This window comes from Lactobacillus isalae, from assembly GCF_947539375.1.
GTDB lineage: Bacteria > Bacillota > Bacilli > Lactobacillales > Lactobacillaceae > Lactobacillus > Lactobacillus isalae.
The window spans coordinates 2018112-2075782 of record NZ_OX443569.1 but is presented as its reverse complement, the minus strand read 5'-3'; the positions used below and the strand labels follow the sequence as shown (position 1 = coordinate 2075782).

45 protein-coding genes, 2 tRNA genes and 1 pseudogene (2 of these 48 cut by a window edge) are annotated in these 57671 nt (G+C 34.6%); 10 read left to right on the top strand and 38 right to left on the bottom strand.

The annotated features are described in order from the left end of the window. From rpoB to pth, 16 genes are all read right to left on the bottom strand, one after another. Nucleotides 1-1980 carry the 5' portion of a DNA-directed RNA polymerase subunit beta gene (rpoB, locus tag QM512_RS09950; RefSeq protein ID WP_282805510.1) on the bottom strand. The gene continues 1659 nt to the left of window position 1, outside the view, so the window shows 1980 of its 3639 coding nt (coding positions 1-1980); the start codon lies at nucleotides 1978-1980; its stop codon lies off the left edge, out of view. A 200-nt stretch (nucleotides 1981-2180) separates the two neighbouring features. Next, complete coding sequence (locus QM512_RS09945) at nucleotides 2181-4649, bottom strand: ATP-dependent Clp protease ATP-binding subunit (protein ID WP_282805509.1); 2469 nt, start codon at nucleotides 4647-4649, stop codon at nucleotides 2181-2183. Nucleotides 4650-4811: 162 nt separating this feature from the next. Beyond that, nucleotides 4812-4885, bottom strand: a tRNA-Pro gene (locus QM512_RS09940). A 40-nt stretch (nucleotides 4886-4925) separates the two neighbouring features. Next, nucleotides 4926-5000: transfer RNA gene (locus QM512_RS09935), tRNA-Gly, on the bottom strand. Nucleotides 5001-5102: 102 nt separating this feature from the next. After that, nucleotides 5103-6644, bottom strand: coding sequence for a lysine--tRNA ligase (lysS, locus tag QM512_RS09930; protein ID WP_282805508.1), 1542 nt, complete (start codon nucleotides 6642-6644; stop codon nucleotides 5103-5105). 14 nt (nucleotides 6645-6658) lie between these two features. After that, nucleotides 6659-7666: a tRNA dihydrouridine synthase DusB gene (dusB, locus tag QM512_RS09925; RefSeq protein WP_282805507.1), complete on the bottom strand. Its 1008-nt coding sequence runs from the start codon at nucleotides 7664-7666 to the stop codon at nucleotides 6659-6661. 59 nt (nucleotides 7667-7725) lie between these two features. Continuing rightward, complete coding sequence (gene hslO, locus QM512_RS09920; protein ID WP_282805506.1) at nucleotides 7726-8601, bottom strand: Hsp33 family molecular chaperone HslO; 876 nt, start codon at nucleotides 8599-8601, stop codon at nucleotides 7726-7728. Between the two features lie 53 nt (nucleotides 8602-8654). Then, entirely contained in the window at nucleotides 8655-11297 is a 2643-nt protein-coding gene (locus tag QM512_RS09915) for a YfhO family protein (protein ID WP_282805505.1), read from the bottom strand. A 67-nt stretch (nucleotides 11298-11364) separates the two neighbouring features. Next, the gene (locus QM512_RS09910) at nucleotides 11365-14097 is read right to left on the bottom strand and encodes a YfhO family protein (RefSeq protein WP_282806473.1); all 2733 of its coding nucleotides are present in this window, start codon (nucleotides 14095-14097) and stop codon (nucleotides 11365-11367) included. Nucleotides 14098-14179: 82 nt separating this feature from the next. Further along, nucleotides 14180-16306: an ATP-dependent zinc metalloprotease FtsH gene (gene ftsH, locus QM512_RS09905; RefSeq protein WP_282805504.1), complete on the bottom strand. Its 2127-nt coding sequence runs from the start codon at nucleotides 16304-16306 to the stop codon at nucleotides 14180-14182. Between the two features lie 83 nt (nucleotides 16307-16389). Continuing rightward, a complete protein-coding gene (gene tilS, locus QM512_RS09900; protein WP_282805503.1) occupies nucleotides 16390-17685 on the bottom strand; it encodes a tRNA lysidine(34) synthetase TilS in 1296 nt (431 codons plus the stop codon). Between the two features lie 22 nt (nucleotides 17686-17707). Then, a complete protein-coding gene (locus tag QM512_RS09895; protein WP_282805502.1) occupies nucleotides 17708-18064 on the bottom strand; it encodes a S1 RNA-binding domain-containing protein in 357 nt (118 codons plus the stop codon). Next, nucleotides 18064-18441 carry an FtsB family cell division protein gene (locus tag QM512_RS09890; RefSeq protein WP_249563778.1) on the bottom strand — a complete coding sequence of 126 codons (378 nt, stop codon included), beginning with the start codon at nucleotides 18439-18441 and terminating at the stop codon, nucleotides 18064-18066. The genes QM512_RS09895 and QM512_RS09890 overlap by 1 nt, the downstream gene beginning before the upstream one ends. Nucleotides 18442-18526: 85 nt before the next feature. Continuing rightward, entirely contained in the window at nucleotides 18527-18769 is a 243-nt protein-coding gene (locus tag QM512_RS09885) for an RNA-binding S4 domain-containing protein (protein ID WP_282805501.1), read from the bottom strand. Nucleotides 18770-18782: 13 nt separating this feature from the next. After that, nucleotides 18783-22280, bottom strand: a complete 3498-nt coding sequence (gene mfd / locus QM512_RS09880; RefSeq protein ID WP_282805500.1) for a transcription-repair coupling factor — start codon at nucleotides 22278-22280, stop codon at nucleotides 18783-18785. Between the two features lies 1 nt (nucleotide 22281). Then, nucleotides 22282-22839 (bottom strand): aminoacyl-tRNA hydrolase, encoded by a 558-nt coding sequence (pth, locus tag QM512_RS09875; protein WP_282805499.1) that lies wholly within the window; start codon nucleotides 22837-22839, stop codon nucleotides 22282-22284. A 184-nt stretch (nucleotides 22840-23023) separates the two neighbouring features. Between pth and QM512_RS09870 the strand changes: the two genes are divergently transcribed. Both QM512_RS09870 and cbpA read left to right on the top strand, forming a co-directional pair. Beyond that, nucleotides 23024-23995: an L-lactate dehydrogenase gene (locus QM512_RS09870; protein ID WP_004898900.1), complete on the top strand. Its 972-nt coding sequence runs from the start codon at nucleotides 23024-23026 to the stop codon at nucleotides 23993-23995. Between the two features lie 145 nt (nucleotides 23996-24140). Continuing rightward, on the top strand, nucleotides 24141-24821 hold the full coding sequence (gene cbpA, locus QM512_RS09865) for a cyclic di-AMP binding protein CbpA (protein WP_282805498.1): 681 nt from the start codon (nucleotides 24141-24143) through the stop codon (nucleotides 24819-24821). A 62-nt stretch (nucleotides 24822-24883) separates the two neighbouring features. Here cbpA and alr read toward each other — a convergent pair whose 3' ends face one another. The 14 genes from alr to glyA all read right to left on the bottom strand — a co-directional run bounded on the left by alr (nucleotide 24884) and on the right by glyA (nucleotide 40864). Continuing rightward, nucleotides 24884-26014 carry an alanine racemase gene (alr, locus tag QM512_RS09860; protein WP_282805497.1) on the bottom strand — a complete coding sequence of 377 codons (1131 nt, stop codon included), beginning with the start codon at nucleotides 26012-26014 and terminating at the stop codon, nucleotides 24884-24886. Continuing rightward, entirely contained in the window at nucleotides 26014-26373 is a 360-nt protein-coding gene (acpS, locus tag QM512_RS09855) for a holo-ACP synthase (protein ID WP_282805496.1), read from the bottom strand. The genes alr and acpS overlap by 1 nt, the downstream gene beginning before the upstream one ends. 73 nt (nucleotides 26374-26446) lie before the next feature. Then, nucleotides 26447-27904, bottom strand: a complete 1458-nt coding sequence (locus QM512_RS09850) for a DEAD/DEAH box helicase (protein ID WP_282805495.1) — start codon at nucleotides 27902-27904, stop codon at nucleotides 26447-26449. A 15-nt stretch (nucleotides 27905-27919) separates the two neighbouring features. Further along, nucleotides 27920-29287 carry a UDP-N-acetylmuramoyl-tripeptide--D-alanyl-D-alanine ligase gene (locus tag QM512_RS09845; protein WP_282805494.1) on the bottom strand — a complete coding sequence of 456 codons (1368 nt, stop codon included), beginning with the start codon at nucleotides 29285-29287 and terminating at the stop codon, nucleotides 27920-27922. Nucleotides 29288-29449: 162 nt separating this feature from the next. Next, nucleotides 29450-29701: a type B 50S ribosomal protein L31 gene (locus tag QM512_RS09840; protein ID WP_282805493.1), complete on the bottom strand. Its 252-nt coding sequence runs from the start codon at nucleotides 29699-29701 to the stop codon at nucleotides 29450-29452. 117 nt (nucleotides 29702-29818) lie between these two features. Continuing rightward, on the bottom strand, nucleotides 29819-31432 hold the full coding sequence (locus QM512_RS09835; protein ID WP_282805492.1) for an APC family permease: 1614 nt from the start codon (nucleotides 31430-31432) through the stop codon (nucleotides 29819-29821). Between the two features lie 91 nt (nucleotides 31433-31523). Next, complete coding sequence (locus tag QM512_RS09830) at nucleotides 31524-32288, bottom strand: ABC transporter ATP-binding protein (protein ID WP_282805491.1); 765 nt, start codon at nucleotides 32286-32288, stop codon at nucleotides 31524-31526. After that, complete coding sequence (locus QM512_RS09825) at nucleotides 32281-33180, bottom strand: ABC transporter permease (RefSeq protein WP_282805490.1); 900 nt, start codon at nucleotides 33178-33180, stop codon at nucleotides 32281-32283. The genes QM512_RS09830 and QM512_RS09825 overlap by 8 nt, the downstream gene beginning before the upstream one ends. Further along, nucleotides 33177-34169, bottom strand: a complete 993-nt coding sequence (trpX, locus tag QM512_RS09820) for a tryptophan ABC transporter substrate-binding protein (protein WP_282805489.1) — start codon at nucleotides 34167-34169, stop codon at nucleotides 33177-33179. The genes QM512_RS09825 and trpX overlap by 4 nt, the downstream gene beginning before the upstream one ends. A gap of 255 nt (nucleotides 34170-34424) precedes the next feature. Beyond that, nucleotides 34425-36656: an alpha-galactosidase gene (locus QM512_RS09815; protein ID WP_282805488.1), complete on the bottom strand. Its 2232-nt coding sequence runs from the start codon at nucleotides 36654-36656 to the stop codon at nucleotides 34425-34427. Then, a complete protein-coding gene (locus tag QM512_RS09810) occupies nucleotides 36649-37113 on the bottom strand; it encodes a hypothetical protein (protein WP_282805487.1) in 465 nt (154 codons plus the stop codon). The genes QM512_RS09815 and QM512_RS09810 overlap by 8 nt, the downstream gene beginning before the upstream one ends. A 14-nt stretch (nucleotides 37114-37127) precedes the next feature. Further along, nucleotides 37128-38426, bottom strand: a complete 1299-nt coding sequence (locus QM512_RS09805) for a PTS sugar transporter subunit IIC (RefSeq protein ID WP_282805486.1) — start codon at nucleotides 38424-38426, stop codon at nucleotides 37128-37130. A gap of 82 nt (nucleotides 38427-38508) precedes the next feature. Next, complete coding sequence (locus tag QM512_RS09800) at nucleotides 38509-39540, bottom strand: LacI family DNA-binding transcriptional regulator (RefSeq protein ID WP_282805485.1); 1032 nt, start codon at nucleotides 39538-39540, stop codon at nucleotides 38509-38511. Nucleotides 39541-39628: 88 nt separating this feature from the next. Further along, the gene (glyA, locus tag QM512_RS09795) at nucleotides 39629-40864 is read right to left on the bottom strand and encodes a serine hydroxymethyltransferase (RefSeq protein WP_282805484.1); all 1236 of its coding nucleotides are present in this window, start codon (nucleotides 40862-40864) and stop codon (nucleotides 39629-39631) included. A gap of 150 nt (nucleotides 40865-41014) precedes the next feature. On the opposite strand from glyA, the gene QM512_RS09790 reads away from it, so the two are divergent. Together QM512_RS09790 and QM512_RS09785 are read left to right on the top strand one after the other, a co-directional pair. After that, nucleotides 41015-42430: a C69 family dipeptidase gene (locus QM512_RS09790; protein WP_282805483.1), complete on the top strand. Its 1416-nt coding sequence runs from the start codon at nucleotides 41015-41017 to the stop codon at nucleotides 42428-42430. 188 nt (nucleotides 42431-42618) lie between these two features. After that, the gene (locus QM512_RS09785; protein ID WP_282805482.1) at nucleotides 42619-43062 is read left to right on the top strand and encodes a hypothetical protein; all 444 of its coding nucleotides are present in this window, start codon (nucleotides 42619-42621) and stop codon (nucleotides 43060-43062) included. A 92-nt stretch (nucleotides 43063-43154) separates the two neighbouring features. Here QM512_RS09785 and QM512_RS09780 read toward each other — a convergent pair whose 3' ends face one another. Then, on the bottom strand, nucleotides 43155-43607 hold the full coding sequence (locus QM512_RS09780) for a hypothetical protein (RefSeq protein WP_282805481.1): 453 nt from the start codon (nucleotides 43605-43607) through the stop codon (nucleotides 43155-43157). Nucleotides 43608-43695: 88 nt separating this feature from the next. Between QM512_RS09780 and QM512_RS09775 the strand changes: the two genes are divergently transcribed. Beyond that, nucleotides 43696-44412, top strand: coding sequence for a DUF4097 family beta strand repeat-containing protein (locus QM512_RS09775; RefSeq protein ID WP_282805480.1), 717 nt, complete (start codon nucleotides 43696-43698; stop codon nucleotides 44410-44412). Nucleotides 44413-44446: 34 nt separating this feature from the next. Here QM512_RS09775 and QM512_RS09770 read toward each other — a convergent pair whose 3' ends face one another. Together QM512_RS09770 and QM512_RS09765 are read right to left on the bottom strand one after the other, a co-directional pair. Next, nucleotides 44447-44713: a hypothetical protein gene (locus tag QM512_RS09770; protein WP_282805479.1), complete on the bottom strand. Its 267-nt coding sequence runs from the start codon at nucleotides 44711-44713 to the stop codon at nucleotides 44447-44449. 65 nt (nucleotides 44714-44778) lie between these two features. Continuing rightward, complete coding sequence (locus QM512_RS09765; RefSeq protein ID WP_282805478.1) at nucleotides 44779-45960, bottom strand: AEC family transporter; 1182 nt, start codon at nucleotides 45958-45960, stop codon at nucleotides 44779-44781. Between the two features lie 354 nt (nucleotides 45961-46314). Here QM512_RS09765 and oxc point away from each other — a divergent pair, with 354 nt between their 5' ends. The 4 genes from oxc to QM512_RS09745 all read left to right on the top strand — a co-directional run bounded on the left by oxc (nucleotide 46315) and on the right by QM512_RS09745 (nucleotide 51218). Beyond that, the gene (oxc, locus tag QM512_RS09760; RefSeq protein WP_282805477.1) at nucleotides 46315-48051 is read left to right on the top strand and encodes an oxalyl-CoA decarboxylase; all 1737 of its coding nucleotides are present in this window, start codon (nucleotides 46315-46317) and stop codon (nucleotides 48049-48051) included. 5 nt (nucleotides 48052-48056) lie between these two features. Then, entirely contained in the window at nucleotides 48057-49415 is a 1359-nt protein-coding gene (gene frc / locus QM512_RS09755; RefSeq protein ID WP_282805476.1) for a formyl-CoA transferase, read from the top strand. Nucleotides 49416-49617: 202 nt separating this feature from the next. Beyond that, entirely contained in the window at nucleotides 49618-50130 is a 513-nt protein-coding gene (locus tag QM512_RS09750; protein ID WP_282805475.1) for a hypothetical protein, read from the top strand. A 176-nt stretch (nucleotides 50131-50306) separates the two neighbouring features. After that, on the top strand, nucleotides 50307-51218 hold the full coding sequence (locus QM512_RS09745) for a prenyltransferase (RefSeq protein WP_282805474.1): 912 nt from the start codon (nucleotides 50307-50309) through the stop codon (nucleotides 51216-51218). 156 nt (nucleotides 51219-51374) lie between these two features. Here the strand turns inward: QM512_RS09745 and QM512_RS09740 are convergent, their stop codons facing one another. The 3 genes from QM512_RS09740 to QM512_RS09730 all read right to left on the bottom strand — a co-directional run bounded on the left by QM512_RS09740 (nucleotide 51375) and on the right by QM512_RS09730 (nucleotide 54203). Next, nucleotides 51375-52379, bottom strand: a complete 1005-nt coding sequence (locus tag QM512_RS09740) for an NADP-dependent oxidoreductase (RefSeq protein WP_282805473.1) — start codon at nucleotides 52377-52379, stop codon at nucleotides 51375-51377. Then, nucleotides 52357-52809: an Rrf2 family transcriptional regulator gene (locus tag QM512_RS09735; protein WP_282805472.1), complete on the bottom strand. Its 453-nt coding sequence runs from the start codon at nucleotides 52807-52809 to the stop codon at nucleotides 52357-52359. Before QM512_RS09735 ends, QM512_RS09740 begins: the two co-directional genes overlap by 23 nt. A gap of 254 nt (nucleotides 52810-53063) precedes the next feature. Beyond that, nucleotides 53064-54203 carry a YncE family protein gene (locus QM512_RS09730; protein WP_282805471.1) on the bottom strand — a complete coding sequence of 380 codons (1140 nt, stop codon included), beginning with the start codon at nucleotides 54201-54203 and terminating at the stop codon, nucleotides 53064-53066. A 186-nt stretch (nucleotides 54204-54389) separates the two neighbouring features. Here QM512_RS09730 and QM512_RS09725 point away from each other — a divergent pair. Next, nucleotides 54390-55492 (top strand): annotated as a pseudogene (locus tag QM512_RS09725) (acyltransferase family protein). A 134-nt stretch (nucleotides 55493-55626) separates the two neighbouring features. Here the strand turns inward: QM512_RS09725 and QM512_RS09720 are convergent. Both QM512_RS09720 and QM512_RS09715 read right to left on the bottom strand, forming a co-directional pair. Beyond that, nucleotides 55627-55989 (bottom strand): YjdF family protein, encoded by a 363-nt coding sequence (locus QM512_RS09720; protein ID WP_282806472.1) that lies wholly within the window; start codon nucleotides 55987-55989, stop codon nucleotides 55627-55629. Nucleotides 55990-56133: 144 nt separating this feature from the next. Further along, nucleotides 56134-57671: the 3' portion of a DHA2 family efflux MFS transporter permease subunit gene (locus tag QM512_RS09715; RefSeq protein WP_282805470.1), read on the bottom strand. It continues 241 nt past the right edge of the window; the window shows 1538 of its 1779 coding nt (coding positions 242-1779); its start codon lies beyond the right edge, outside the window — the gene reads right to left on this strand; its stop codon occupies nucleotides 56134-56136.

The window sequence follows — 57671 nt, the reverse complement described above, 5'->3', positions numbered from 1 at the left end:
ATTAATCAATGGAACAGCCTGACGTTGGTGGTTAGCACCCATCAAAGCACGGTTAGAGTCATCGTTTTCAAGGAAAGGAATACATGCAGAAGTTACTGAAACTACTTGCTTAGGAATAACGTCCATGTAGTCAATCTTATCAGGCGTAACTTCAAGGTTATCTTCCTTGTGACGAGCTAAAACAATTTTATCCTTGAAGGAACCATCTTCGTTTAATGGGGCGTTGGCACCGGCAATAATGTAATTATCTTCAACATCAGCAGTTAAGTAATCAATCTTGTCAGTAACCTTGTGCGTATCCCAAGAAACACGACGGTATGGTGTTTCAATAAAACCATACTTATTAACAATAGCGTAAGTTGCCAAAGAGTTAATCAAACCAATGTTAGGTCCTTCAGGAGTTTCAATAGGACATAAACGACCATAGTGAGTATAGTGCACGTCACGAACTTCATATCCAGCACGGTCACGAGACAAACCACCAGGTCCTAAGGCAGACATACGACGTTTGTGAGTTAACTCACCAAGTGGATTGTTTTGGTCCATGAACTGTGACAATTGTGATGAACCAAAGAATTCCTTAACTGAAGCAACAACAGGACGAATGTTAATTAATTGTTGTGGTGTAACTGTGGAAATGTCTTGAATTGACATTCTTTCACGTACAACACGTTCCATTCTTGCTAAACCAATTCTAAATTGGTTTTGAAGTAATTCACCTACACGACGAATACGACGGTTACCTAAGTGGTCAATATCGTCAGTAGTTCCAATGTTGTCTTGAAGGTCAAAGAAGTAGTTAATTGATGCCAATACATCGGCTGGAGTTAAGTGCTTAACATCATCAGCAATATGACCGTTAGACATTAACTTAATTACACGTTCAGGATCAACCTTAGAATATACTTTAATTTCTTGAACTGTTACTGGATCAGGTAATACACCTTCTTTTGAAGGTTCATAAGTTACCATCTTAAAGTCGTCACGATCTAAGTAAGGTGATAATTTATCAAGAACTTCATGAGTAACAACGTCACCCTTCTTAGCGATAATTTCACCAGTATCAGGATCAGCTAAAGTTTCAGCCAAAGTTTGTCTTAATAAACGATTCTTTAAAGAAAGTTTCTTATTGATCTTGTAACGACCAACAGGAGCTAAATCGTATCTTCTTGGATCAAAGAATCTAGCATACAAAAGTGAACGAGAAGAATCAGTTGTCTTAGGTTCACCTGGACGTAATCTTTCGTAAATATCCTTTAATGCTTCTGCAACACGAGAGTCAGCAGGATTCTTGTGGATATCTTTTTCCAAAGTGAAACGAAGTGAATCACTTTCACCAAACATATCAGCAACTTCACTGTCAGAGCCAAATCCTAAAGCACGAATTAAAACAGTCAAAGGAAGCTTACGAGTACGGTCAATACGAACATAAGCTAAATCCTTAGCATCAGTTTCATATTCAAGCCATGCACCACGGTTAGGAATAACTGTAGCACCGAAAATTTGGCGACCATTTTTATCAAAATCTGAATGATAGTAAACACCAGGAGATCTAACAAGCTGAGAAACAATAACTCTCTCAGCACCATTAATAACGAAAGTACCTGAATCTGTCATTAATGGGAATTCTCCGAAGAAAACGTCTTGAGTCTTAATTTCTCCAGTTTCATGGTTGGTTAACTTTAAAGTTACATGAAGAGGAGCAGAGTAATTAGCATCGTGATCACGTGCTTCTTCAAGAGTGTATTTTGGCTTCAAAAGTTTGTAGTCAACAAACTCTAAAGAAAGTTTTCCTGAAAAGTCTGAAATCGGCATAATGTCGTCAAACATTTCACGAATACCTTCATTAAGAAACCACTTGTAAGATTGCGTTTGTACATCAGTCAAGTTAGGTAACTTCAATACTTCTTTAATTCGAGAGAAGCTACGTCTTGTCCGGTGACTACCGTAGTTCACAGCGTGTCCTAACAAAGAAAACATCCTTTCTTGTATAAGAATCTAAATATTACATTTGTGTTACAAATTGCAAAAAGTCAAAATTTGGGTACAAAAAAACAAAAACAACGTAATAGTCGTTTTTGTTTTATCATCTCGCTGGACAATAGATCAGCGAAATCCTGAATTTCAGCCTTTTAAACGTTTAGTATTTTACACTTCTATTAACAATTTGTCAAAAGGAACTAACTTTTCACTAAAGGCTTATCCTTATCAATAATTGTGAATTTTAATTTACCTTGATGAGCACCAACTTTTACAGTTTGTCCTGACTTAATCTTTTCACTAATTAAATCTTCAGCAATTACATCTTCAAGTTCATGTTGAATTGCACGACGTAAAGGACGAGCACCCATTTCTGGATCAAAACCGTCTTTAGCTAGTACATCTAAAGCTGCTGGAGAAATTTTTAGAGTAACTTCTTTTCGAGCTAAACGATCAATCAAATTACCTGTCATCAAGCTGACGATCTCACGCAATTGCTTCTTAGTCAAACTATCAAAGACAACTGTCTCATCAATTCTATTGATAAATTCCGGTCTAAAGAATTGCTTAACTGCTGCAGCAACTTTTTCTTGTTGAAGTTTATTTTTATCCTCATTATCAGCTGCAAAACCAACTGTCTTATCTTCTTGTAAACTACGTGAACCTAAATTGGAAGTCATGATAATAATTGTATTTCTAAAATCAACTCTTCTTCCTTTAGAATCAGTTAGAAAGCCTTCATCAAGAACTTGAAGTAACAAATTAAAGACATCTGGATGAGCCTTTTCTACTTCGTCTAGAAGAATTACTGAATATGGATTGCGTCTTACACGCTCTGAAAGCTGGCCGCCTTCTTCATAACCTACATATCCAGGCGCAGATCCAATTAGCTTACTTGTTGCAACTTGATCCATATACTCAGACATATCAACACGAATAATATTTCTTTCAGAACCAAAAACAGCCGCAGCAAGTGCTTTTGCTAATTCAGTCTTACCCACTCCAGTAGGACCTAAGAACAAGAATGAACCAATCGGACGATTCTCATCCTTAATCCCACTTCTGCTCCGTCTAATTGCTCGACTTACTGCACTAATTGCCTTATCTTGACCAATTACACGTTCATGTAAAATACTCTCTAAATGAGCTAGACGTTTAGTCTCGCTCTTCTTCATTCTAGTAACTGGTACGCCAGTCCATTCAGACACAATTTGTGCAATTTTATTAGAATCAACAATAGACTTTTTAGAATTTTTATTTTCTACTTTTTCAATTAACTTGTCGCGATTTTGTGTAAGCTTGCTTTCTTCGTCACGCAACTTAGCCGCTTGAACAAAGTTTTGATTTTCAGCAGCTTGTTCCTTTTGATGAATCACATCATTAATTTGCGTATCTAATTTAGTTAGACGTGGATCAACTTTACCAACAGCTTGGATTTTCACAGCTGCACTTGCTTCATCAATCAAATCAATTGCCTTATCAGGTAGGAAGCGGTTAGCAATATATCTGGTTGAAAATTCGACAGCATCATTAATTGCCTCATCTTCAATTTTTACATTGTGGAATTTTTCATATTTTGGTCGCAATCCTTTTAAGATATCCACAGTTTCTTCTTTTGAAGGTTCGCCAATTTTAACTTGTTGAAAACGTCTTGCCAAAGCTTGATCTTTTTCAATGTATTTTTGATATTCATCAAAAGTAGTAGCACCAATCATCTGAATATCGCCACGAGCCAAAGATGGTTTCAAAATATTCGAAGCATCAATTGCACCTTCAGCTCCCCCTGCACCAATTAATGTGTGCATTTCATCAACAAATAAGATGACAGAACCATCACGCTGAATTTCTTTTAGAATTTTCTTCATTCTATCTTCAAATTCACCGCGATACTTGGTTCCTGCAATCAAACTCCCCATATCTAAAGCCATAACTCGCTTTCTTGCTAAGTTATCGGGAACTTCATGATTCACAATCGCTGCAGCTATTCCTTGAGCAACCGCAGTTTTACCCACACCAGGTTCACCTACTAGAACAGGGTTATTTTTAGTTCTACGCGATAAAATTTGAATTACTCGTTTTATCTCTTTATCTCTACCAATTACAGGGTCAATTCCTCCTTCACGTGCTCTTTTATTTAAGTTTACACTTACCTTATCTAAATTAGGTGTCAATGACTTTCCTTTTTTAGTTCCAGTCGACGAAGAAATGCCCAAAACATTACCTTCACCTTCTGAGCCATCCATGAAACTATCATTGATGTCTTGACTTAAATCACGTGGTTCTACACCAATATTTTTTAAAATTAAACTTGCTAAAATTTGATCGCTAGCTAATAATCCTAGCAAAATATGTTTTGTCTCAATTTGAGGAGTTCCTAATTCGTCAGCTTTTTGCTTAGCAAAATTTAAAACTAAGCTTAAACGCGGCGACATTTCCATATATGTGGCTTTTGGACTTGAGCCATAGCCAGTATATCTTTCAATTTCTTCTCGCACTAAGGTTGGTGTTACATTTCTTTCACGCAAAAGCTTACCGGCATCCCCATTAGCTTCAATTACTAAAGCAAGCAAAACATGCTCCGTTCCAATAATTCGATGGTGAAAGTTTTGTGCTTGCTCTTTAGCAATTTCAAGAACATTCTTTGCACTATCACTATATGATTTTTCCATTTTGCACCGCCTTATTTCTTTTAAGATCATACTACAATCTTTAGACAAATATCTTACACTTACAATTAGTAAATGTAAACTATTTGATATTTCATGAACATTATATACAAAAAAGTTCGTCTTTCTAACTTAAGACGAACTTTTTAATAAAATAATATTCAATCGGGATGACAGGATTTGAACCTGCGACTTCTACGTCCCGAACGTAGCGCTCTACCAAGCTGAGCCACATCCCGAATAACAAAAAAGACTCACACTTCGGTGAGTCTTTTATACTGGAGCGGAAGACGGGATTCGAACCCGCGACCCCCACCATGGCAAGGTGATGTTCTACCACTGAACTACTTCCGCAGTACATTTATTAGTATAGCAAAACATCATCTTATTGCAAGTGTTTTTTTAGAAATTTTTTCAAAAAAATGGACCGTCATTAAAGACAGTCCATCAATAAAATTACTTATTATCCTTCTTCAAGTCTGCTTGCACTTCTGCATCAACGCTTTCAACCTTTTCAGGACGCATTGTTGGGAAGAGTAAAACATCACGAATAGCTGGAGCATCGGTTAATAGCATTACCAAACGGTCAATACCAATACCTAAACCACCTGTAGGAGGCATACCGAATTCCATAGCACGAAGATAATCTTCATCAATCATATCAGCTTCGTCGTTACCAGCTTCTCTTTCAGCCATTTGTTCTTCGAAACGGTGACGTTGATCATCTGGATCGTTTAATTCTGAGAATGCATTACCGTATTCTGCACCCATGATAAAGATTTCGAAACGGTCAGTAAATCTCGGATCATCAGCATTCTTCTTAGCAAGTGGTGATACTTCTACAGGGTGTCCATAAACGAAAGTTGGTTGAACAATTGAACCTTCACCAAATTCTTCAAAGAAGGCATTGATAATATGACCAACCTTCCAGTAGCTTTCATAGTGAACATGGTGTTCATCAGCAACTTTTCTAGCTTCTTCAATAGTCATTGGCTTCCAGAAGTCAACACCAGTCTTTTCCTTAATTAAGTCAACCATGTGAACGCGACGGAATGGCTTACCTAAGTCGATATCAGTACCTTGATAGTTGATCTTACCATCTGGTGAAACAACCTTAGCTGCTGCTCTAATAATTCCTTCTGCTTCATCCATTACATCATGGAAGTCCCAGTATGCAGCATAAGTTTCAAGTTCAGTAAATTCTGGATTGTGCTTAGTATCAAGTCCTTCATTTCTGAATACTCGACCAATTTCATAAACTCTTTCCATACCACCAACAATCAAACGCTTCAAAGGAAGTTCCAAAGCAATTCTCATGTAAAGATCAATATCCAAAGCATTGTGGTGGGTAATAAATGGACGTGCTTCAGCACCACCTGGAATATTGTGAAGAACCGGAGTTTCAACTTCTAAGAAGTCCTTGTTGTTCAAATAGTCACGAATAGCTTGAATAATTTGAGTACGGTGAACGAAACGCATGTAACTATCATGATTTGTAATTAAATCAAGGTAGCGTTGACGATAAATTTGTTCAACATCTTTTAAGCCATCCCACTTATTAGGTAATGGACGTAAAGCTTTTGATAAGAAAGTAATGTGAGTAGCACGAATAGTTAACTCACCAGTATCGGTCTTCATTACTTCACCATCGATACCTAAAAAGTCACCAATATCTGACTTCTTAAAAATCTTGTAATTGTCTTCGCCAACAATATCTTTACGTACATAAATTTGAATCTTACCAGTACGGTCATAAAGATCAGCAAATCCAACCTTACCCTTACCACGTTTTGCAAGCATACGACCCGCAATCTTAGTTACAGGCATATCGGCATTTAATTCATCTTTATCTTCGTTACTGTACTTTTCATTTAAAGTACGAGCTAAGTCTTGACGATCAAACTTTCTTACACCAAAAGGTTCAATACCATTTTCACGCATTTCGTCCATCTTTTCACGACGAGCGATTAGTTGGTCGTTCATTTCATTCTTTGCCACTCTAAAAACTCCTTTTATTGGTTAATTTGCTTTTGTCTTGCTTCATATTTTTCCACAAAATCATCTAACAAGTCAAAAACTTCTTGTTTCGTCCAAACATCATTTATTTTAGCACGGGTTCGCGCTGAACGGGGAATTCCTTTTAAATAATAAGCTGCTTGACGTCTAAATTCAGGAACAGCAATTTTTTCTCCCTTAAGATCAATCAATCCATTTAATTGATCTTTAGCAGTTGCCACCTTTTCTTCAACTGTCTGCGGACGTAATTTTTCACCTGTATTTAAATAGTGAACCATGTCTTTAATAATCCATGGATTTCCTAAGGCTGCTCTACCAACCATTACTGCATCAGCCCCGACATCTTCAAGCATTGCTTTTGCTTTTTCAGGTGTTGTAACATCCCCATTACCAACAAAAGGAATAGTTAAGGAATCTGCAACATCTTTTAAAGTTTCCCAATCTGCTTCACCCATATACATTTGCTTTCTAGTACGTCCATGCATAGCTACAGCACTAGCGCCAGCTTCTTGGGCAGCCAAAGCATTTTCAACAGCAAATATATGTTTTTGATCCCAACCAGTTCTCATTTTAACAGTTACTGGTTTGTTCACATTTCTCACTACAGCATGAACCATCTGATAAATCTTATTTGGATCTAATAACCAGCGAGCTCCTGCATCAGTCTTAGTTACCTTGGGTACAGGACATCCCATGTTGATGTTGATGATATCAGCTGCAGTATGAGTATCTACATAATGAGCTGCTTCAACCAAAGTTTCTTCGCTTCCGCCAAAGATTTGAATACTCATTGGATGTTCTCTTGGATCAACTGTTAACATCTCTAAAGTTTTTTTATTACGATAAATAATTCCATGATCTGAAATCATCTCGCAAACTACTAGGCCTGCACCAAATTCTTTACATACTACTCGGAAAGCAGCATTTGAAATTCCAGCCATCGGTGCAACTACTACACGATTAGGAATTTCAACATCCCTAATTTTCCAACTATCGTTTTTCACACTTGCTCATCCTTTCAAATACCCTAATATCATAGCAAAACTATCTACTACACACCACTTTAATTTGCCTTCTTAAGTACATCTTTTAATTCATCTTCAGTAAAGTGATATTTTTCTTTACAAAAACGGCAAACCAATTCTGCGCCATGATCCTTTTCAATCATTTCTTTTAATTGTTCTGGTTTTAAGGTAGCTAGAATTCTACTGTATTTTTCTTTTGAACAATCACATGAAAATACCACATCTTCTTTAGCCAAAATCTTACAGTCGGTACCTAAAATTCTTTCAGCTAGATTTTCAGGCGTCATTCCATCTAGAAACAAAGTCGAAAGATTAGGAAGAGCTTTAATTCTTTTTTCTACTTGAGCTAATTGTTCATCAGTTGCTCCTGGTAATGCTTGTAAAACAAACCCGCCTGCAGCTCCAATACTATTGTTTGGTTCAACAAAAACAGATAAACCAACTGCTGAAGGAATTTGTTCAGATTTTGCTAAATAATATGTGAAATCTTCAGCAATTTCTCCACTAACAATTGGAACTTGACCTGTATAAGGTTCTTTTAAACCTTGATCTTTTGTTACTTCAAGCCATCCTTCTCCCACAGCTTTAGCTACATCAATATGGCCATCCTCTTTAGGTGGTAGTGCAATATGCGGATTTTGCACATATCCCTTAATAGTTAAATCTGCTTTTGCAGTCACAACAGTTGCTCCTACTGGACCATTTCCAAGTAGTCTAACTGTTAACTCATCTTTATCTTTTAATAAGGCTGCTGATAAAAGTAATCCCCCAATTAAGGTTCTACCAAGCACAGCTGAAGATGCGCTCCAAGTATCGTGTCTTTTTTGTGCCTCACCAACTAGATCTTTGGCATTAACTGTAATTAATCGTAAGTTCTTAGTTTTATCAATTGCTTTTACTAAATAATCTTTCATTTTTTCTTTCCCCTAAAAAATAAAGCCTATAAAACATAGACTTTACTTTTTGACTAATACTTTTTCTTTTCCAAATAAAAATTAAATACAACTAGTAGGATTATACCTATGATACTTGTTACAGCGCCAATAAGCAATCCAGGAGTTTTATATTTTAAAACTATCGAGTGTTCACCCGCACTCATATTTAAACCAATAAATACACCTAAAGTCCGTTTGATTTTAACTGGCTTACCATCTATTTCAGCTTGCCAACCTTTGCTGTAAGGAATTGTAGTAACTAAGTTTTCATTTTTAGCTATATTTACTTTTCCAGCTAAATAATTGTCATTAAAAGTTGATAATCTCAATTTCTTCTTACTATCAACTTGTGTGACTTTAGACTTTAATAAATTAGAATTGATATTCACTAAACGTGGCAGCTCACTAGTTAACTGTTGCTTATTGCCATCTAATATCCATTTAATTTGAACTTGACCTTTTTGATTAGCCTGAACACCAATTAATTGTTTAACTTGCGGTTGAAGTCGTACATCTTTTTTATTAACGAGAATTCTTAGTTCAGGTTTTTCCTCTCCAGCTTGCCTTGCACGATAAGTAGTCATTGGATCAGCAAAACCCATCAGGTCTTTACCCAACTGAATATACGCAACTTGCTTAGGCTTTAATCCTTTAAAAGTAAATGTAACACTTCCCGCCTTATCAGAATTTCGAGTTATCTTAAGAGTATTTTCTTCTTGTTTTACCTTACTATTTTCTGACTTAATTTCTGCTTTTTGAGAACTGTAAGTTAATACATTTCCTTGTGTTTGAGTTAAAGAATTCAAAACCAAATTTTGATTATAAATTGGATCATCCGATTTAAATTTTAGATTATTCGACAAACTACCAGCAAATGCGAGTGGTAAAGCAGGCGTTTGATAAATTGTATATTGCTTTTTCTTTAACAAAATTTTGTTGTTTTTCAAGTCATCTCTTAAACCATAAGTAATATATTCTGGTGAAATACTTTGACTTGGCAAGGAATTATTAACAAAAGTCCCAATATTAAAAATAGCATCTGTAACAGCTGTTGCCGTCTTATAGAAATAATAGTAGCCATATGCCGATAAACCTAAATTTGCATATAATTCACTAATTTTTGGATCATTATTAGAAGAAAAAATCTCCGCTCCCTTATAGTTAAACGCGTAACTTTCACCGCGATCATTATTCAAGAAATAATTTTTTGCAATTCGATTCTTTTTTGCACTTGCAGGCAAACTATCAAAAAGTTGTTGATTCTCACTGATATAGTTTGAATATACGTTACTTTTCATCCCCATTTGACTTAAAGTCAAGTAACCACTACCTGCTATCTCTATTACTCCAATTATCACTAAAATGTAGCGAATTATTTTATTATTAGCAAAATAAAGTAATGCTGCAAAGATGCAGATTAAAGCAAGTGATATTAATAAGCAGTTGTCATAATGTCCATAATGCAGTCTTAATCCTGCCACTAAGATACCGAGCAATAAATATATTCCTGCTGCTGTCAACAATTGCTCTTTCTTTAAATCAAGACTTGTAAGCTCTTTAGCAGCTACCAATAAAATCCAAAAAATAATGATGAAACTAAAGCGATATGGGAAACCAACTGGCTTTTGGCCTCCATGCCAAAGTAAATATACTTTTGTTTGTACTAAGCTTAATAAAAAGATCAATCCAATAATTAAGTTAGTAATTTTTTCTTTTTTAGTATTTTTATTATCAATAAAGTACAAAATGAAAACAATTACTACTAAACTACCTACAAATAAAAGTGGTGAGCCATTAAAAGTATTTTTCATAAATAAGGCAGAGATACTTTTAGCCACTGAAGAAATTGGACTCAGTCTAAAGCCTTCATTAATAGTGTGTTCAGTAAGTTTATTATTAGATAAATTCATCCATGTAGGCAGCGTAATCATCGCACTCATCAAGCCACTAATTAATGAGCTTATGGCAAATTCTACTAACTGTCTTATAAACAAGCCCTTTTCTTTAAAGTGGTTGATCATGTAAGCAAAAGCAACAATTACTATAAAGATACAAATCATATATCCAATGTAGTAATTAAAGATAATTGCACATGCTAATAAGATACTATACAGTAGCCAACGTCTATTTTTTAACCCTCTAATTAGACTATAGACAATTAATGGCAATAAGATTACTCCATCAAGCCACATTAAATTAGCACCATAGCCTATACAATAGGCACTTAAGCCATAAATAATTCCAAGAAAGATTGAATAAATTCTATTTTTAAAATTAAAGAATTTTAGAATTAGAAAAGTAAAAGTGGCACTAGCTAAGCCTAACTTGACTACGATTATCACATAAAGTGCTAGATTTATTTGACTTGCTGGAAAGAGCAAAATAATTAAATTTAATGGACTTGCAAGATAATAACCAATATTACCAGCCATATCAGCACCTAATCCATTCGCAAAACTAAATTGCAAGCTATTCCAGTTACCTAAAATCAAGCGACGAAGATATTGAAAAAATGATAAATACTCATCTGGTAAATCGCCGCCCCATAAAACTCCACCTAAAAATGGATTACAATTTGCCAAACTAGATATAATCAAAAAAATCGCGATAGTTACTAGTAAGCTGAGGCAGCTATATTTAACAATGTATTTATTTTCTTTGCTCAACTGTTTCATTTTATCCTTATTTCCAAATACACCCCTCTAAAGCAAAATTAGAGGGGTGTATTAAACTTTATCTCACTTATTCATTAGTTGTTGATCTAACAGATCTTTTATTTCTCTTTAGATAAAAAGTATAAGCTACTAATGCAAGCACTCCTATAGCACTTATTAAAGCACCAATCATTAAACCTGGCGTCTTATATTTCAAAGTTATCTGATGAGTTCCTGGCTTCAATTTCAAGCCAATAAACACTTTCAAAGTTCGATTAAGTTTAACAGGTTTTCCATCAACTTCTGCTTGCCAGCCCTTACTATAGGGAATAGTAGTTACCAAGCTTTCATTTGAACCAATTTTTACTGATCCAGCTACATAACTATCTCTAAATGCAGAGAATTTCATACATCTATTATCGGCCTTTTTAACTTTATTGCTTAAGGCAGACTGATTAATATTCACAAAACGTGGATATTTAAAGTCGAATCTCTTTGACTTACCATCTAAAGTCATCTTAACAGTAAGTTTTCCATCCTTATCTGCCTGTACGCCAATTAATTGATCAGTATATTGTTGCAGATGAACCGGCTTTCCGTTAATAGATACTGTCAATGGCAAACGATACTTAGGATCTTGTTTCATTTGGTAGCTGTTTAACACAACAATTTGATCCATTAAATTCTTACTAAAACGAATATATCCAACTTGGTTAGGCTTCAAATCATTATAAGTAAAGCTTATAGTACCCGGACGTTGTTCGTCGTATCTTTTAACAGTGAAATATTTTTGTTCAGTATGTTTAGTAATTTTCTTATGCTTTTTGGTTACTTTGTATTTTAGCGTATCGTATTTTACTGACACGTTATTTGTTGCGATCTTAGCATTTTTAGAACTGTAACTTAAAACATCATCCTTAGTTTGAGTTAAAGAATTTAAAACTAAATTTTGATTATAAACTGGATTTTCATCCTCAAATTTCAACTTGTTTGCTAAGCCACCTGCGAAGGCAAATGGCAATGTTTCATTTCTATAGGCAATCTTATCACCTTGCTTTAAAATTACAGGATGATTTCTTAAATCGTCTCTTAAACCATAGCTAACATATTCTGGAGAAACGCTTTGATTAGCTAAAGAGCTATTAATAAATGTCTTCACATTAAAAATTGCATCAGTTACTACAGTACCTGTTTGGTAATAGTAGAAGTAACGGAAAGTCGAAAAACCAAGATCAGTCATCAATGAACTAATTCGAGAATCATTATTTGATGAAAACTCTTCTACCCCGCGATAGTTAAAAGTATAACCCTCACCGCGGTCATTATTTAATTCATAATTCTTAGCCATTCGACCTGTCTTATCAGAAACTGGAATTTTTGAAATAATTTTTTGATTCTCAGCAACATAAGCCGGATAGACACTACTCTTCATTCCTAAGTGATTTAATCCGATATAGGCGTTTCCTGCTAATTCAATTAAACCAACAAGCAATAAAGTTACGCGAACAAATCTTTTATCACAGAAATAAACTAAGATTCCAAACACTACTACTATTAAAACAGCTAACCATGCATAACTATTCCAAGGTCCAATTCGACGACGAATATATACCGTAGCTAAGCTTACAAGTAAGTAAATTCCAGCTGCAATAAGACGCGATTTTTTACTTTCGTCTTTATATTCGCTCAAATTAGAAAGTTCTTTTGCTGCTAATAGTAAGAACCAAAATACGATAATAAAACCGAAACGATATGGATAAGCTATAGTTTGTTGACCACCATGCCAGAATAAATAGATCTTTGGCACAGTAATACTTAATACAAAGAAAAGACCAACCACTAAATTAATGATTCTTGCCCTGATTGAATTATGTGAATCAACAAAGTAAAGGATAAATACGATTAAAACTAAAGTACCTACAAAAATTGGCGCCCAATCATTGTATGTATCTCCAATAAATAATCTCGAAACTGCTTTTCCACCACTAATCAAGGTCTTAATTTCAAAATTTGAATTAAAGTCAGCCTGAGACAACTTGTTGCTAGACAAGTTAAGAAAAGTAGGCAAAATAACTACGGCACTAATTAAGCCACTAATGATAGAGCTAATTGCAAAACCTGTAAATTGATGAAAAAAGGTTTTACGATTTTTAAAATTATTAATCGTATATGCCAAAAATAGAATTACTAAAAAGATACAGATCATGTATCCAATATAGTAATTAAATATGATAGCGCAAGCTAGCAAAATACTATAAGCAAGCCATTTATTAGTCTTAATTCCTCTAACTAAAGCATAAGAAACTAAAGGAAGAAGAACTAAGCCATCAAACCACATGACATTTCCAGCATAAGCAATCGAGTAGCCACTCAACCCATATGCAATTCCTAAGAAAATAGGGTATGCCTGATACTTAAACCTAAACCACTTCAGGCTAAGCCAAGTAAATGTTCCACTCATCAATCCTAACTTAAGTAGAATAATGATGTAGACAGCAATATTCATCTTGCTTGCTGGGAAAAGAAAAATAATAAAGTTTAATGGACTAAGAAGATAGTAGCCAATATTACCAGCCATATCTCCACCTAAACCATTAAGGAAACTGAATCCCGCACTACTCCAATTACCCAGCATCAAATGACGATAATATTGAAAAAAGGATAGATATTGGTTTGGCAAATCCCCACTATACAGAACTCCCCCAAAGATTGGATTACAATCTGTCAAAGTAGATAAAAGGAAAAAGAGTACTATAGTTGTTAAACAACTTATTAAGCTTAATTTTAAAATCTTTTTGTCTTTTTTACTTAAATATTTCATTCTTAATACCAAAAAACTCCTTTCTAAAATCTGTAATTTCAGTATTAGAAAGGAGTATAAACATTACTCTTACAATAAACTCTTAATTATCCTTGTTTTCATCTGAATTGTGTTTATCAGAATCTTTCTTTTCAGATGGTGGATTAAGTGGAATATCATCAATATTCTTATGATCATCAGGAAGTGGATGAATGTCTTCTTTATCATCCTTATTTTCAGTTTCTTCTCTTTGTTGATCCTTCTTTTCCATTGCAGCTTTTGCTTCTTCATAAGTAGAAGCCTTAGACTCACTTGGAAATTCGTTTTCATCATTTTCTGGCATCTTACCAGTCTTAAATAATGAAAGAATTTGTTTTTCGTTTAAAGTTTCATACTTGAGCAAAGCTTCTGCAATTAACTTGTGAGTTTCACGGTGGCTCTTAATGATATCAATAGCTTGTTTGTGACCTTCATCAAGAATTTCCTTAACAGCTTCATCAATCTTAGCAGCTGTAGCTTCACTATATGGCTTAGTTCCATAAGGTGATTGCATACTTGGAGATTCAAGCTCAGTCATACCAACGTCAGTCATACCATATTGAGTAACCATACCACGAGCGATGTTAGTAGCTTGTTCAAAGTCGTTTGAAGCACCAGTAGATTTATCACCAACGACTACTTCTTCACCAGCACGACCACCCATTAAACCAGCAACTTGTTCCATTAATTGCTTCTTAGTGATGATATTTTCATCCTCTTTTGGAAGCATAATGTTGTATCCACCCGCACGGCCTCTAGGTACAATCGTAACTTTACGAACAGTTCTAGAATCGCTAAGGACCAAACCAACAATTGCGTGTCCTGCTTCGTGATATGCAACACGTTTTCTTTCTTCAGGAGAAATAACAGTGTCTTTCTTAGCTGGTCCAGCAATAACTCTGTCTTCTGCTTCATCAATATCAGAAGCAGTAATTTCAGTCTTGTTACGACGAGCAGCAACTAATGCAGCTTCATTCAAAACATTTTCAAGATCAGCACCAACAAACCCTGGAGTCTGACGAGCTACTTCTTTTAAGTCTACATCTGGAGCTAAAGGCTTATTCTTAGCATGAACCTTTAAGATAGCTTCACGTCCCTTAACATCTGGACGACCAACTAAAACTTTACGGTCAAAACGACCAGGACGAAGAAGTGCAGGGTCAAGAACATCTGAACGGTTAGTAGCTGCCATAACAATGACACCTTCATCACCTTCAAAACCATCCATTTCAACCAGCAATTGGTTTAAAGTTTGTTCTCTTTCATCATGACCGCCACTTACGCCGCTACCACGTCTACGTCCAACGGCATCAATTTCATCAATGAAAATGATACTTGGGGCATTCTTCTTAGCAGTTTCAAATAAGTCACGTACACGAGAGGCACCGACACCAACAAACATTTCAACAAAGTCTGAACCAGAAATTGAGTAAAATGGTACGCCAGCTTCTCCAGCAACTGCACGTGCAAGCAAGGTTTTACCAGTACCAGGAGGACCCTCAAGGAGGACACCAGCCGGAATTCTAGCACCTAATTTAGTATATTTTGCTGGGTTCTTTAAGAATTCAACAATTTCAACTAATTCTTGCTTTTCTTCTTCTTCTCCAGCTACATCTGAAAATCTGACCTTATTCTTACTTGGATCTTGTGGCTTAACATGTGACTTACCAAAGTTCATCATGCCACCACCACGGCCTTGTCCACCTTGATTCATCATCATCCAAAGCATGACAATAAAGATCAAGGTTGGAACAAGCATTACGATAGTGGAAATCCAAGTTCCAGATTGAGACTCACCTTGTCCAGAAATTGATGCTCCACTCTTTTGGGCAAGATCTGAAACGTTCTTAACCATTGAGTCATTTTGAAGCATAGTAGTACTGAAACGCGTTACTTCATTACTACTTTGTGAACTTGGGATAAGTCCAAATCCATTATTATTTTGATTATTTGCCTTTTGAGCTTTCTTATAAGATCCAGTAACCGTATATACACCATTAGATGGCTGTATATTGATACTCTTGACTTTACCCGCTTTTAAATCTTTTACTAATTGAGAATAACGGATATTTTCTGTGGAACCATTACTACCTGAGCCACCTACAGCCCAATTGATTCCAGCCAAGAGGATCACGAATACTATGATATAGAAAAGACCGTTAGAAAGCAGTCTATTTCTTCTATTTTTCATCTATAAACCTCCGCGACACTTCTTGGAATTACTCCAACGATTTTACCACAAATTACGCTTTTACCATAGAACTTTGCATAAACTTAAGGATAAATATATACATTATAGCGAACAAAATTAGAATTGTATTCCTGATTTTGATATACATTTTCAACATAAACAGGATTTTTATCGTGCCAAACAGTTAGACAATATGGTCGAACTACTAATGGAATCCCATTTTCAGCGAATTTTTTTTTAGCTTTTGTTAAACTTCCATCTGCTAGTTTTAATTTACTACCTTGTGGCAAACTTCCAAATTTTAAGCTAGCTCCCTTCTTCTCATAAAAATATCCAGCTAACTTTTGCGTTTTTTTATTCAACGAGATTAAATATACTTTCCCATTAAAAGAAAATTTTTCATCCAATTTTACAGAATTTTTTTCATAACTAATTGGACTTAACTCTTTTTTATTTATCAAGTAATAATAGTTTTGATAAAAAATCAATTTCAAATTTTCTTTATTATAAATTGAACTTTTATCATCCTGAATCTCATCAAAATGAATTCTTTGATGCCATTTTTTATACACCAAATAATCAAAAAATGCTGCTAACTGCTTTTTACTTAGACCAGCTAAGTCTTCCTTTTTTCCGCGTAAGCAATGATTAAATTTCTGCGGGGAAGGCAAATTTTTAAACAAACTGTTCTGACATTCTGAAAGAAGAGTAACTTCTTGACTAAAACGATATGCATTCTCTACTAAATAATCGGTTTCTTTTTTCAGTAAAGGAACAACATGGTGTCTAAGCCGATTCCTTAAAGTTTCATCTTCAAAATTAGTTTTATCTTCAATAAAGTCTAGTTTATTTTGCCTATCGTATTCTAAAAGCTCATCTTTTGAATACTTAATTAATGGCCGCAAGATCTTCATAGAAGCAAAACTTCCAACGATTTGCAGACTATTCATCTCCTCCACATCCCCTGAGCGAATAAATTTCAATAAAATATTTTCAATTAAATCATCACCGTGATGCGCCGTAAGTAAATAATCTGCCTGACATTGTTTACCAACTTCAGCTAAGAAGCTATACCGATATGCTCGTGCCTGTGCTTCGATACCAGTTTGAGGATGGAGTCTAACTGGCCATTTCTTTTCTACTAACGTTACCTTAAAAATCGCAGCTAGTTTTTTTAAAAGTTCACTCTCTAAATAGCTGTCTTCTCTTAGACAATGATCTAAGTGAGCAACAATTAACTGCTCCGACGGATTTGGCAAAAAATCAACTAGCATATGTAATAATGCGACCGAATCAGGACCTCCACTAGCCGCTAGTAAAAATTTTTTATTTTTAATTTCGATGTTATTTTCAGTAAAAAAATCTGTAAATTTTGTCATTTTTAGATTAAAAAAGTGACCATTATTGGTCACTTTGCTCAATTGAATTCTTTAAATCTGCTATTTTCTTAGTAGAATCTGCTACTAATTTTACTAATGGAGTAAAGTCTTCACTATCCTTAAAGTCATTAGTTGGATCAACTAAATCGGGATTGTTCACTTGGCTTAATGATAGTGAAATTTTTCCTTGGTGATTGTTTATAATCACCACTCGTACTTCATCTCCAATGCTATACTTGTTTTTTGCACTTTCCCATTTATCACCAAAGTCTTTATAAAAAATCAATCCATGATGATGGTGAGGAAGCGTTACAAAAAATCCAAGTTTGGTAATATTGTTAATTTTAGCGTTAAGTCTTAATCCAATTGGAAACTTCACTAATAATCCTCCTCTTTTTCAGGAAGAGTATAAATTGATTCACCAGATTTAGAATAATAGAACTTATAGCGAATTACTTTAGCCACATAATCAGGATCTTTTAAATCTGCAACTTGTGATTTTAATTTTTTATTGGTCTTATTAACTTGGTTTAATTCTGTCTTATTCGTTTGAATTTGACTATTAATTCTACCTGTTTGTACATGAACCATAATTAATTGCAGTCCAAAAATCAAAATTGCAATTGCAAAACAAGCAATAATTCGATTCTTCCGTACACGATGAACCTCTTTTTCTTTCCTAGCTGCCTTGCGTCGCAAGCGTGCCAATCTTTCTTCATCGCTTAAGGCATTATAAAGTCGTGGCCCTCTCTGCATTTGCGTGTCCCTGCCTTTTCATTATTCTAAATCTTAATTATATCACCACTTGTTATTAATATAACACCTTACTCTTCCCTTGTCATTAATCAATTAGCTCATACAAGTCGCTTGCTTCAGCCTTCTTAGTTGTTTCTCTTAAGTCAAGTACGCGAGCTTTCAATTGTTTAGTACCGAATCCGATTTCAATAACATCACCGATCTTTACATCGTAGCTAGACTTTACTACTCGATCATTAACTTTTACTCTTCCTTGATCAGCCATTTCTTTAGCAACAGTACGTCTTTTTACTAATCTAGAAACTTTTAAAAATTTATCAATTCTCATTATTACTTTCTCCTTATCTTTGAACAATGTCACTGGCTGCCTCTAAGAAAGTATGCAGTTCATTAAATAATTGTCTGGTACTCATATTTTTCTCAAGTTCCAGCATGACATTTAATCTCTTTTGTGGATCCATATTGATCCGTGCTCTTAAAGATACATGTTCTAAGGCCTTAAAAATATTTGGACCCTCTAACTCTTCACTAGCACGATTATTAAAAATAACCTGCAATTTATCATTTGATTTCTGCGTAATTGCAACAACCTGCGCTAAATCCGCATCAGCTTTAATAGCAGACACATTTAGTAGATTTTCTACTGCTAGGGGATAATCGCCAAATCGATCAATCAATTCATCGGCGATATGTTCTGCTTCCTTTTGATCATTAATTCCTTTGATTTTTTTATAAAATTCAATCTTTTGCTCTTGATCAGCAATGTAATCATCGGGAATATATGCTTCTAAATTAAACTGAACTTCTGCATTAGATTTAACAGCAACCTTCTTACCCTTACGTTTCTTAATTGCATCATCTAACATTTGAGCATATAAATCATACCCGACGCTATCGATAAAGCCGTGCTGCTGCTTTCCTAACATATTGCCGGCCCCTCTAATTGACAAATCGCGCATTGCAATTTTAAAGCCTGACCCTAATTCAGTAAAGTCACGAATTGCGCTAAGCCTTTTTTCGCCAATTTCTGTTAAAACTTTATTTGGTTGATATAAGAAATAAGCATATGCTAAACGGGCACTTCTACCAATTCGTCCACGTAATTGATAAAGCTGACTTAAGCCATAATGATCTGCATCTTCCACAATCATCGTATTAACATTTGGCATATCAACACCAGTTTCAATAATTGTTGTCGTCACTAAGATATCAAATTCATTTTTTGAAAAACGATACATGATATCTTCCATTTGATTTTCGCTCATGCGTCCATGAATATATTCAATTTTAGCTTCTGGAATTAATTCTTCGAGTCGGCTAACAACTTTATCAATGTCGTCAATTCGATTATGTAAAAAGAATACTTGTCCATTGCGCTTCATTTCTCTTAAAACTGCTTCACGAACTACACTTGGCATTTCTTCCATGACATATGTTTGAATTGGATACCGGTTAGTTGGTGGCGTCTCCATTACAGAAAGGTCTCTTACGCCAACCATCGACATGTGTAAAGTACGCGGAATTGGCGTAGCTGTTAAAGTTAAAACATCAATATTTGCTTTCAGCTCTTTTAGTCTTTCTTTATGCTTAACGCCAAACCTCTGCTCTTCATCAACAATTAACAATCCAAGATCCTTAAACTGCACATCTTTTGATAGCAAACGGTGTGTACCAACAACCATATCTATTTCGCCACTTTTTACGCCTTCAATAATCTCCTTAACTTCAGCAGGAGTTTGAAATCGTGACAAAAGTGCGCAATTAACTGGAAAATCTTTAAATCGATCTTGCATTGTTTCAAAGTGCTGTTGCGCCAAAATAGTTGTTGGTGCCAAAAATGCGACTTGCTTTCCATCTCGAATAGCCTTAAAAGCCGCTCTAAGAGCAACTTCAGTCTTACCAAAGCCAACATCCCCAACTAAAAGACGATCCATTGGTTTGGGACTTTCCATATCGGCTTTAATTTCTCTAATTGAACGCAATTGATCAGGCGTTTCAGGATAGGGAAAAGCATCTTCAAATTCTTTTTGCAGATCGTCATCAGGACTAAAAGCAAATCCTTTTTCAGATTCACGCTTTGCATATAATTCAATCAAATCATCAGCAATATCTTCAACCTTTGATTGAACACGTTTCTTAGTCTTGGCCCATTCAGAACTTCCTAACTTATTGATGTGTGGAACTCGCCCTTCGGAAGCTACATATTTTTGAACTAAGCCTAGTTGATCAGCTGGAACAAATAGCTGGTCATGATGTTGATAAGTAATTGTGATATAATCGCGCTTTTTCCCATCTACATCTAAAGTCTTAATTCCCTCAAAACGTCCAATACCATGATTGACATGGACAACATAATCTCCTGGTTTTAATTCGTTGTAGTTCCGTAAACGTTGGGCATTTTCAAGAGTCTTTATTCTCTTTCGATGGTGCGGTCTTTGATTGAATAGTTCTCGTTCTGTTAGATAAACTATATTCAAGCTAGGAATAGCAAAACCGTGTGCAAAATCGCCAACAACTATTTGAGCTTTCTTTTCCACAACTTGATCCGATTTAACAATTGGAAGATCAACACCATAATCAACCAAATTTTGAGCAATTTGCTTTGCACGTGTTTCAGAATCGGCCTGCAAAATAACCGTGTTTTTCTCATTGGCAAAGCGCGTCAGTTCACTTTTAATTAATGGCATCTGACTAAAGAACTGTTGCACTTCACGTGTAGTAAAGTTAAGAATTTGATCAAACTTTAACCTACCCATGCCTTTTTGGAAAAGCGAGAATAAAACTTGTGCCTTTTTTGCCCTCTGAACTACCCTTTCAAAGTTATGACGTAACTTTTGACTATCGAGCATTGCACCAGCTTTTATTTCTTCGGAAATAAAAGCTTCATTCTGAGCGTCTACATCTGCAACGTTCTTTTTAATTGTTTGCCAATCATCAAATAAAAGTAGACCATCTTTATCTAAATAATCAATTAAGTTGAAAGACTTTGGCAGTAAATAATCAATCAAAAAAGCATAATTTTCAGGAAGACCATCTGCTTCTAATAAATCAATTGTTTTGACAAAATGATTTTTAACATTCTCTTCTTCAGCAATTGATTTATCCATATCTTGTTTTATCTTTTTTACTGCTTCATGGAGATTATGAAGTGAAAAAACTCTATCTAAAGCTGGGCCAATTGAAATACTATCTTTTTCTTCCAAACTTCGCTGCGTTGCTGCATCGAACTCTTTTACCGTATCAACTTCATCACCAAAGAATTCAATTCTAAAAGGATTTTCTTGGTCTAGGGGATAAATATCAAGAATATCGCCTCGACGTGCAAATTCTCCAGGACGTGCCACAATACTTTCTCTACGATATCCTGCTTGCGTAAGCCACGTAGTTACTTCATCTAAATCAAATTCTGCTTCAGGTTTAAATACCTGCTTAGTCTTAGCAAAATCTCGCGGATCGCTCAATTTATACTGCAAAGCTTGTGGAGTTACAACGACAATACCTGCTCTTTTTTCATTCAGGAACTTCAAAGTCTGCAATCGTTGACTAAGTTCATCAGGTGAAGCTACAGCAGTTTGTGTAGCAATTGTGGCATCAACCGGAAAGCCAAAAATCATATCATCTGGCAACAAATTTCCTAACTCATCTAAAAGAGTTTGAGCTTTTTCTTCGCTATCTTCAACTAAAATTAACGGGTGCTGCCAAGTTTTCAACATTTGCATTAAAACAGCACCTAAAGCTCCAGAATTTATTCCAGTTAAAAGAGATCTTTTTTTTGCTGGAGCTTGCTTGATGAATGTTTCTAAATCTTTATCTTTATTAAGTAATTCTGTAATGTTCATTCTAATTATACTGATTCATTAAATATTGGGCATCTTTCCCTTTAATAAAATCATCAATGACATTTTCACTTACTTCAAAAGCTTTATCCATTAACTTTTGTTGTTCATCATTAAAAGGACTTAATACCCAAGAAACAACACTTTCTTTTTGCGGATGACGGATTCCAATCTTTAAACGATTAAAATTATTTGTTCCTAAACAAGCCATAATGCTCTTAATTCCATTATGACCGCCCGATTTTCCATTTGCACGAATTCTAATCTTTCCAATTGGCATATCCATGTCATCATGAATAACTAAAATATCTTCAGGCGCAATCTTAAAGAAATTAGCAACTTGCGCAATCGACTTTCCTGAATCATTCATAAAAGTTTGAGGTTCAAGGAAAATTACATCTTCGCCGTTAATCTTTTGCTTTGTCCATAATCCCTCAAACTTATCCTTATCTAAATCTAAACTATTTTCTTTTAAATAGTGATCTAACGCCATAAAACCAGTATTATGCTTGGTCTGATCATATTTTTTACCTGGATTACCTAAACCAGCGATTAACTTCATTCTTTTTCATCCTCTTTAATAAATATTTAATTATGTATATCCTTGTTGCTCTTGAGATTATAGCACAGGCTTACTTACAAATAATTAATTAGATCTTTAAATTTATATTTTTAATTTTTAAATTCCAATATGATATAATCTTTATTGTTAAATAAATCACTAATATGGAAGGAAGTATTAGCAAATGTCAGAAGAAAAAATTCATAAGATTATTCTTGTTGGTGACGGTGCTGTAGGTTCTACTTACGCATTCTCATTAGTTCAACAAGGTATCGCCCAAGAATTAGGTATCGTTGATATCGTTAAAGAAAGAACTCAAGGTGATGCTATTGACTTAGCAGACGCAACTCCTTGGATCGCACCAAAGACTATTTACTCTGCAGAATACTCAGACGCAAAAGACGCTGACTTAGTAGTTATTTCTGCTGGTGCTCCACAAAAACCAGGTGAAACTCGTCTTGACCTTGTTAACAAGAACTTAAAGATTTTATCTTCAATCGTTGAACCAATCGTTGAATCTGGCTTCAATGGTATTTTCTTAGTTGCTGCTAACCCAGTTGACATCTTAACTCACGCAACTTGGAGAATGTCAGGTTTCCCTAAGGATCGTGTTATCGGTTCAGGTACTTCACTTGATACTGGTCGTCTTCAAAAAGTTATCGGTGAAATGGAACACGTTGACCCACGTTCAGTTAACGCATACATGCTTGGTGAACACGGTGATACTGAATTCCCAGTATGGAGCTACAACAATGTTGGTGGCGTAAAAGTTAGCGACTGGGTAAAGGCTCACCCAGAAGTTGGTGAAAACAAGCTTGAAGCAATCCACAAGGAAGTTGCTGACATGGCTTACGATATTATTAACAAGAAGGGTGCTACTTTCTACGGTATCGGTACTGCTTTAGCATTCATTACTAAGGCTATCTTGAACAATGAACACAGAGTTCTTCCACTTTCAGTACCTATGGACGGTGAATACGGCTTACACGACATTCACATTGGTACTCCAGCAGTTGTTGGTCGTCACGGTTTGGAACAAGTTATTGAAATGCCATTAAACGCTGACGAACAAGCTAAGATGGAAGCTTCTGCAAAGCAATTGAAAGAAGTTATGGACAAGGCCTTCAAAGAAACTGGCGTAAAAGTTCGTCAATAATTAAGACTTTTCCTATCCAAAAAGCATTCACATTGTGTGTGGATGCTTTTTTCTTTTTCAAATTAAAGTTGTTTAATCAGACTTTAATTTTTATATAAAACTATGGTATAATGGCTTGTAAATTTCAGATGTATGGAGGCAAATCATGCTAATTAAATCTCTTGTTTATAAAAAAGACTACTTAACTACAGTCAACGAAAAAGCTACTCTTGCCGAAGCATTAAAAATCTTAGAAGACTCTGGCTTTCGTTGTGTTCCTATTTTAGACGATACAGGTACTATTTTCCGTGGGAACATTTATAAAATGCACATCTACCGTCATAAGTCTCAAGGCGGAGATATGAATCTTCCTGTAACTTATCTACTTAAAAACGCTACTAAAACTATCAAAGTAAATTCACCATTTTTCCGTGTATTCTTTAACATTAAAGACCTCCCATACATCGCTGTATTGGATGAAGAAAACCACTTCTATGGAATTTTAACTCACGCTCGTTTATTAGACATGCTTTCTGATGCCTGGAATATTAAAAATGGTTCTTATGTTTTGACTATTCTTTCAGATAACGATCGTGGTAACTTAGTTAAAATGGCTAAGATTATTTCTAAATACAGTAATATTGCTGGGTGTTTAACTCTAGATGTTAAAACTGGAGAACTAGTACGTCGTAATCTTTTCACCCTTCCAATTGGTGTTTCTCGCGAAACTATGACTGCAATTGTAAATCGTCTTGAAAAGAAAGGATTTGTTGTTGCCGAGATTGAAGATCTTCAATCTGGTTTAACAATCCGCAGTGCAGAACAACCTGGTGAATTAAAAGATTAATTCTAATCAATAAAAAGCTCGATTAACCAATCAATCTGGTTAATCGAGCTTTTCTTTTTATTTTAATCTTCGTAATATACACGTGGTAAGCGATCGTTTAACAAACAAGCAACTTCATAGTGAATAGTATCAACGTAATCTGCGGCAGCTTTAATATTATTTGGATCATTTGGATTATCAGAAATAATCACAACCTTAGTCCCTATTGGCATTTTCTTAGGCATTTCAACCATAAATTGATCCATACAAATGCGGCCAACAATTGGACAGTATGTATCTCCTACTTTAACTTTAAAGCCTTGGAATTTTCTAATAAAACCATCTGCATAGCCAACTGGAACAGTTCCAATAACGGTATCCTTATCTGCTACAAAGGTTGAGCCATAACCAACACCGTCTCCGGGATGAATTGTCTTAACATGCGTTAATTCACTTTCAAACGATAATGCTGGATCCAACTCAATATTTGATGTTAAATCAGGTGAACTAGGATTAGAAGAAGGGTTTAGGCCATAGATTCCTATTCCAAAACGAACCAAATCACTCTTAATTCCATCATGAAAAATACTTGCTGCAGTATTATCAACATGGATCCACTTTGGCTTTACAGTAAGTAAACTCTTCATGTGATTAAATTTCTCGCATTGATGCTTAAAGTAAGTCTCATCATTACTGTCGGCAGAAGCAAAATGAGCAAACATCCCTTCAATAAAGAAGTGATCATTATTCTCTAAAAATTCATTAGCAGCAATGAAATCTTCATCTTCATTGAATCCGATTCTACCCATTCCTGAATCTACACCTATATGAATCTTCAATTGTAAGTTAGACTCTTCTAAATATTTTTCTGCTTCTTTAAGCCACTCTAAGTTTGGCACAGTCAAAGAAACATCATTCACAGCAGCAATTGGAGCATATTCGGGAGAAACTACACCTAGAACCAAAATTGGTTTTGTAATATCTGCGTGTCTTAACTCTAAGGCTTCATCTAAAATTGCAACACAAAAACCAGCCACTCCAACTTTATCCGCTACTTTAGCCACTTCAACTGCACCATGGCCATAACCGTTGGCTTTCACAACTGCAAGCATCTTTTGTCCAGACTCAAGATGCTTCATTTCGTTTTCAAGATTTCTCTTAATTGCGCCCAAGTTAACCTTTACTACAGCTGGGCGATGAATACCTGGAACCATTATTTTAATTCCTCCAAAACTACAAATGTTATAATCTCATGATCATCATGTGTGATACTAGGAAAAATATTTCCAGAAAATTTAGTTGACGTCATTACTGGATGTCCTAAATCGTCCCATAATGTTTCAATATCTTGAAAACCAATATATTTACCTAGACCAGTCCCCATTGCCTTGGAAAAAGATTCTTTTAATGAAAAACGTCCACCAAGATATTCCACTTTTCGTTTTCCTTTTAATTGTTGATATTGGGCAAATTCCTCAGGAGTTAAAACTCTTTTGGCAAATTTATCACCTTTTTCAACAATCTTTTTCATGCGTTCAACTTCGACTGAGTCAATACCTACGCCTCTAATCATTATTTTTACCTCACACATTGATACATTATATTACAAAAAAGAGCTGTAGCAACTACAGCTCTTGATTAAAAAACTAGTCTTTTTTCTTAATTACAAAATCATGCTTTCTACCACCACGACGAGCATTTGGCTTACGGTGATATCTTTCATTACGATCTCCGCCACGTTTAAAATTACGTTTGAAATGATGGTTATTATTACCATGTTTTGATTTAAATGGTAGTGGCTTTTCAGGTGTAATCTTAACCTTTACACTTTCAGCATCTTTAGACAAATTCTTTAACAATGCAGCAACTAAATCAACTGCTGAATAATCATCAAGAAGTTGAGATGCTTCTTCAGTATATTTAGAAAGATCACCATCTAATAATTCAGCCACCTTCTTGTTGGCTGCACTTAATTGTCCCTTAAATGCTTCTTCATCTGTTGGTGGTTTAAGTGGCATCATCTTTTTATGCGTTAATTGTTCAATAGTACGCATATAGCCAATTTCATTTGGTGTAACAAAAGTTACAGACATTCCATTTTGCCCAGCACGTCCAGTTCTACCAATGCGATGAACATAAGAATCTGGATCTTGTGGAATATCATAATTGTAAACATGACTAACTCCTGAAATATCTAATCCACGAGCAGCTACATCTGTTGCTACTAAGATATCCAATTTACCCTTACGGAATCTCTTCAAAACGCTCATTCTTTTAGCTTGAGAAAGATCACCATGAATTCCAGCAGCATTATAGCCACGTGCCTGCAAGCCACGTGTTAGTTCGTCAACGCGTCTCTTGGTTCTTCCAAAAATAACAGCTAGATCAGGATTTTGAACATCAATCAAGCGACACAAAATGTCAAACTTTTCATTTTCTTTTGCTCTTACAAAATATTGATCAATTAAATTAGCTGTTAATTCTTTTCCCTTAATTTTTACAATTTCAGGATCATTCATAAACTTTTCGCCAATTCGTAAAATCGGTTTTGGCATTGTTGCAGAGAAAAGCAGGGTTTGATGTTTACTTGAAGCATAATTTAAAATACTTTCAATATCTTGAATAAATCCCATATCAAGCATTTCATCGGCTTCATCTAAAACAATTGTTTTTACTTTAGAAATATCAATTGTTCCACGTTTCAAGTGATCAAGTAAACGTCCTGGAGTTCCTACTAAGATTGCTGGAGTTTGCTTTAAAGCACGAATCTGGCGGCGAATATCTGCTCCACCATAGACTACTTGAACACGAGCCTTTTCATCACGGCCCAAACGGAACAATTCTTCTTGTGTTTGAATAGCTAGCTCACGAGTAGGCTCAATGATAATAGCTTGAATTGAGTCATGTTGCTTATCTAAATTTTGTAAAATTGGCAAACCAAAAGCAGCAGTTTTACCAGTACCTGTTTGTGCTTGACCAATTACATCTTTTCCCTCTAAAACTAATGGAATAGTCTTTTCTTGAATTGGTGTAGCTTCTTCAAAACCTGAGCGCTTAATTGCTTTCAAAATCTCAGGTTTTAAGTTCATTTCAGAAAATTTCAAAAATATAATTCCTTCCTACATTAGACGGTCTAAAACCTTTTCTAAATGCATTCCATGTGATCCTTTTAGCATTACAATATCAGTTGGCTTAATATCATTCTTTAAGTCATCAATCATATGGTTCATTTCATCTTGTGGATAATAGTGCAAATTAGCTGCTTGATACTTATCAACAAGTGCATTGTATAAGTTCTTCATTTCTGGACCGTATAAATATAATTCGTTAATAATTGCTGGATCTAAGGCATCTGCAAGTGAAGCGTGAAGATCTGCAGACTCGTCCCCAAGTTCTAACATATCGCCTAGAACTGCGATTCTACGACCACCATCTTCAACCATTACTTGACCAAATGATGTCGTAACTGCCTTGACAGCAGTTGGGTTTGAGTTATAGACATCATCCATAATTGCTTCGCCTACATCTCCCTTTTTCCACTGCATTCTATTTGCAGTTGGGGTAAAGTTAGCTAAAGCTTGGGCAATTTGGTCATCATTTTCACCAAAATGACGTCCCACACTAATTGCTGCAAGAGCATTTGAGACATTATGCTTACCAATCATTGGAATCTTAAATTGCTTCTTTGAATCATTAACTTCAAAAGTAGCATGATGCATATAAGACCTAAATGTAGTCGCAAAAATGGTGTCTTCTTCTCTAAAGCCAAAGGTACTCTTATCTTGCTTAATCTTAGCTGCACGCTCTTCTAATAAAGGTTCATCCCCATTATAAATAAACTTACCGTCTTCCTTTAAGAAGTCAGTAATTTCCATCTTAGCGTCTGCGATTTTATCTCTAGTACCAAAGAATTCGATGTGAGCTTCACCAATCATGGTAATTACACAAACGTCAGGTCTTACCAATTCACTTAAATGATGTAATTGTCCAGGACGATCCATCCCCATCTCAAGTACTACAATTTCAGTAGATGGCTTCATCTCTAAAATCGTGACTGGTACACCAATTTCATTATTAAAATTAGCCTGTGTCTTATGAACGTTAAATCTCTTAGATAAAACAGCCGCAACCATATCCTTAGTTGTAGTCTTCCCATTTGATCCAGTAATTCCCACAACAGTTGGATTAACTTTACCCAAGTAATATTTAGCCAAAGCTTGAAGTGCAGTTAAGGGGTCATCTACCTCAATAACTGGTACATCTGTCGGCTTTCCTTCGTGACCTTTTTTCCACAGGGTTGCTTCTGCTCCATTTGCCATTGCATTAGATACAAAATCATGTCCATCCCTTGCTCCAGCTAAGGGAATAAACAAAGAATTGGGAGTTGCTTTTCTTGAGTCAAAAACCACAGATGTGATGACCTTATCTTCTCCCATATTAACCGAACTATTTAATGCTTTAGCGATCTCAGCAAGTTGCATTTTCATAATATATAAATTACTCCTACTTAAAATTGCATGTAACCCTATTATACTTACTTCTACTTGTAAGAAAAAGGTCACGTGCATATCATTAAGAATTATACCACGTTAAGCATGAAAAAAGAGCAGTCCAAAGTGGGCTGCTCTTTTGGTAAAAACCAAGAATTATTAGTTCTTTGAAGACATACCGTACTTCTTGTTGAATTTTTCGATACGACCATCTGCTTGTGCAAACTTTTGCTTGCCAGTGTAGAATGGGTGAGAATCTGAAGAAACTTCAACACGAACTAATGGATAAGTCTTACCTTCGAATTCAATTGTTTCTTCTGGCTTTAAAGTAGAACCAGCTACGAACTTAGCACCAGTTGCTGAGTCCATGAAAACAACTTCTTGGTAATCTGGATGAATCCCTTTTCTCATTGTTTAATACTCCTTTGCCATGACCAATATTTCAGATCATAGATTATTTTACGACTAGTTAAGAATAGCACCTTTCAAACTATAATTCAAGCTATTTTCTAGTAGGGCCATTAATTCCTACTCATCTTCAAGCTTAATTTTTTCATTTACTTTTATAGCAGCAGGATCAATTTCTTTTAGACCAGTATCAATTGCAAGTTTGTAGAAAATTAATGAAGCAATTACAATTACTAAAAAGTCCCATGGGTATGCAATCCAATTTTGGCCCCCAAAACCATCGCTTCCGCAATAAGACATAATTGAAATAAACACTAAATATCCTAAAAGCCAGGCAGCATGCTTAAACTGTGATTTGAAATTTCTTTTTTGATATCTAATTTCATAATAGAAATAAACCGGAATTCCTAAAACAATTACAAAAATAACTTGAATAGTTGTTGGCCACATTGTCCAGTAAATAGCTAAACTAGTCAAGACAAAGGTAAGTGGCGCAAACCATTTCATATACGCAGGCTTATAAGGTCTTTCTAAGTTCGGTGCTATCTTTCTCAATGTGATCGTTGTAACTGGTCCAGTTAAATAAGCAATCAAAGTTGCACACGCAATAACTGTTGCTAATAAATTCCAATTTCTAAAAACACTAACTAAAATCGTTGCCAAAATTAGATCAGCAATCATCGCAAACCGAGGTACCAAATAACGACGATTAAGTCTACCTAGCCACGCTGGTAAATGTTTAGTATGCGTCATTGCTGCTAGTGCTCTAGAAGCAGTCGCAACAAAAGCTACTCCTGTTCCAAATGGAGAGACAAATGCATCCATATAAAGCAAAATTACTAGCCAATTAATTCCCAAAAGAATTGCAATATCTGCAAATGGAGAAGCGAAATTAACCCCATGCCATGAATTTTTAGCCAGCATTGCTGGATCTATCGCCCCGATAAAGGCTACTTGGAGCAAAATATAAATTGCTGCTGTTATAAACATAGAGATTAAAACACCACGTACGATATTTTTACGGGGATTTTTTAATTCTCCCCCAATGTTAATAACAGTCTGAAAGGCATCATAAGACATAATAATTCCTGCGCCTGATACTGCTTCAAAAATTGCTCTACTTCCATACGGCATAAAGGTTTGAGCATTATGTCCAAAATTTTCAGGGTGAAAACTTGATGCAAATAGCATAATAACCGTAAGTGTCGGCAGCAATATTTTAAAGACAGAAATCAAGTTAGTAAAGTGCGTCATAATCTTAATTGACCAAAAGTTAATCAGAGTAAAAATAATCATAAACGCAAATACTACTAATAAGCCAGGCGTGGTAATATTTCCATCTTGCATAAAGTGATGCGTCCAATTTGCCCACTTCCACGGCCAAGTACTCATATACTGAACTGCCGCTACAGCTTCCATAGGCACTAAGGTCACTAAAGAAATCCAATTAGCCCAGGCAGCAATAAACCCAAGCATTGGCCCATGGCTATACTGGGCATATTTACTCATGCCCCCACTTTCTGGAAACATAGTTCCTAGTTCAACATAGGTTAAGGCAACAGAAATAATAATAACCGCACCAATTATCCAAGATAAAATAGCTGCTGGGCCTGCAATTCTAGCAGCCGAACCTGCACCAAATAGCCATCCAGATCCAATTAACGAATTAAGTGCTAGCATTATCGCTGAAAACAGGCTTATCTTATGTATTTTATTATTCACAGCTTTTCCCACTCATTCTTTAAACATTAAAAATATACTTAAAACAGTTAAAAATTATTTTAACTAAAAAAACTAGAACCGACAACTAGCTCTAGCTTTCTAATTAATCTTCAAAGTAGTTATAAAGATCACTTACTTTTAAATTTTTCTTCTTTTCTTCATCAATATCTGCCTTAACTTTTCCATCTTTTAAAACTAAAAGTCGATTTCCATATTTTAAAGCATCTTCCATATGGTGCGTAATCATCAAAGCAGTCAACTTATTTTCTTTAATTTGCTTATCCGTTACCGATAATAAGTTTTCACTAGTGTGGGGATCTAAAGCAGCAGTATGTTCATCTAGCAATAAAATGTCAGGTTTCTCAATTGTTGCCATTAAAAAGCTTAAAGCTTGTCTTTGACCACCTGATAGTCCCTCTACAAAGGTGTTTAAGCGATTCTCTAAGCCATTGTTCATAACTGATGCTAGCTTTTTAAAACGTGGTAAATTTTGTTTGAGTTTTCTGATTTTTAAAAATCTTCGTTTACCTCTCTTAGTCGCTAACAGAAGATTTTCTGCTACTGTCATTCTTGGCGCGGTTCCCATCTTAGGATCCTGGAAGACGCGTCCAATAAATTGCGTCCGTTTTTCTTCACTCATCTTAGTAATGTCTTGTCCATTATGAAAAATCGTTCCACTATCAGGTCTTAAACTCCCTGCAATAGTATTAAAGAGTGTAGACTTGCCCGCACCATTAGTTCCAATAATTGTAATAAAATCACCAGCCCTAATTTCTAGATTAATCCCTTTCAAAATAGGAACAATTTCACCATCAGCCGTCTTAACAGTAGTTTTAACATTTCTTAATTCTAAAATTGGCTTAGTCATGCTTCTTCACACCTCTTTCTATCGGCTTTTTCAAATGTACAATTTTTTCTAATTGCGGTAGCATCATGCAGATAGCCAAAACAATAGAAGAAATTAAATTCAAGTCATTAGCTGAAAATCCTAATTGTAAGACTGCTAATAAAATCAAGCGATAAATAATACTTCCTAACGTCACAGCCACTAGTCTTTGATTTAGCGTTAATTCACCAAATGCTACCTCACCAATAATTATTGAAGCTAACGCAATAACAATAGTTCCAATTCCCATGTTGATATCTGCATAACCATTATTTTGTGCAATCAAAGCTCCGCATAAAGCTACGATTCCATTTGAGAGCATTAACCCAATAATTACCATTGAATCCGTATGAATTCCTAATGATTTAGCCATCTTAGGATTATCACCAGTAGCAATAAAAGCTTGACCAAAGTCTGTATTTAAAAAGAAAACTAAAATTATCGTAATAATTGCTACAACTATAATTCCTAAAACCACACTATTGAAATATTGGGGTAGAGATTTTAAAAACTCATTATTAAGTAGCGTCTTTTTACCAATTAACGAAATATTAGAACCACCCATAATTCGTAAATTAATGGAATAGATTGCAGTCATAGTTAAAATTCCGGCAAGTAAAATTGGAATCTTTCCCTTAGTATAAAGCAAGCCAGTCACTAGTCCTGCCGCCATTCCAGCAATTAGTGCTAAGAAAGTAGCTAAATATGGCGAAATTCCATGAGCAAGATTGGCTACAGCAACTGCTGCTCCCAATGGAAATGTTCCCTCAACTGTCATATCAGCGAAATTTAAAATTCTAAATATTAAATATAGTCCTAAACCAAGCAAAGCCCATAATAATCCTTGCCCAATTGCAGATACGATTAAATTCATCTATATACAACTCCATTTCTCTGACACTCTCTCAAGAACTTTTGCGGTACTTGTAAATTCAGTTCTTTTGCTTCTTTTAAGTTAATTACAGGTTCTCCTTTTTTAACTCTCTCTATAGGCAATGAACTGACCTTTTTTCCTTTTAAAAGAGCAACGGTCATTTTTCCAGTCATCTTTCCTAGCTTATACTGGTTAACACTATACGTTGCAAGGCCTCCTTGCTTAACCATAGTTGCAGTAGCTGGAAAAATAGGCTTTTTAGCCGCATTTCCATTTTTAACTAAAGTCTCCATTGCCCCTGCAATTGTGTTATCAGTTGGCACAATTACCGCATCTACCTGACTAAACATTTGCTCTGATACCTGATTAAGATCATTGCTGTTTGCTATTGAGAAAGACTTTAAATTTATCTGTCTTCTTTTACATTCACGTTCAATTTCATGAAAACCACTAACAGCAGAAGAATCACTTGAAGTATAAATTACTCCTAAAGTCTTTAGATTTGGCATAAATTCTTTGATTAAATCTAATTGCTGACTAACGGGAGCTGCATCTGACACACCGGTTATATTCGCTTCAGGATGTCTTAGATTTTTTATTAAGCCACTCGCCTTCGGATCTGTTACTGCACCTAAAACAATAGGCGTTTTACTAGTGGTATTTGCTAAAGCTTGTGCAGCAGGTGTAGTAATCCCAACCAGTACATCAGATTGCTCATCAGTTAATCTCGTAGCCATGGTGCGCAAATTACTTTGGTCATTATTAGCATTTTGATAATCAATTCGAACATTCTTCCCATTCACATAACCAGACGATTTTAATTCTGCCTTGAAGCCTCGATATATTTCGTCAAGAGCTGGGTGATGCATTAAGGTCAAAACGCCAACTTGTGGAATTTTTTTATTAGCTTCTTGCTGATGATTTTCTCCAAAAAAAGCTACTGTCAAAAAAGCTATTAAAATTACTATTAGTCCATACATTCTTTTCATAATTTTTCTCCAAAAAAATAGGAATCTGACTCCATGCAGATCCCTATTGCTTTGATTATAAAAGAAAAGGTCTGCATGTTGTTCCATGCAGACCACAATAAATACACAGCCAGCACAGATACAATCTGAATTCTTCAGGTTGTATCTAGCTAACAACCTGATTTACTGGCCTTGCCAACGATTATTCTTAATAAACTTAGCTTGTGTATTCATAATTAAGTACTCCTCAAAAAATTTAATTATATTGTAATGGGCTTAGTTTTTTCTGTCAATAGCCTTTATTTGATAAAGATAAGATTGAAAGTCGCCACTAACTTGTGCCGTATTAGGATTTGAAGCATTGAATTGATATGGTTCTCGTAATCCAAAGCTCTGTAAAACTTTGCCTGATACTATTTGCGTTTGATTAATCAAATATTGCTGCTGAAATTTTAAATGTTTAAGAGGGAGATATTGATCTAAAGTTTCATTAGGACGCGCAAGTTTACGATAGAATCCAATAATTTGGCTATTATTGTCGCTTACACTCCATGCATAAGTGTTTTGAGAAGGATCAAATTTCAACAATTGATCGAAATTGCCGTTAACTAGTAGCTTACGGTTTTTCTTATACCATTTTATCTCGTCTTTAATTTGAATCTTTTCTTCTAACGATAATTTATTTAAATCTAATTCATATCCTAAAGGACCAAAACAATCAAGATTCTGCCTAAACTTCAAACTTGTTATTCTTTTTACCTGATCGTTTGGAACCTGTGAAACATGATTACTAAAAGTAGATAATGGGTACGCAAGTAAAGTTCCCGACATAATATCTAGTCTTTCAACTGCATCACTATCATCACTTGGCCAAATTTGCGGACTATAAAATAAAATACCTAAATCAAAACGACCACCACCGCTAGCGCAGCCTTCTATCAACAAGTTTGGAAAACGTGTTAATAACTTTGCATATAACTTATAAACTCCTTGAATATATCTGTGGAAAAATTCACCCTGACCAAGGCCGATTTTCTTTAAGTAGGGGGAATAGGCTTCAGTAATATTTCGATTCATATCCCATTTAATATAGTCAACATGAGCTTTTTCAATTACCTTTTCCATCTGATTATAGATATTGTTAATGACTTCTGGGTTAGCAAAATCCAGTACATACTGACTTCTCCCTACTGAGAAGCGACCATAAGGATGTCGAACGACCCAATCGGGATGGAATTTGTACAAGTCAGTATCTGCTGAAACCATTTCTGGTTCAAACCATAACCCAAATTTCATCCCCAGCTTATGCACCTGTGTACTAAAATGATCTAATCCTCGAGGAAACTTTTTCTTATCCACAGTCCAATTCCCTAATGAACTATTATCGCTATTCCGTGTGCCAAACCATCCATCATCAAGAACAAAACACTCAATCCCAAGATTTTTAGCTTCTTTGGCAAGATTCAGTAATTTAGCTTCATTAAAATCAAAATAAGTTGCTTCCCAATTATTAACCACAATCGGTCGATCTTGCTTTTGCCATTTTTGATCAATAATATGCTTTTTAACAAAATTATGGGTCTGTTTCATTAAGCCATTAAAACCTTGATTACTGTAAAATAAGACAGCTTCTGGTGTAGAAAACACTTGATTTTGGCTCAATTTCCAAGTAAAGGTCGCAGGATTAATTCCTGTCATCAAGCGACTTTGTCCCCATTCATCAACCTCTACCTGACTGATAAAATTACCAGAATAAATCAAATTACTAGCGTAAATATTTCCATTATCATTTGTTACATCTTTATCCACAAGAGCAATGAAGGGATTCTCCTGATGACTTGACGCTCCCCGAAGAGATTCAGCTTTCGCGATACCTTGCGTTAAAGGTCGACGCACTATATGCCTTTCTTTTATCCAGGCACCAGACAGCTGAAGAAAGTCATAATTATCACTTGGTAAGTCAAGAACTGCACTTTGCAAGTTTGTGATTTTAATATCTCGCTTACTTCGATTAATAATAGTTGCCTTACGTACTATCGCAGACAAATTTTCGAAAATACTATAAGATAGTTGCAATTCTAATTGCCGCTCACTATCGATTAAATAGATAGTTAGATTTTCGCTATCCTTTCCATATGAAGCGGGAAAATCTAAACTTCTTCGCTTTCCAGTTGTGATTTTAAAATGATCATATTTAAAATCAGGATATAAATACTCATCTTGGTATTCAATACTTATGGCGCCTTCACGAAAGTCGCTTGTACCGTATGTTGGAAACTCCTGCATTCGATCAGCTAGTGTAAAGTTTTTTATTTTTTTTGAATATTTTACTGTTCCCGAAGCTTTATTTGGGTGAAGGGATATATAGTCTAAATCTTCACCAGATAACTCACCTAAATCTTCGCCATAATATAAATGCTCTAATTGCTGGTTAGGTAATAAGTCAAATAAGTAAGAAACTTCCTTGTTATGCAAATAAAAGTATTTATTATCAATTACATCAATCATTTGTCTCAACCTTACCAAGAGCTAAATCATCTAAATATTGCATCTTTTTCTTCATCCCACGATTATAGAAGTACTTATATAAAACAGCTGTTAAGAAAAAGAAACTATATCCTCTTGCATTGTTTAACTGCGTTTTTTCTGAATATATTAGTTCTTCTTTTCCTGCTTTATCTCTTCTAAATTCAAAAGTTTGAGTAATATTATGGTTATCAGGTTGCTGGGTAACTAATTGAAAAAATTTCTCAGGAACAATTTTACTAATTTCCATTGTAGTCACAGAATCTAGTTTCTGTAACTTAGTCTTTAGATTAGTAGTTATCCGGTCTCCTTCATGAAGCTGCTGTATCTTTTTATTATGTGCTTTAAAATATTGAAGTTGTGTCTCCATCAAAGTCTGATATAACTTACTTTTGGGAGCCTTATAATGATAAGTATATGTTAATGTATCAAGTCTCATTATTTTTCACACTTCTACTTATTAATTGCTGCTTTATTTTCTTCTACAAGATATGACTTGTCTAATGCTTTCATAAATGGAATAAAAATCAAAGTCATCACAACTACATCGATAATCTGCAAAATCGCTCCTGCAATTGAGCCTGTTCCTAGCCAGCCTGAAATAAAGATCGGCGTTGACCAAACAACTGTTGCACCGATTGGACGTGGTACTAAGCCCATTGCTATTGCAAAATATGAAATAGCAGTTGAAGCCATTGGTGCTAAAATCCATGGTATAAAGATCACAGGGTTCAACACAACAGGTAGTCCATAAGTCATAGGTTCAGAAACGTTAAAGATCGATGGGACTAAAACAGTCTTCATTGTTGTCTTCATCCGTGCTGATCTTCCTAGCCAAAAGGCAAAGAGTAAAGCAACACCTAATTGTAATCCTTGGCAAACAAAGACACCCATAAAAGTAGTGTTAATAATATGTGGTAAGTGTGCTGAAGCAACTCCATTACGATAAGCGTTATAGTTCTGCAATGCCAAAGAATCCATAATTGGCTGAATAATTGAATTTACAAGCAAAGTACCGTGAATTCCAAACCACCAGAACAATTGAGTAAAGAAAACTGCAATTAAAACTGCTGGCAATGTATCTCCTAACCCCATAAGTGGTTGTTGCAATACTTTATAAATAAAGTCAATTGCATCCTTGTATGGTGTGAAAGTAAAGACATAGCGAATAATATTAGCAAGCAATAAGGGAACTGCACCTGGAATAATTGCTACGAATGATTGACCAATCATTGGTGGAACTGAATCAGGTAACTTAATGGTGATGTTTGCCATACTAATATGACAATAAATTTCACTTGAAACGAGAGCTGTTATAATAGCCACAAACATCCCTTGGGCACCCAACTGAGTAATTGGGAAAAATGCTCCTTGGGTTTTATCAGTACCCACTAAAGTCATCATTAAGAAACATGATAATGAAATTGCACCTGCAAAAACCTTTGATTGTTTATAGTGTCCGGCTAATTGATAAGCAACACCAAAAGCAATAAACATTGCAGAAATATTCATCGTTGCATTTCCAACCGGTGCAAAGAAATCATTGAAGAATTTTAAAACACCAGGTGACAAAAACTTAGCGAATCCAAAAGTTTGAGGAAGATTTTGTAAAATTACCATAATTGCCCCAAACATTGTTGCTGGAAAGGCAATCATCATCCCATCACGCAAACTTGTTAAGTATTTATTTTTTCCGAGCATACTTGCTAGTGGTACTAGTTTTTTCTGCATCCAATCTAGGAATTTTTTCATTTTTGTTCCTCCATCATCTGTAACCGTTTACAATTATAACTATATATGTTTAGTAAATGTTTACACAAGAGGATAATAAAAATTATTTTTTCTTTGCAATAGATTCTCTAATTTTTAACTGACTATGCACAGTAACAGTAATGCTAGCTCCTATTTCTTCACTAATCATACTTTTAGCTAATCTTACACCCAGTTTTCCCATTTCATCAGCATTAATATAGACACTCGACAAGGTCGGAGTCAGATATTGGGTCATCTCAACATCATCAAAACTTACTATTGATATGTCATTTGGTATGCTTACCTGATGATTGCTAAAAGCTTTATAAACACCTAAAGCCATTGGATCGCTACCAACAACAACTGCCGATGGGCGCGACTTTAACTCTAAAACTTTTTCTGCTGACTGCAAACCTTCTTTAGTAGACCAATTAGTAATAAAAGCTTGGTCAAATTCCATTAAACCCTTTATCTTCATCCAATTATGGTAGGCATTTGCGCGAGCATCGCCAGCTTGGTAAATAGTCTTTCCTTCTTTATCAACAATACTTGATCTACCGCCAATATAAGCTATATTTCTATGTCCTAAAGAATAAAGATAATTCAATATCTCATATGTTTTTTCAACAAAATCATTACAAATATAACTAATATTTGGATCTTTTGGCGTAGCATCTATCAAAATTAAATTTTGGTTGTATTTTTTCACTTGAGAAATTGCATCAGCAGTCATTTCTCCAACCATAATGACCGCTCCATATGCACTTAAGCTTGCCCAATCTTTATTTTTTTCATGCATGGTAAAGGCTACTTCAACATGTAGCCTCCACTTAGCAGCTTCTTCTTCAATTCCCTCATGTATTTCATGAAAGTAAGGATCACTTAATTCAGTCTTGGCATCATGACGCAAAATTAGGCCGATAGTCATCTTTTTACCTGCGCTCTTTGGACCACGTTCACTCTTTTTCTTTGAATACTGCACTCGATTAGCAATTTCAATTACTCGCGCCCTAGTATTTTTATTAATACTAAAACTTGAATCATTGTTTAAGATTCTTGAAACACTTGCTGGAGAAACTCCGGCCATTTTCGCTATATCACGAATACTTGCCATTTTGATCATCCCTTTTTAATAAACGTTAACTAAACATAGTATAGTCACAAAAAAGCAATTAGCCAATCATCTGACTAATTGCTTTCGCTTATTTAATTTGATGCTTATCTACTAAGCTCTTAACACTACTTTTAATTTCCGCTAGTACATTTTTATCTTCAGGATTGTCTAAAACCTTAATAATAATTTTAGCAACTTCTCTTGCATCATTTTTTTTAAATCCACGACTAGTTATTGCTGGTGTTCCAATTCTCAAACCACTAGTAATAAATGGACTTCTCTTGTCACCAGGAATTGATTCTTTGTTAGTCGTAATATTTACTGAATCAAGTAAATTCTGTGCATCTTTTCCTGTCACACCAGTTTTAGTAATGTCAATAATCATTAAATGGTTATCGGTTCCACCAGAGACGACGCGAATCTTTTCACTCTTCTTAAATTCTACTGCCATAGCTTGGGCATTTTTTATTACTTGCTCAATATAATTAGAAAACTCTGGTTGTAAGTCTTCATAGAAGGCTTGGGCCTTTGCTGCAATTACGTGTTCTAATGGACCACCTTGAGTACCTGGGAAAAGAGCAGAATCAATCTTTTTACCTAATTCTTTATTATTAGATAAAATCATTCCACCCCGTGGTCCGCGTAAAGTTTTATGAGTAGTTGTAGTAACCACATCAGCAATTGGAATTGGACTTGGATGTACGCCAGTAGCAACTAGGCCTGCAATGTGCGCCATATCTACCATTAAGTAAGCTCCAACTTCATCCGCAATTTCACGAAACTTTTGCCAGTCAATAATTCTGCTATATGCAGAAGCTCCAGCAATAATTAGCTTAGGTTTATTATCCAACGCAATTCGTCTAATTTTTTCAAAATCTAATTCTTCAGTTTCAGGGTTTAAGTCATAGCTAACAGAATTAAAAATCTTACCTGAAAAATTAACTTTTGAGCCATGAGTTAAGTGACCGCCAGCATCCATTCCCATGCCTAAAATTGTGTCTCCCGGCTTTAGCAAAGCATTATAAACTGTCATATTAGCTTGTGAACCAGAATGTGGCTGAACATTTGCGTATTTAGCATTAAATAATTTTTTAGCATAATCAATCGCTAATTGTTCTACTTGATCAATATACTGACAACCACCATAGTACCGCTTGCCAGGATAGCCTTCTGCATACTTATTTGTTAAAACAGATCCTTGTGCCTCTCTGACAGCATCGGAAACAATATTTTCTGATGCAATTAACTCGATAGTATTTTCTTGTCTTTTTTCTTCATTCTTAATTGCATCCCAAAGTACTGGTGCCTTTTCTCCATAATTCATCGATTAATTCCTCCCATGCTTTCAGATTATTTTAGTTTTAATCAAATTATACCGTATATTTACAGTAAATTTAGTCTCAAGGTTTGCTTTACATTAGAAAGATCTTTTAAAATATAAATAAATACGTTAATAGAAAAGGAGTTTTTTCTAATGAAGCAAACCGAATGTACTACTATCTTAGTCGGAAAAGATGCAACTATTGATGGCTCAACCATGATTGCACGGAGTGAAGATGGCGGTCGTACTATTATTCCTGAAAGATTCGACGTTGTAATGCCAAAAGATCAACCTAAGCACTACGAAAGCGTAATTAGCCACCAAAAAATTGATGACGAAGATCTTCTTCCTAACCCTCTCCGCTACACTAGTGCACCTGATGCATCTGGTGAAAATGGAATCTGGGCAGCTGCTGGTATCAACTCAGATAATATTGCTATGACTGCAACTGAAACAATTACTACTAACTCACGTATTCAAGGAATCGATCCCTTGCTTGAAGAAGGTGGTTTAGGTGAAGAAGACTTTGTCACTCTGACCTTGCCTTACATTCATTCTGCATACGAAGGTGTTGAACGTGTAGGTTACTTACTTGAAAAATACGGTACCTATGAAATGAACGGTATGGCATTTTCTGATAAAAATGAAATTTGGTATCTTGAAACTATTGGTGGCCACCACTGGGCAGCTCGTCGCATCCCAGATGATGCTTACGTAATTGCACCTAACCGTTTAAACATTGATGAATTCTACTTTGATGACGATGACTTTGCATCGTCCAAGGATCTCAAAGATTTAATTGAAGAATACCACTTAAATCCAGATCTTGAAGGCTACAATTTACGTCATATCTTTGGTTCATCAACAATCAAAGACGCTCACTACAATAACCCTCGTGCTTGGTACATTCACAACTACTTTGATCCTGAATTTGGCGGTGAACCAAGCGATCAAGATCAGCCATTCATTTGCCATGCTAACCGTAAAATCAGCATTGAAGATATTAAATGGGCAGAAAGTTCCCACTACCAAGACACTCCTTTTGATGCATACGGTGATCAAGGAAATGCCGAACAAAAGAAGACCTTCCGTCCAATTGGTATTAATAGAAACTTTGAGACCCATATTTTACAAATTAGAAATGATGTTCCAGAAAAAATCGCCGGTGTTCAATGGTTAGCATTCGGTCCAAATACCTTTAATAGCATGGTTCCTTTCTATACTAATATCACCACTACTCCTGCAAGCTTTCAAACTGGTCCTAAATTTAACTTAAACAAAATTTTCTGGTTAAACAAATTAACTGCACAATTAGGTGACACCAATTTCCGCGTTTATGGTGAATTAGAAGCTGATTTTGAACAAAAGAGTCTTGCACAGTGCCATAAAATCCAACATGAAACTGATAAAGAAGCCAAAAAATACTCTGGCGACGAACTTCAAGATAAGCTTAATGAAGCAAACCAAAAGATGGCTGATGTTGTCTACAACAACACTGTTGAATTACTAGGTAATATGGTAAATGAAGGTCATGGATTAATGACTTTGAAATACGATTTACTTGATTAATTTGTAAAAAAACGTTGAGTTTTATGCTCAACGTTTTTTTATGATCTAGAATATTATCTTCTCCCAGCTTTTATTTTCGGGGAATATAAACTAAATATTTTTACAAAAATTAATAAAAAATTATTAGTATTCTTTGCGTATATAATAATGTGAAAAATAAATCTAAAAAGATAAAGAGGAAACATAATATGCAAGGAACTTACGAAAGTGTTAAAGTTATCGGAACATTTCATCGCTACGGTGTTCAACAAAGCGTTGATAGCAATGGAACATTTTATTATCGTCCTGTAGTATACATGAAAGATTGTAAGGATCTGAGTAATATAGATTTAAAATTACCAGAATACTTATTATTCAATTTAACTAAAGGATTTAAAAGCCTAGGAATATTAAATCCAGGAACAAAACTTGAAATAAACTGCCGTTGTTATTTAAAAGAAAAACGTAATGCTGGCTATGGTTATCCTACTAATATTGTCATTGCTAATGATCGACCAGATTTTCCCGATGATCCTAACGTTTTGGCAGGAATGATCATGGTTAAAAATCAAGGTAACCCTAAAGCTGATAAAGATCCTATTAATACAGATCTAATTCAAATATATAAGAACTGGATAGAAAATAAGGAGTAGAATAGAAAAATTAATAATCAAAACTTTATCCCATGTAAAATAGACTATTCAGTAATATATTTAAGCAACTGTAATTAAAAGCTAATCCTTAATTATTTTCTATCTTTAGGCGGTCTAAGAGACCCACGCTTAATTATAATTGGTAACTTTTTCAAATCTTCATAAACAGCCCCAAGCTCCGCCATTACTTCATTTTCTTTAAGTCCTTTTTCTTTAATAACTTCAGTGGCTGCTTCTTCATAGTTACGTTTATATTTTTTATTTATTGTGTTCCAATCAACCGCTTTAAAATTTTCCGCTAATTTTTGGTCATACGGTAATTTTCCTTGTAGCATCAAAACTGCAATCACAGGATAGCCTGCATAGCCTTGCCAATAAGTCGCATTATCATTTGAACGATAGACATCATTATCCCAGATTACTGTATATCTCTTTGCTTCATTAGATGAACTTACTTCTGCCTGACCTACAGTCAAATGTACATGATTATCCACAATTGCGGTATAAGCTTCTAAGATTTTTTGAATTGGTGGTAATTTTTTCATTAACTTAATCCCCCTACTTTTCATTTGAATTTACTTCATTTAGTAAATATAAGATAATTAAATCTAACTATTATCTTAGGAGTTTATTATGAAAAATAATAATAAAAAGTTTATCTTAATACCCTTATTATCTTCACTAGTAATCCTACTTTCAGCCTGTAGTATTATTGTTTCAGACCATAATGATAGTAAACCAGAAATAAAAACCACGATCAGTAATCAAGGTTTCAATAAACTTGCAGTTTCGGCAGCTATTTCTGCTATTTCTGTTAAATACGGAGATAAATATAAAGTCGAATATGCTGGCCCTAAAAATTTAAAACCAACTGTTAATAGAAAAAACGGTATATTAACTATTAAACAATCGGCTTCTGGTGTCCACCATGTTAATGGGGATCCTATAATTACCATTACGATACCTAAGCGGCTTTTGAAAGATATGACTTTATCCACTAATGACGGCGATATTGAAGTTGAAAATATTGCAACTACCAATTCAATATCTATTGATACAAATGATGGCGATATTGATATTAATAACCTAAAAGCTCCAAGTGGAAAAATTAATACAAACGATGGTGATATCAAAATTAACAAATTAAGTAGCAAAAATGGCTTTAAAGTTAACACAGATGATGGTGATATAAAGATAACTCTATCTAGTTTTACTGGTTATAAACTAAATATAAGTGACGGTGATATTAAAGTTAAGAATCGCTCTTCTAATGACTTCTTCGTTGAAAACCCAAATAGCTCTAATGTATTAACGGCTTCTACACAAGACGGCGATATCAAAATTAAATAGCGTAGAAAAGCCAGGCTTTCAAAGCCTGGCTTTTCTACTTTTCTTTAGCTAAATATAATTTATTACTCCTAGGAAACTCTATTTTCTGTAATTTTTTTACTCTTTTTAAAGTTTCCACTTCAGTGAGATCATCCCAAACAATTTTGCGATAACCATCTTCTATTACTTCAAACCTATTCCCAGTCTTTTCCACAATAATACTACGATCTTTTTTATAAGTTAAAAATTTAATTTTTTCACTATCATTCATTTTTCTAAGTTCTGATCGCAAGAGCTTCAGCAAATTTTTATTATCAATCATCTTTAATTCCTAACAAAAAGAGACAGGTTAATTTCCTGTCTCTTAGGTTATATACAAAATTTCATTTAGAACATATGTGCCAAGATTGGTAATAGCCAAATCCAGAAGATACAGCTTACTGCGAAGAATACAGTAGAAACTGCGACTGAACTTGCACCTTCCTTAACATAAATGTTGTAGCGGCTAGAAATAATAATTCCCGAAAATGCTGGTGGCAAGCCAGTTGCCAAACACAGCATTGAAATCTTAGTAGGATCAGAGCCCATACCACAGATATAAGCAGCTGCAACAATTACTGCAGGTGTTAAGAATAATCTGAAAAATGTATTCCATATAACTTCTTTATCAATTGAAAACTTAACTGTAGATAATGCCAACCCAGCTGCTAATACAGCAACACCAGCATTGGCCTTAGCAATTAAATCAAAAGTTGGAGCCCAAGAATTTGGAATTCTAATACCTATTAAAACCAAAATAACCGCAATCAATGGAGCAGCAGCAACAGGTTGCTTAATCGCATTAATAACAGACTTCAAAGTTGGATTCATGGACTGATGAGGCTCAGCTGCATGGTCAGCAATTTCAGCTCGCGCCAAGTCAATTTCACGCTCTATCCCTTTTTCCTTCAAGGCCTTTGCTTCAGCATCAGTAACTGGAATACCATCAGGAATAGTCACCATAACCTTCTTTTTAGTTTTCTTTATGCCTTTGCCTTTTATATCCTCTACTTCTATTTTTGTTCCCTTATTATTGGGGTCAGAAATTGCCTGCTTCTTAGTAGCTGCCTGTCCTTTATTAATTAGTGCTAATCCTAAAGGAATAGTAATTGCATTAACTACAATGGATACAATACCAATAACTAAGTTAGTCGTTGCATTATTACCATATATAGGATCCAAAACAGCAAAACCTAGGAAACCAATTGTTGGCGAACCAGCAATTAACGCACAAACCGCAGCTTGTTGAGTAGTTCTGTGAAAAAACAATTTATCTAAGTAGTAACTTAGCATAAAGAGTCCAACAACACCAACAATGGAAATTAACGTTAATACGATATCTTGCGCAAACATTTTTCTGGTAGCTTTAACAATTGAAATAAATAAAGCTGCTGGTAATGCGATATCAAGAACTAATTTGTTTAGTCCTTGTCTCTGATCATTATCAAAAAAGTAAAACTTTCCGCAGAGATAACCTAGTAACATAATCACCAAAATTGGGATTATATCATTGATTAAGATACTAACCATCTTTAATACCCCGCTTATAATTCGATCAGTCTAATATTCCCGATGAAATTCTTTTCATCACATCTTAAATATAAACTTAATACAAATATTAGCAAGCAAAAAGTTTTTCAATTCGATTAAATTAGTTATTTTTAATTTCCATTCATTACATGCCATATCTGGAATTAATTTTATAGTAGTTTTTTGAATATATATCTTATTAAGAAAGCGCTTTTTATGCTGATACAAAAGTTTTTTTAAAACTTTTCTCTTGCTAAAAAAATCAAAAAAGTCTATAAATTAGGTGAACGCATTCGATATGGAGGAATAGCGCTCTACTAAGATAATAACTATCGTTACCATGGAGGTTACGTTATGGTAGATGACTCTTTAAATAGAACCGGTGCCAGTTTATTAATTGACGCTTTACAAAAAAATGGTATTAATAACCTATACGGAGTTGTGGGGATTCCAATTACAGATTTAGCAAGATTAGCTGAATTAAGAGGAATGAAATATTATGGCTTTCGTCGCGAAGACTCAGCCGTAAATGCTGCCGCAGCTGCAGGATTTTTAACCAAAAAACCTGGTGTAGCAATGACTGTATCTGCTCCAGGCTTCTTGAATGGACTAACTGCCTTAGCTCAAGCTACTAAAAACTGTTTTCCATTAATTATGATCTCAGGATCTTCAGAACGTCATATTATTGATTTATCTCAAGGTGACTATGAAGGCTTAGATCAATATAACGTAGCTAAGCCATTCTGCAAGAAAGCTTACCGTGTTGATAGAGCACAAGATGTTGGTTTAGCTGTCGCACGCGCTATTCGTACTGCTGTTTCTGGTAGACCAGGTGGTGTTTATCTTGACTTACCAGCTGACACTATCGCTCAACTTAATGACGATCTTGGTGAAAAGAATATGGGGGTTTACAAATTAGTTGACCCTGCTCCATTACAAGAACCAAGTGATGACGCAATTAATCGTGCAGTTAATATCATTAAACAAGCAAAGAAGCCTTTAATTATTCTTGGTAAAGGAGCTGCCTATGATAGAACTGAAAAACAAGTTCAAGAATTAATTAATAAGACAGATATTCCATTTTTGCCAATGTCTATGGCTAAAGGTGTTGTACCTGATGATGACAAGCACTCCGCAGCTGCCGCTCGTTCTTTGTCATTAAAGAATGCAGATGTTGTAATTTTAATCGGTGCAAGATTGAACTGGATGCTTTCTTATGGAGATGCACCACAATTTAATCCTAATGCTCAATTCATTCAATTAGATATTGATGCAACTCAATTCGATTCTGCTCAAAAGATCTCTGCTCCACTACAAGGTGACTTAACCTCTATCTTAAACAAGTTAGTTCCAGCTCTCACTGCAACTGGCTATAAAGTACCTTCTGATTGGCTTGATGCTATTGCTCAAGACACTGCTAAGAATGATGCTAAATTTGCTAAGAGAATTAAAGCTGGTGAAACTAACCCAGAATTTGGCTATTACGGTGCTATTGAACCTATTAACGATTACTTCCAAGAACATCCAGATACTTACCTTGTAAGTGAAGGTGCAAATACACTTGATATTGGTCGTGACATGATCGGTATGAAACTTCCTCGCCACAGACTTGATACAGGTACTTGGGGAGTTATGGGCGTTGGCATGGGATATGCTATCGCAACTGCTATTGAAACTGGCAAGCATGTTGTTGCCTTAGATGGAGACAGTGCATTTGGTTTTGACGGTATGGATGTTGAAACAATGTGCCGCTACAACTTACCTATTACTGTTGTTGTTATTAACAATGGTGGTATCTATAACGGTGTTGATAATGTAGTTCCTGATCAACTAGGTCCAACTACCCTTGATCCAACTGCTAGATATGATCTAATCGCTAAAGCCTTTGGCGGTGACAACTACTATGTAACTAATTATCAAGAAATGAAAGATACTTTTGCTACAGCTGTTGAATCTGGTCGTCCAAGTATCATTAATGTTCAAATTGATCCATCAATGGGTAAAGAATCAGGTCACATTGGTAATTTGAACCCAGAATTAAACTTAAAGCCTCTTGAAGAAGCTGAACAAAAAAAGATTGATAAGGAGTAATTAAAATGAGTGAAAACGAAAAAAATGAACAAAATGAATATGCTCCGTTAAAGGGAATTAAGGTTATTGACTGGACGCAAGTACAATCTGGCCCTTCATGTACACAACTTTTAGCATGGTTAGGTGCTGAAGTTATTAAAATTGAACGTACTAATACTGGTGATCCAACTAGAAATGAATTACTTGATATTAAAGATTCTTGGAGCCTTTATTTCTTGCAATTAAACGCAAACAAGAAATCTTTAACTGTTGACATCAAGTCTCCAGAAGGTAAAAAGATTATGTACGACTTAATTAAGAAAGCCGACGTATTCGTAGAAAATATTGCTCCTGGTTCTGCTGATAGAAATGGCTTCGGCTGGGATAAGCTTCATGAATTAAACCCTAGATTAATTTATGCTTCATTAAAAGGTTTTAACCAAGGCTCACGTTTTGAAAATGTTAAGGCCTTCGAACCAGTTGCTCAATCTGCTGGTGGTGCTGCTTCTGCTACTGGTTGGAACAAAGGAAAAGATAATGTTCCTACTCAATCAGCAGCTGCTTTAGGTGATTCAAACTCAGGTATGCACTTGACCATTGGTATTTTAGCTGCTTTATTACAACGCGAACATACTGGCGAAGGTACTTTTGTTTACCAATCAATGCAGGATGCTGTATTAAACCTTTGCCGTATTAAATTACGTGATCAAATTATGTTAGATAACTTAGGTGCTCTTCCTCACTATGCCGTTTACCCTGACTGGAAATGGGGTAAAGCCATTCCACGTGCTGAAAACACTGAAGGTGGTCAAGTTATCGGCTGGACTTATAAAGCAAAAGGCTGGGAAACTGATCCAAACGCTTATGTTTATATTGTTGTACAAAACGAAAATAAGAAGTGGGATAAACTTTGTGAAGCAATGGGTCACCCAGAATGGGAAACTGATCCAAGATTCGTTGATTGGCAACACCGTCAATTACATAAGGAAGAACTTTACCCACTAATCGAAGAATACACTAAGCAATATGACAAATACACTCTAACTAAAGAACTTGGTGCCGCTGGTGTTCCTGTTGGTCCTGTTCTTGACTGGCATGAACTTGAAAACGATCCTGACCTAAACAAGGATGGTGCTATTGTTACTATCGATCAAGGTGGTAATCGTGGCAACTTTAAGACTATTGGTTTACCATTTACTCTTTCAAACTACAAGCCAGTTTACGATAAGGCTCCTGACTTAGGGGAAAACAACAAGGAAATTTTGACTAAGTTAGGTTATGATCCTGATCAAATTGAAGATTTAGTTAACAAGGGCGTTATTTCTAAGGCTAAGAGTCCTAAAAATCCACGCGTTAAGGTAATTATTGACGGTAAAGAACAATAATCAATAATTACTATATTTAACTTTTCGCTAAAAACAGTTAGATTAATTTCTAACTGTTTTTTGTATATCCATCATTTTTATTATTAATAAAGATTAACTAAATTTATAATTCCTTAAAACCTTGAGTTAATCACTATACTTTCTTTCGAAATGTAGCTATAATATCATTCAGATATAAATAAAAGAGGTGGATATTTTAGTCATGAAAGATAATTACACAATTGACCATGATATGTATCTTATGAATCATAAAAATGGCGATGTTCTAAAGGTAACTGTTGATAATAAAGATAAGTCATTAAAGAATTTACAACTTTATCGTCAAGATGGCCTTGGAAATTACTACTATGACAAAAACTCACAGTTAAAGCATCAAGATAACCTAGCCACTAAAAAAGACATTGTTAAGGCAAGTAAAGAAATTGGTGCACATAATACCCACCATATCGATAAGTGGCATCACAAAGTTAAGCCAGTATATAATGCTGAGCACAAAATCACTGACTTTGAGCCAAAACTCGCCTTAGAACATCATACTAAGATTAAAAATGCCAAAAGATATCTGCGTCATTTAAACCATCATCACGCAGACTTCTTGTTCCAAGCTAATAAAGGTTTGTTGAGACAACCTTTAAATTATCTAAAAGATGCAATTTACACTGACCGTAATAAAGAAATGGTTATTGCACATAAGGTACATAAGATTGCTAAATAATGAAAAGACCAGTGAACGTTTCAATTCGCTGGTCTTTTTGTTATGCTTAAAATCAATATATGTAAACAAAAGAGGATCTATTTCAATATCAAGTGACGCTATTAGTGAAATTATATTTATACTAACGTAAAGTTTGAACTATAATTCTAAGTAACCACTATTTCAGAGGATTACTTATGAAGAAATATTCTATAATTCAAAAATTTAACGCACTTGTTCAAATACAAACAATTATCATTTCAGCATTACCATATATTATTGGTTCACTAATGGCTAGTTACTATTACCACCATTTTAATTTAGCTTATTGCCTTTGGCTTTTTCTAGCTGTAATCTCTTTTCATTTAGCTGTTAATGGGCATAATCAATACACTGATTATATTCGCTATAAGAAAAATCACGTTATTAGTTATAACAATATTCTAGAAAAGTTTAATATTTCCCGAAGATGGGCTAGAAATGTAATTATCTTATTAATTCTTGTTTCTGCCACTATTGGTATCATACTAAGCTTTAAAGTTGGCTGGATAATTCTTTTAATTGGTTTCTTTAGCTACTTAATTGGTTATTGCTACTCAGGCGGTCCCTATCCTATCTTGAAAACTCCCTTCGGTGAACCAGCTTCTGGGATTACAATGGGCTATAATATCACTCTTTTGGGGCTCTATATCAATATTTATAATATTCATCCCTTTGATAATTTATTTTGGGCCAAAGCAATTATAGTTGCTTGTCCTGCAATATTTGTCATTGCTAATGTAATGCTAGCCAATAATATTTGTGACGTAGAAGAAGATGTAAAAATTGGACGTAAAACTCTCCCATTTTATATTGGCCGCAAAAACGCTTTAATTATTTTGTGCATATATTACGTTTTAGCATATACCTTTTTAATTCTAAGCATTGTCTTGCACTATATGCCTATGCTTGCTTTAGGAAGCTTACTTACTATCCCTCTAGTCTATCATTCAACTAAAATTTTCATTAAAGATCCTCATAAAGAAACTACATTTAAAGGGATTTTAACGAATGTGTTGTTAGTACTAGTCAGTGAAATTATTTTCTCGCTTATAGGATTAATATGGTAATAAGTAAGAATATAACTAATAATAACAAAAATCTAATCTACAAGGAGATCTTATGATCTCCTTTTTCTTTACACAAATTAACACCATATTTTTCAAAATAAAAACCTCGAAATTCTATCCGAATTTCGGGGTTCATATCAAAGTACGAGCTTTTTACTAATTCGCTATCTTTAGTAATACCTTACCTTTATTATGACCATGTGCGACTTTATCCATGGCCGCTTTAGTTTGTTCTAAGGTAAAAATATCTCCATAAATCGGGTGAACCTCTGCTCTAGCGAGAATATCAGCCGCCTCTTGTAATTGTTTACCATCTGCATGAACAAAAATAAAATGATAATGAACTTGATACTTATTTGCCATTTGTACAATTTTTCGACTAGCAAGCTTAAAAAGCAACTGTTTAGCCTTACTCATATGCATTCTTTTTGCAAAGTCTGCCGTTGGCATTGCTTTAAGAGAAACAATTATTCCACCGGGTTTTAAGATAGACATTTGCTTTTCTAATTCCTTACCGCCTAAAGTATCAATTGCCAAGTCAATATTTGATAGTAACTTGGTATAATCTTGTGTGCGATAATCAATAAATTGACTAACGCCTAACTTTAAAACATTTTCTTTATTTTGAGCACTACCAGTTGTAATTACCTTAAGTCCTTTAGCAACAGCAATTGGAATTGCCATTGCACCAAAACTTCCAGTCCCTCCTGAAATAAAAAGTGTCTGACCAGGTTTAGCATGCATTAACTCTAAAGCTTGCATCGCAGTCAAAGCTGTTAAAGGAATTGTAGCAGCCTCTTTGTCAGTTAAATATTCAGGAACTGTGGCTACAGCATTAGCATCAATTACCACTTCTTCAGCAAATGCACCAATCTTATCAAGGGGCATACGAGCAAAAACTCGATCACCAACTTTAACTTTTTTGACATTACTTCCAATTTGAGTAACTTTACCTACAAATTCATTACCCATATTTACTGGTACTTTATAAGGAACAATTAATTTTACATCTCCATGAGCAATTAAATTGTCTAATGGATTGACCCCAGCATAAGTAACTTTTATCTTAAGATCATTAGGTTTCAATTTAGGAAGAGGAATTGAATTAATTTCAATTTGGGGATCTTTTTTACTATACTTAGTCAATTGTGCTACTTTCATAATTTTTCCTCCTATTTTCATTCTCTTCAAGACGTTCAATTATCTCTTGTAGTGTGTCATGAGCTAATGATCGATGTAACTGTTCTTCCGCTTCTTCTAAAAATGGGAAAACTGTTTGTTTAATATTTCTTCCCACTGGACAAGTTGGATTAGCATTTTGATGAATTTGAAATATATGCGGCGAATCCGTTTCAACTGCTTCATAAATTTCAAGCAAAGTTAATCTATCAGGAGAAATTAATAATTTAGTACCAGATTTTCCTCGCTGACTAGCAATAATTTGGCTTTTTTTTAGAAGTGCCATAATCTTTCGAATATAACTAGCATTAGTACCAACACTTTGAGCAAGATCATCGGAATTTAAAGATTGATTACTAGTAGCCAACATAATCAAAATATGAATTGCTACTGAAAATTTAGTATCTTTCATTTTTATCTCCCTCTCCATTTGCTAATGTATCAGATACAAATACATTAGCAAATAAATAAAAAGATCGCAAATTCACGATCTTTTTATTACTTATGGTTTTGTATAAAAAAGCCATACCCTTTCTTAACCTAAAGTCCTTCTTCACCTTGCTAATTATCTTCACTCCAAGAAAAAGGATGTTCTCATTTATAATAATTTTTAGAAAAAGTTAATATTTCGGCAGAAATGTAATTACTTATTGATAACTATATTGCTTATTTACTATTTTCCAGACCTTTAAAATTAACTTTTAACTTAATTACCCGATCCATATGCAGCAAATTAGGATTTTGACGATATAATGCTGTAGCAGATTCAAACAACATATAAATTTCACCATCTTTACCGATAATTTGTTCCATATATGGAGGTAAAAGAATGGTTTTATCCGCTTCTGAAAGATCAAGATTATAATTTGGTTTATTCAATTTATTTTTAAAGATCAACAGCTGAGAATTTAAATCACCATATGAAGTAGATAGTAAAATATCATTTTTATCAAAACTGATTCCTTGAATTTTAGAGTAAGTTGCCCAATTTTCGCTAGGAAGAGCTAAGCCATCCTGCATTTTATCCTTTTTGAATAATCCTTTTTTATCAAGTTTATACGCAAAAAGCTGACCACCTTGAACTTTATCGAAGTAGCCGATATAGAGTTTATTTTTATGATAGGTCATATATGATGTTCGAAGAGGTACTGATAAGTTAGTACCATGTTCAAATTTAATCGGCTTTTTTTGCTTTTTTAAATTATAGTCTATAATTTCTTTCAAGGTTACAGATTGAACTTGTGCCCGTTGCTCTTGATTAATAGTGGCTACCCATAGACGCTTGTGATCTTCATCATAAGCAATCCCACCAACATGATCAATATTATTTAAGGCAACCGTTTTTATAAAACGTCCAGTCTTAAAGTCTAATACCCAAAGAACTGAATCAAATGTTTTGCTTTTACTATAAGCTGAAATAATTAAATATTTATGATCAATAATTGCTAATCCCTGCGGATCCATATCATATGCAATGCCTGGTTGTCCCCGATCAGGAGGAGTATATTTAATTGCTGCTGACTGAATCAAACCAGGAATCACATAGAAAGTTGGTTTTTGCTTAAAATTCAAGTTTTTATAAATATCGGGGTAATTTTGGGATAATAAATTTTTGAATTCTTTAGTTGTGTAAGAAGCGGGCCGAGTACTAGTGTTATCAATTACAGCGGGTTGGGGCTTTAATTGATGATGTGGGGCTTCCTTTTTAGAATTATTCCACCATATATAAATACCCATACCTATTATTAAAACTATTCCAATCACAACCCAATAATTAACTCTTTTTAGAATTTTTTTATTTTTCAAAAATTCTTCCACCTTACTTAATATAAGTTTTCTCTTTTAACTTTATCATATCAATAATTTTACTATAGTTTACTAGTATCTACTTACAACGATACTTTACAAAGATAACTCCTTTTTGAATATAATTATGGTGGAAATAAAAATTATCCTAATTCAAAATAGTTACAATTATTTAGAAATATATAAATGAAAACATCAAATTCTAATGCTGATATCGGTGATTATTTAAAAGTATTTGCTTGTACAGCAGTTATGTCACAACTGATTATGTCCCTAATCATGAAAACTTTCCAACCAAATTCTATTCAAGATATCTTTGGCATCTTTTATAATTTAGTAAAGTACACGGCCCCAGCTTTCATCTTCGGTATTTTGTATACGACTATTCGAACTAATGACGAACATGGAAAATTCTCTTATTTTCATTATTTACGTAATAGTTGGTCAAACCTATTTGTACCAACATTCTGGTGGACTTTAATTTACCTACTAGGAATGCCATGGCTCCAACAAGTAAATCATTATCATAATTTAGCTTCTTTTTGCTGGCAATTTATTAATGGTAATGCCGCACCGCATTTATGGTATAACACAATGATGCTCCAATTTATTATTCTTATGCCATTATTTTGGGCAATTAGTTATTTCGTTAAGCACAATGGTAAAAGAGGACTTATTGTAGCTATTATTACTTTTATTTTTTTACTTCGCATGGCTTTATTTTTATGATTATTATGTTTTTCATGGTATTCATGAACACGATTGGTATTTACTAGATCGTGTTTTTATTTTCTTCTTTATTTATGGGGTCTACGAAGTTTTAGCATGGCAGTTTAAACATTATTACAATAAGTTTATTACTAAAGTATGGTGGCTAATTGCACTGCTTTTTATTGGTTGTTTTGTCTGGACCAATATTGAATTACATAGATTTGGTCATCCGGTTAATTTCAATAATGCCCCCTACTATAAACCATCAATGACATTTTATTGTCTAAGGGTAATCGCACTAATTTCTGCTTTCTATTTACATCAGGTTAAGAAAAATTCTCAAAAAAGCTTAAAAAATTTTCATTTCTTGGCTGTTTACGCATATCGCGCTTATTTATCTAATGTATTTCTGGAACCAACTGATTTGGCGTAGATTAAATATGCAGTATCATGCAGAAACTCATTCTATTTTGACACTTTTTGGCACTTGGATTTTATCTTTTTCATCCGCATATTTTCTTCATATTTGTTGGATAAAAATCAAGCATCTTATCTTAAAAAAATTTTTAGTCACTTAAGAATTTTAAATAAAAGTGCTACTCATTGCTCTTAAAACGGACTAAACAAGGCCATCTTATAATCTTCTTATTTCATCTAAACTATAATATATTTGTCAAAAAAGCCCGCGAAATTAATTGCGAGCTTTTGTTGATTAATGACCTCGATGTTTTTTTCGACGTTTAATTTGTTTTTGTAAAAAGCGCTCTTTTTGCATTTCACGTTTTTTATCTTTATTCATCTTTTTTCTAGTTATTTTCGATTTCTCAAATTGCTTTTTTAAAGCTTGTTGAGCTTTAGTACCAATTCCACGTTCCCGAACTTCTTTATGCGCTAATCTTTGAGCTCTTTTGGGGTTAATATGATGCATTACTTCCTGATCTAGAGTTGATTTGCTAAATCGTAAGTCAGAATAATGCTCATTCACCAAGTTAATTATTTTTGGTATCGTTGGCAATGAAGTTCCCATATTAACTTGAGCCACTTTATACTGAGTACCATCGAATCGCTCAAAAATTGCGAGGAAAGAGGGACATCCTAGGAGGAAGGTTACTGATATAAAGTTAATGATTATATATTCGGACTACCAACCGAATCGTGTTTTTACTTTCCTTAGAGGAAATTATACTAGAATTACCATGCTATTATCAAAGATGGAAAATTAGCAATATTCAATATCCTCTTTTCGATCAGTCAGCCAACATAAAGGTAGCCAAATAATCGTTAAGAGACTAGTGAGATTAAATACCTTTGCAAAAGCATTTGCCAGCTCACTGTTCTTCTTAGATTTAATTTTATCTAACGCAGAAACTAATTGCTGCTTTTGTGCTAGTAATTTAATGGCCGTTCCCATCTTTTGACGTCCCTTACTTAAAAGCTGCACATCTTGTTTTAATTGTGGAAGTGGCAGTGCTCCTAATTTCTTAGTACCACTATTCAACTTGTTATTAGCTGAATATAGTTTTCTGTAGGTTGTTCCTGCTTTAGGTAAAGGTAAATCAATCGTCTTTTTAGCAGCCTTCTTAATCTTAGCTTTCATTTGTTTTTGCTTGCTGCTGATCTTGTTATCATTTTTAGAATTCTTAAAAACAATCTTAATTTGTTCACGAGCCACTTTTTTAACCTCAGGAGAAAGATTCTTTTCTCTAATTTGAGTGTATGCAACATCCCTAATACTATCTTTTGCATTCACAACATTGTTATTAAGTAGAGTAACTAATAAAGCCATCCCTACTGCTTGACCAACATATCTAGCTGCATTGACTACTCCTGAACCAATACCCGTTTTTTGTACAGGTAAAAACTTAACTGATGATGTCAAAGCAATAGCCGTAAAGCCAAGTCCTATACCAATGATAATATTACAACTAACAATTATATCCTGGTTAGTATTGATTTTAATCATACCCAGCATAGCCAAACCACCAGCAGTAATGACTAAGCCAATTCCAATTAACATCTTAGAACTAACAGTCTTATACATTTTAGTAGCTAAAGGCATCCCTACTGCAATTGCCAATGATGCTGGAATAATTAAATAAGCGGAATGTAATGCAGAATAATTCTTCACGTTTTGTAAGAAATAATTCAAAATCAAGGATGGTCCAATAATAGCAAAACCAAAGACCATATAAATAATGCAAGATGATGAAAATGTCTTTTCTTTAAATAAACTCAAATTAACAACAGGTGATTTAACTTTAGCTTCAACTAAGATAAATAAAATCAAACTGATCAGACTACCAATAAAGCAACTTACAATGATATTTGAAGTCCAGCCATATTCTTTACCTTCTAGCAAGCCAAAGCATAGAGAGCCCATAAATGCAGTTAAAAAGATTACACCTAACCAATCAATAGATTTACTGATTGTCTCATCATATGATTCATTTGTTCCAATTAAGATCATTAAGAAAGCAACAATCGCAATCGGAACATTAATCCCAAAGATCCAATGGTAACTTTCATAATTAATAATAAAACCGCCAATAGCAGGACCGCCAGCTGCAGCTAAGGCGCTAAAAGCTCCCATTAACGCAGTAATCTTACTCGTATTCTCTTTACCAAATAGTTCAATACCCATTGGTAAAACAATTGGGGTTAAAATTGCACCGCCGATTCCTTGAAAGAAACGGTAAATAATTAATAGATTCAATGAATTAGCTGTCATACAGGCGAAAGAGAAACCACCAAATAGAA

Excerpts from the sequence above, each read along its gene's own strand:
- QM512_RS09805 (WP_282805486.1), bottom strand. The coding sequence starts at position 38,426 with ATGAAAAAATTCCTAGATTGGATGCAGAAAAAACTAGTACCACTAGCA.
- QM512_RS09735 (WP_282805472.1), bottom strand. The coding sequence starts at position 52,809 with ATGAAAGATACTAAATTTTCAGTAGCAATTCATATTTTGATTATGTTG.
- ftsH (WP_282805504.1), bottom strand. The coding sequence starts at position 16,306 with ATGAAAAATAGAAGAAATAGACTGCTTTCTAACGGTCTTTTCTATATC.
- QM512_RS09765 (WP_282805478.1), bottom strand. The coding sequence starts at position 45,960 with ATGGTTAGTATCTTAATCAATGATATAATCCCAATTTTGGTGATTATG.
- QM512_RS09775 (WP_282805480.1), top strand. The coding sequence starts at position 43,696 with ATGAAAAATAATAATAAAAAGTTTATCTTAATACCCTTATTATCTTCA.
- QM512_RS09780 (WP_282805481.1), bottom strand. The coding sequence starts at position 43,607 with ATGAAAAAATTACCACCAATTCAAAAAATCTTAGAAGCTTATACCGCA.
- QM512_RS09825 (WP_282805490.1), bottom strand. The coding sequence starts at position 33,180 with ATGAATTTAATCGTATCTGCAATTGGGCAAGGATTATTATGGGCTTTG.
- glyA (WP_282805484.1), bottom strand. The coding sequence starts at position 40,864 with ATGAATTATGGAGAAAAGGCACCAGTACTTTGGGATGCAATTAAGAAT.
- QM512_RS09945 (WP_282805509.1), bottom strand. The coding sequence starts at position 4,649 with ATGGAAAAATCATATAGTGATAGTGCAAAGAATGTTCTTGAAATTGCT.
- QM512_RS09770 (WP_282805479.1), bottom strand. The coding sequence starts at position 44,713 with ATGATTGATAATAAAAATTTGCTGAAGCTCTTGCGATCAGAACTTAGA.
- tilS (WP_282805503.1), bottom strand. The coding sequence starts at position 17,685 with ATGACAAAATTTACAGATTTTTTTACTGAAAATAACATCGAAATTAAA.
- QM512_RS09800 (WP_282805485.1), bottom strand. The coding sequence starts at position 39,540 with ATGGCAAGTATTCGTGATATAGCGAAAATGGCCGGAGTTTCTCCAGCA.
- QM512_RS09915 (WP_282805505.1), bottom strand. The coding sequence starts at position 11,297 with ATGAAACAGTTGAGCAAAGAAAATAAATACATTGTTAAATATAGCTGC.
- QM512_RS09740 (WP_282805473.1), bottom strand. The coding sequence starts at position 52,379 with ATGAAAGTAGCACAATTGACTAAGTATAGTAAAAAAGATCCCCAAATT.
- QM512_RS09815 (WP_282805488.1), bottom strand. The coding sequence starts at position 36,656 with ATGATTGATGTAATTGATAATAAATACTTTTATTTGCATAACAAGGAA.
- mfd (WP_282805500.1), bottom strand. The coding sequence starts at position 22,280 with ATGAACATTACAGAATTACTTAATAAAGATAAAGATTTAGAAACATTC.
- alr (WP_282805497.1), bottom strand. The coding sequence starts at position 26,014 with ATGGTTCCAGGTATTCATCGCCCAGCTGTAGTAAAGGTTAACTTGGGC.
- QM512_RS09745 (WP_282805474.1), top strand. The coding sequence starts at position 50,307 with ATGAAGAAATATTCTATAATTCAAAAATTTAACGCACTTGTTCAAATA.
- QM512_RS09890 (WP_249563778.1), bottom strand. The coding sequence starts at position 18,441 with ATGCAGAGAGGGCCACGACTTTATAATGCCTTAAGCGATGAAGAAAGA.
- oxc (WP_282805477.1), top strand. The coding sequence starts at position 46,315 with ATGGTAGATGACTCTTTAAATAGAACCGGTGCCAGTTTATTAATTGAC.
- QM512_RS09870 (WP_004898900.1), top strand. The coding sequence starts at position 23,024 with ATGTCAGAAGAAAAAATTCATAAGATTATTCTTGTTGGTGACGGTGCT.
- acpS (WP_282805496.1), bottom strand. The coding sequence starts at position 26,373 with ATGATTAGAGGCGTAGGTATTGACTCAGTCGAAGTTGAACGCATGAAA.
- cbpA (WP_282805498.1), top strand. The coding sequence starts at position 24,141 with ATGCTAATTAAATCTCTTGTTTATAAAAAAGACTACTTAACTACAGTC.
- QM512_RS09830 (WP_282805491.1), bottom strand. The coding sequence starts at position 32,288 with ATGACTAAGCCAATTTTAGAATTAAGAAATGTTAAAACTACTGTTAAG.
- QM512_RS09785 (WP_282805482.1), top strand. The coding sequence starts at position 42,619 with ATGCAAGGAACTTACGAAAGTGTTAAAGTTATCGGAACATTTCATCGC.
- QM512_RS09840 (WP_282805493.1), bottom strand. The coding sequence starts at position 29,701 with ATGAGAAAAGGGATTCATCCAGATTACCAAGAAGTTGTTTTCATGGAC.
- QM512_RS09790 (WP_282805483.1), top strand. The coding sequence starts at position 41,015 with ATGAAGCAAACCGAATGTACTACTATCTTAGTCGGAAAAGATGCAACT.
- QM512_RS09750 (WP_282805475.1), top strand. The coding sequence starts at position 49,618 with ATGAAAGATAATTACACAATTGACCATGATATGTATCTTATGAATCAT.
- pth (WP_282805499.1), bottom strand. The coding sequence starts at position 22,839 with ATGAAGTTAATCGCTGGTTTAGGTAATCCAGGTAAAAAATATGATCAG.
- QM512_RS09810 (WP_282805487.1), bottom strand. The coding sequence starts at position 37,113 with ATGAGACTTGATACATTAACATATACTTATCATTATAAGGCTCCCAAA.
- frc (WP_282805476.1), top strand. The coding sequence starts at position 48,057 with ATGAGTGAAAACGAAAAAAATGAACAAAATGAATATGCTCCGTTAAAG.
- QM512_RS09885 (WP_282805501.1), bottom strand. The coding sequence starts at position 18,769 with ATGAGAATTGATAAATTTTTAAAAGTTTCTAGATTAGTAAAAAGACGT.
- hslO (WP_282805506.1), bottom strand. The coding sequence starts at position 8,601 with ATGAAAGATTATTTAGTAAAAGCAATTGATAAAACTAAGAACTTACGA.
- QM512_RS09910 (WP_282806473.1), bottom strand. The coding sequence starts at position 14,097 with ATGAAATATTTAAGTAAAAAAGACAAAAAGATTTTAAAATTAAGCTTA.
- QM512_RS09845 (WP_282805494.1), bottom strand. The coding sequence starts at position 29,287 with ATGAAAATGCAACTTGCTGAGATCGCTAAAGCATTAAATAGTTCGGTT.
- trpX (WP_282805489.1), bottom strand. The coding sequence starts at position 34,169 with ATGAAAAGAATGTATGGACTAATAGTAATTTTAATAGCTTTTTTGACA.